Raw genomic sequence first — 57,671 nt, 5'->3', positions numbered from 1 at the left:
TTTCATGTAAATTTGGTTGCTACCGTCACGGTTTGAAATAAACGCTAAACGAGAGCCGTCCGGCGACAACTTGGGCGAATGATCCATATGCACGCCAGAAGTAAGCGGTTGAATTTGTCGTGTTTTATAATCTACTGTCCAAATATTACCTATTTTACGGTCGGTTTTTATATCCATTCTGTTACGTACAAAATAAACTGTTTTACCGTCTTTGGTAATGTCTAGCTGGTTAGCGTATTCAAGCGTAAATACATCTTCTAACTGTAGGGTGCTGCTATTGGCAAAGGCAAGATTACCTGTGCTTATTAATAGACTAAGCGCAAAAAATGTTTTCATTTCAAATCCCTGTGGTTGTTAATAATAGTTATATGTTAGAGAGTTTAAAAATAATAGCTAGGGCGATGAAGTAATTGCGTGGGTGACTAAATCTGTAAAACGGTTCAGCTGTAAAGGGGGTTTACAACTGAACATATTAAATAATGCTTTACCGTTTACACAATAACTTTATTTGTTGAATGAGTGCAATACCGGCAGGGTTATCACCGTGTACGCATAAACTATCGGCATCTAAAATTAACTTTTTACCTGAACGCGTAGTTACGCTGCCATCAGCTAACAGTTGCTTTACTTGCTCAATTAAAGCTTGCTCGTTATGCACACTGCCTGCTAACTGCCTTGACACTAAAAGCCCTTCGTCGGTGTATTGTCTGTCGGCAAAGGCTTCTAATATTAATTTTAACCCTAAAGTGTCGGCCATTTTTTGATGCTTTTTAGCATCAGCAGTAGCTAAAATCATTAATTTTAATGGGCTAGGGTAGTGTGCTACTGCGCTCATTACGCTAGTTAAAAGCTGCTCGTTAAGCATCATGTCGTTATAAAGTGCGCCATGGGGCTTAACATAACTAAGGCTTAAGCCTTGTACTTTGGCCATACCTTCTAATGCAGCAATTTGATAGTGCAGACAATTTGTAAGCTCGCTTGCACTTAGCGCCATAGATCGTCTGCCAAAACCTTGTTGATCTGGGTAGCTAGGATGAGCGCCAATTTGTACCTTATGCTGTTTTGCCAGCTTGAGCGTATTTGCCATTACATCGGCATCACCCGCATGAAAACCACAAGCAATATTAGCCATATTAATGTGCGGCATAGCTTCTTCATCTAAGCCCATTTTCCAAGCACCAAAGCTTTCACCTAAATCGCAATTTAATAGCATTTAAGTTCTCCTTACTTTTTTATTGTTACAGGCAAAGTGCCATTAGCTGGCAATTTACCTAACAGTACGTGTGCTAAAGCGGTAAATGCGGGGCCTGTTACAATATCGTTTTTATCGTGATCAATATTATAGGCATATGATGCAAGTACAGCATGCGCATAATCGCTAAACTCACCAATGTCGTAAGGCGCTCTTAGACTAATAAATACCGTGTTTTTATTTTGCTTTTTTGCCACTTTTAATAACGACTCAAGTGCTTTTGGTTGCTGTGCGTTGCTAAGTGCAAATTGAGGAGCGTTTTTTAAATCATCCATACCGCCAATTTCTACCGCACTTTGATTTGGCGTTGCGTTACCCGCTATAACAACATCGGCTTTATTAATGTCTGTGTGCGCTTGTTGCGGATCAAAGCCTTGCAAGCTACTACAAGTATAGTTAAGCGTTTGTTTACTAATGCTTTGCAGGGCTTGTTGTAGTGCCATGCATTTGCGGGTGTCGGGCATTATAATATGAACATGTTGCCCAGTTTTAAGTGTAAGTGGCAGTGTATTATGAGTGTTTTTAACCTGTGTAATAGCCTCTACCGCTAATTGTGCTTCAATATCGCGATGCGCTTTACTCCCAATAACGTGCTTGGCGTTAACTAGCGCATTAATGGCATTAAAACTGGTATTAAGTTTAAACTTACTTTTAAGCGTTGTAATACGCTGCGCCGACTCAGTTATTTCTTGCTGATTAAGTTGCTTAGACTTAACTGCAGCGACTAAATCTGTAATGAGCTGATCAAGTTTGGTTAAGTCATCTATGCTGCGAATTTCTATTGGCATTAAGGCAATATCGACCCCTGCAGCAAAGGTGTTTATAACCGCTTGAGTAGGATTAAAAAAGTGACTAATACCTGCCATATCAAGTGCATCGGTTACTACTACGCCATTATAATTAAGCTCATGGCGTAAAATATCAGTAATTATTTTACGCGACATAGTTGCGGGCTTAATCATGCTTTTACCATCAACACTGGTAAAGGTACTGCTATCAAGCGCAGGGTACTGAATATGTGCGGTCATGATCATGCCAGGGCTTTGCGTGGCAATAATCTGTTTAAAAGGGGCTAGATCTTGTTGGTAAATAACCTCTTTTGCATGGTTTACCCTAGGTAAGCCCGTATGGCTATCTACGTTAGTGTCGCCGTGGCCCGGGAAATGTTTAAGTGAACTAATAATGCCGTTATTTTCAAACCCAGCAACTTGAGCGGCACCTAAAGTTGCAACGCGCTTAGGGTCCTCGCCAAAAGAGCGTACATTAATAACGGGGTTATCTGGATTCATATTTACGTCGATTGAAGGCGCATAATTAACGTTAATACCCAAAGCACTTAGCTCGGTGGCCATTACTTTAGCGCTTTGCGCGGCAAAATAACTGTCGTGTTTTTCAAAAGTAGCACCAATCGACATATTACCGGTAAACGAGGTTGCTACATCGCGCGGTAGGCGTGCAACACGGCCGCCTTCTTGATCAACCGAAATAAACAAAGGTAATGCAGAGCTTGATTTACTTGCAGCATGTTGTAATTGTTGGTTAAGGGTAATTATTTGTTCAATAGATTGGGTGTTTTCAGAAAATAAAATCACCCCGCCAATATTGTATTTACTAATGGCGTTTGCCAGTTCATCGGGTAATTGAGTCATTGGCGTTCGGCACTGTTTGCTTGCACCTTGGTGACAAAAATAGCGAAAGTCGAGTAATAGCTTTTGGCCAAGTTGTTGTTCAAGCGTAAGCGCAGGTTGAGCTATAGAAGATTGTAATGGCATTAAACACCCGATTAAAAAAGCAATAGACGATACAGCATACTTATTTAGCAAAACACACTCCAAAGCTAAATAAAATAGATAAGTGCATGCAGCTTATCTATTTTTTAGTGCAACTGCAAAGCCGATACGCAATAGCGGTGCGTTTAAGTCTTATTGATTTTTAAAGCTGAATAAACGCTGATATTAGGGCGTTATTTTTAAGTAATTTAGTAACACATTTGAATGTGTGGCATAACCTCGGTGGTGTTATTTTCAAGCCTGGCGCTAATGTTATATACCCGCTTAAGCAGCGCAGGGGTAAGCACTTCTTTTGGTGTACCGCATGCGGCTACTTCGCCATTATTAAGCATGTAAATTCGATCTGCAAAACTGGCAGCAAGCGATAGGTCGTGGATCACGGCAACCACTCCTGCGCCTTGGCTTGCAATACTTTTAGCTTGAGCCATTACATCGTATTGATGAAAAATATCTAAGCTAGAGGTGGGCTCGTCAATTAGTAAGTAAGGTGTTTTATTGGCAACTAGGCTAGGCTGAATTTGGCATAATACCCGCGCAAGTTGTACGCGCTGCTTTTCTCCGCCAGAGAGTTGTGTAAAGGTATGGGCTTTTAAGTGCGTTACACTAAGTGCTTGCATTACTTGCTCTGAAAAATGCATAAGCTGCTGTTTACTATAGTCTGCTTGATGGGCAAAGTGCGCCATATCAACCACTTCAGCTACGCTAAATGGAAAGTCGAGTTCGTAATTTTGCGTAAGCACAGCGCGTAATGTAGCCAAGCTTGCTATTGAGTAGTCGCTAAGTAGGCGATCATTAAGTGTGATATCACCATTATTAATTTTTATATCGCCGCATAAGGCTTTTAGTAACGACGATTTACCTGCTCCATTAGGGCCTATAATTACCACTAACTCGTTAGGTTTTACATAAAAGTTAATATGCTTGAGTAGTTTTTTTTGCCCAATTAGGGCCGACACATTATTAGCGCACAGCATTTATAAGCTCCGTTGCTGATAAGTTTTTAACAACATAATTAAAAAGAAAGGGCCACCAATAGCACTGGTTATTAAGCCAATAGGTAACTCTGCAGGGAGCATCACAGTGCGTGCAAATAAATCAGCAAAGCTTAATAACAGCGCCCCGCCTAAAATACTTGCTGGCATTAAGTAACGATGATCGGGCCCTAAAACAAGCCTTACAATATGCGGCACAATAAAACCAACAAAGCCAATAATACCGGTAATGGAGACGGCAGCACCGGTGCACAATGCCGTACAAATAAATACCTGTTTTTTAAGCCGCGTTACATTAATGCCTAAATGTTTAGCTTGCGCTTCGCCTAGTAAATATAAATTAAGAGGTTTTGCTAGGCGTAGTAATAAAACCACACTCAAAACAATAATACATAAAGAGGGCAGCATCATGGCAAAGTGATTACCGGCTAACGACCCCATACTCCAAAATGTTAAATCGCGCAGTTGTTGCTCGTTACTAATTAATGTAAGCCCACCAATGAGCGATCCCACAATGGCGTTAACAGCAATACCTGCTAGTAATAAGCTTATAATTGTAAACTGACCACTGTGAGCGCTTAATCTATAAATAAATACACACACACTAATACAGCCAATAAATGCGCCAACCGGTACTGCATAAACACCCAAGGTGCTGCTAAAGTTAGCAAATAAACTACTGCCTAACACTATAGTGGCTACAGCGCCAAGTGCTGCACCACTCGACACACCAATTAAACCCGGATCGGCTAATGGGTTTCTAAAAATTGCCTGCATAGCACAGCCACAAGCGGCTAGCCCTGCACCTACCACCATGGCTAACACTATGCGCGGTAAGCGTATTTGCCAAATAATAGCGTTTTTTAAGCTATCAGTTTCAAGCTGGTTAATTATTGCCACTATTTCACTTAAGCTTAAATTTACGCCACCTTTACTTAGTGCAATAAAAAACATAAAAACACAGGCTAAAAATAAACAGGGAATGGCCATTTTTCGCTGTTTTTGTTCGGTTAATAGCGTACTTCCTAATGCCAGCATAGTTATTACTCACTTAGCTCAATGTTAGGTTGAGAGGCTTTAGCAAAGCGAAACTTATACGTTGCAGGTAATTTAGCATTAGGGTGTAAAACACTCGCAAGCTCTACTACTGCTTGTGGTGTACGTGGACCCATGCCTAATAAATAACTGCCGTCGAAGCTATAAACTTGCTTATTTTTAACTGCATTAGAGAACTTAAAATGTGCTAGTTTTGATACGTTTTCCAGTGGGGTGTCGCCGTGTCGTCCCATGGTAATAATTGCGTCTGGATTAAGAGCAAGGGCCGCTTCAGTTGAAAGCGGTTTCCAATTTTGTATATGCTCTGCTGCAATATTAATTGCTCCAGCGGCATTTATTAATTCATTTGCAGAGGTATTTTCCCCGGCTACAATAGGTTGCCCGCTGCGTACATTAAGAATAAAAAGTACTCTAGGCTTATAAGTACTTTGTTGTAAAACTGTGTTTAAAGCAGCTCTGTCTATTGCCAAGCTATTTGCAAGTTGCTCTCCCTTTTTAGGTACATTGAGTAAACGTGCAATGTGTTTTATTTTAGCTTCAATACCTAAAAAGTTATCTTCTTGTGTAAGTATGGTCATGTTTATTCCCGTACTTTTTAGCTGCTCTACTACCTTTTGAGGCCCTGTGTCGGCTTCGCCTAAGAGTAAATCTGGGCTGAGCGATAATATCCCCTCTGTACTTATTTTTCGTACGTACCCTATTTGCGGTTTTTTAGTCGCAGCATTTGGAAATACACTGGTGCTGTCTACACCTACAATACGATGCTGCTCATTAAAGGCATAAATAATTTCGGTTATTGAGCCTCCCGAAACAACAATTTTTTGTGCCGAAAATGGAGCTGAATTACTGCTACAAGCAAATGTTAACAGGGTAAGCGTAATTAAATATGTGAATAGGGGTTTCATAACAAATCCAATGTTGATATTATCAATAAACACGAACAATAACAGTTATCATTTATATTTAAAAGCTATGAAGTTTACTATTTTTATATTACTGTCAGCAGTTGCTCATTATATTGGGTTGTTTATGCAACCTGCTCCCCCTAAAGCTATGACATTTTCGCAGGGGCAAAAAGCCGATCGTGTGGCAATTAATATTATTAACTCAACCCAGGTTAACGCCAGTAAAGTAGCTAAAAAAATACCAGCTGAGCCAAAACTAACAGCGCCTGCAGTTAAAAACGATAATGTTAGTACTGAGTTTTCGGGCACCAAGCAGCACCTTAAAGTAGTAAAAAAAACACCTGAAAATATAAAAAAAATAATAGATAACCCGCCAAAAAAACCAGCTAAAGCCAAACCGGTTAACACAGCTAAAAATACTGAGCATAAAAAGTCTGTAAAAAACGCCCCAGCAAACAAAAATAAAATAAAGCCTGCTGCGCCCAGTTCTAGTACCACAAAACTAAGTAACCAGCACTCTGCTACTAATCAATTAGTTACCGTAACCGAATTACCATTATTTAAAGCCCCTAAGCCAATATTAACGTATCCGTTACGGGCTAAAAAAAGAGGTTACGAAGGGGTTACGTTATTACAAATTGAGTTGAATAAGCAGGGGCATATAGCAAAATTAACTGTGTTAAAAAGCAGCGGATTTACTGAGCTCGACAAAGCTGCTTTAAATAATGTAGCGCAGTGGCAGTTTCATCCTGTTGTTAAAAATAACCACCCGATAAAAGCACGATTTAGCGTGCCAATTCGGTTTTCGTTAAACGTATAACAAAGAGTAATAACATGCAGTCAACTTTTAATGCGGTAGGTATTATGGCTTGGCCATTACTATTGGTGTCAATTATAGCTTTGGCTATTGTGCTGGAGCGCAGCACTATTTTAATTATTGCTAAGTGGCAATTAAAGCAACATAAACTAGGGACAAGTCAATTTGCAATTACGCTGCAAGCTAAGCAGTTGCTGCACAGTGAGCAACGTTTGCAATGGTGTCAATTGTATTTACAAGACTGCTTAATTGATTGGCGAAAACGGCTAAACATATTGAGCTTATTGGCCTCTTTAAGCCCTTTAATGGGGTTACTTGGTACTGTGTGGGGGTTGGTCGTTATGTTTAAACGTATTGCCGAAACTAACCAAGCGGTTACGCCTGCTTTACTAGCTGATGGCTTGTGGGAAGCTATGTATTCAACTATGGCTGGATTAGTTATTGCTATTCCATGTTTATTAGTTAGCGGCTTATTAAACACCATACTAGAAGGGTTACAAAATGATTTTACAAGAATTATCAATCATTTAAATTATAAGTTTACCTATAGTGACTCACCTTATGCTTAGCTTGCCACCGCGTAATACAGCGGCGCAATTAGTGCCAGACTTAACCGCTTTGCTTGATGTGTTATTTATTTTATTGGTTTTTTTATTACTTACAGCAGCGGTTAAGTTAAATATGCTTGATGTAACGCTTCCCGATACAGGTAAAAACACCAGCACACCGGTACAACAAGCAGATGTACAGGTGCTTAGTATTCGGTTAGAGCATAATAAGCTTCAATACGCCCTCGAAAAAGAATCATTTACTACGTTAAATGAAGCGATTAACGCCTTAAAAAACAGTAAAGAAAGCTTACCTCTGTATTTAGCGGTTGATCAGCAAGTACCTAGCGGCGAATTAGTAAAGCTATTAGCTAAACTTTCTGCTGAAAAGTATCAAGTTGCAAATATTTTAGTTAAAAGCGATTGATAACTATTATCATTTGATGTTTATTTTGTTATAGTCAAGTTGCTTTAGGCAGTAGGGGCTAACCCAAAGCGTTATGTAATTTTTTTGCATTCAATATAAGTAGAGCAAAAGAGTAAACAAAATATAATTATTAAATGGAGTAAATAATGCGTATTACCAAACTGGCAGCTTGCCTTGCCACTCTGTCTTCGCCCTTAATGGCAGCTGATCTTGAAAACCCTGACCACACTAATATGCCGGTTACAGCACTTGATGCCGTAACCGTTACGGCAACCCGTACCGCAAAGTCTGCACTAAATTCAGCTCAAGCCGTTAATGTTATTAACGCAGAACAAATAGAGCAAGTACTTGCTAGTAGCGTATTCGACAGCCTTATTAGTATTCCTAACGTTACTGCAACCGGTGGCCCACGTAATATGGGACAAAAGTTTAATGTACGTGGTTTTAGTGACGCAGAAGATGTGTTGATAAGTGTAGATGGTGCAATTCAAACATTTGAAAAGTATCGAATGGGAAGTTTTTTTTCAGATCCTGAACTTTATCGCTCTGTAAATGTTAAACGTGGACCAAGTACTGTTTTGCATGGCGGTGGTGCTTTAGGTGGTGTGGTAGAAATGGAACTTAAAGATGCCAGCGACTTTTTAGCACCGGGTGAGCAAGGTGGCGTTAAAGTTAAGCTAGGTCACCATGGCAATAATAATGAAAATAACGGTACCGTATATGCTTATGCACGCCCTACTGACTCATTAGATATACTTACTTCGTACGTAAAGCGCAGCAGTGACGACTTTAAGTTATCAAATGGTGAAACGCTCGATAATTCGGGTATTGAGGCCGAGTCGCTGCTTTTAAAAGCAGAGTACTACTTAAACGAAGACTCCTTAATTGGATTGTCGTATACAAAAAGTGAAGACAATCAGCGCACCGAGTTTAATACGACCGATCCTGGCGCATGGGGTACGGTATATAGAGAAATAGAACAGTCAGTTACTAATTTAAGCTATGAGCTTAACCCCGCCAATAATCCTTATGTAAATTTAACAGCACGCTTAGGGCGCACCCAAAGTCAGGTTGTTGAAAGTGATGGTTCAGGCACTTTAAAAGATTTTATTGGCTTAGAGTCTAACTACGAATACAACATAACTACACTTGATATTGCGAATACATCTTTAATTAAACAGCATACTTTAACCTATGGCATGCAGTATTCTGAAAAAGATCGAGTGGGAACCAAGTTAAGTTATCCATGCCTTAATTTAGACATGCAAACTTATCAATGTATTGATTATGCAGAGCAAGCAATACAAAACGAAATAACCTCACAGCCCGGAGGTACTCAAAAACGCATAGGCGTTTACCTACAAGAAGAATTTACTTGGCGGGCATTAACGCTTACCACAGGGCTACGTTATGAAAAGTATAAAACCACAGCAACCTCTAGCTTTGCCAACTCATTTAATAATTTAGATACCGATGTTGATCACTCTCAAGTGGTGCCTGCATTAACCGCTCACTATCAAATTAATAACCAGCTAGCTGTTTTTTCAAGTTATCAGCAAGGATTTAGAGCCCCATTAATAGATGAGCTTTATGATCAATATGGTGGGCGTGATCCGGCACTCGAACTTAAAGTAGAAAACAGCACCAATAAAGAAATAGGTGCGAGTTACCAAAACCAAAACATATTTACAAACAGAGATGCCTTAACTGCCCGTGTTATTTATTTTAAAGTAAAAATAGATGACGAAATTCAATCAAACACCAATATAGCCACTAATCCCGAACCCGCAGCGCGTTATAACAATAGTGGCGAAAACCAACGAGACGGCATTGAGTTTGAAATTAATTATGCACATACCTTAGGTTATGCCAACTTTTCTTATAGTCGAATATCAGGTGAAAACCAAAACAATGAACCACTATGGTATTTACCAGCCGATAAGTTTGCACTGAGTAGCGGATTAAACTTTTTTAACGACGTGCTAAAAACAGGCTTTAGTATTCAACATGTTAATGATCGCACTGTGCTTGTATCAGGCATTGAGCAGCAACATAAAAGTTATGTTTTAGCCTGTATAAACGCCAGTTGGGATATTAACGACAGCTGGAATGCCCGCTTAGCAATAGATAATTTATTTGATAAAGAATACCAAGTTATAGCGGGTACTACAGGCGCCATTGGCGACTATGGTGTTGGCCGTAATATTAAAACGCAAATTAGTTTTAAATTTTAAGTTGCCGTAATGGCCACTTAGGCCATTACCTTTTAGGAGTAAATTATGAATACCTTAGTTAACCAATATCAAACATTAAAAGTAGCGCAGCCCAATATTCGCAGTGTAGATGCCGCCGTACAACTTGGCACCACAGAAGCACAACTTATTGCCTCTCAAGTAGGGCAGCAAGCAATTAAATTAAATATTAATCAAATCGAAAACATTCTCAAAGGGTTAAAAAAACTAGAGCATGTAATGGCACTTACACGCAACGGCGTTGTAGTGAGTGAAATTAAAGGCTGCTACGAAAAACTATATACTTCACAACGTAATAATAAAAAAATGGGAATAGCAATTAACCCAGGAGGCATAGATTTAAGGTTGTTTTTATCGCAATGGGCCAGTGTATTTGCTGTTAAGTTAAATAACATGGTGAGCATTCAGTGCTTTGATAAACATGGCCGAGCTGTTCATAAAATATTTAATACCGATAAAACTAATTTAACTGCGTATCAGGCGCTAATTAGTAAATATAGCGACCCAGAGCAAAGCACTACATTAGTGGTAGAGCCAATCAAAACCCAAGAGCTTGAGACCACACCGCAAGAAAATATAAATGTAGCGGGCTTTTTAACCGCATGGGAAAACTTGCAAGATGTGCATCATTTTCCGGCATTATTAACCGAGTTTAAAGTAGGCAGAATACAAGCACTTGAACTTGCACAGCCCAATTGGGCACAAGAAATACCAACCGCAAGCTTACCGTTAATATTTAGCACGTTAAAAGAGCAGCAAAGCGAGGTAATGATTTTTGTAAATAACAACGCCGCGGTGCAAATATACTCAGGAGCACTCAATAACTTAAAGCAAGTAGGGCCTTGGTATAACGTGCTTGATGAAGACTTTAATTTACATATTAAAAATGAAGATTTAGCGCGTGCTTTTGTCGTTAAAAAACCAACAGATAACGGTAATACTGTGGTGCACTCAATAGAGTTTTTTGATGAGAGCAGCAACACAGTTATGACCTTATTTGGCCGCAGGGTTGAAGGTAAAGAGCAACCGAAGCAGTGGATAACGCTGTGTAATAAATTAATCGATAGTTATAAAAGTTAACTAGATACAACACATTTCTAATTATTGTCTACCGATAGGTAGGCAATAATTAACCGGAACTCTGGTTAAGAGATTTATTAACGTATTGAATCATACTTATATTTAAATTTATTTTCTCTAGCCAGAGGCTTTTAGCGAATTTACGCGTCAATAGCTGGCTTATTGCAAGTAAATTCAACGCAGTTAGCGTTGTAAATAGCTACTTGAGATAGTTTTGTTATCCAAAGCTTAGGTTAATTAGTACTTCACATTATTAAAGTTGGTTAGATTCTTGGTTTTAAAGCAGGTAGTATAAAATGTATTGAATATATTATGCATGCAAGTTGTACGTGAGGTATAGACAGAGTGTTTCACAAACTATTACCAACATTAAACCTCAGGTTTCTTATACTATTACTTGTTTTACTTGCCTCTATTTGCACCTTAGTAAGTAGTTTTTATGCTACTTATCAAGTGCAAAAAGAGCAGTTAATCAACTACACGTTACACAGTAATTACGCTTATGCTAATAAGCTTGCTTCAGCAACAGATAGCTTTCTTGAACATTTGCAGGGTGCATTCTCGTCGGCTTTAGCTACGAGTTAAGCCCTGCGGTTTTAGTGGTTGTGTTTTGCTACAGCTTTACTCTATTTTACAGCTAGTTCAGAGGGTGGCTTACGCTGCGAGCGAACACGTCACAGCGGTATTTTGCAACGAATGCTAGGTGTACTTGGTTCTTATAAACGCAGTTCCTGCCAGTTCTCCATTCGTGCATATTAAACTCATGATTGTTTTTTGTATAGCGCTATAATATTCTGTGTTTAGTGACTGTTCAAGGCATTTAATTAATGGCAATTCGTGGCTTTAATATCGAAATAACTTACAAAATGAGTAGTAAAGCAGCTACTCATTTTGCGCGGTGGATTGGTGGATCGAATGTCATGCGTAATCAGAGAATTGAGGAAAGCCTCGAACTTATCCGAGCCGACAAAGGCTCGGATATTGATCAGAAGTATGCAGGTATTAAGGCTAAACCTGAGCTTTCCTTCTTAAAAGAAATACCACCACAAATACTTCGAAACGCTGCAAGTATGTTATTTAGTGATATTAATGCGTGCCGAAGTGGGCTTCGGAAGTTTCCTAAGCCCAAAGGGCGTAATCGCAAGCGTAGCTGTGTAGTAACAAAGGAAATGTTCATCCTTGAGCCGCTAAACGAAGGTCGGGCACTTCTGACATTCTACGAGAAGGCTTCGAAGAAGCCCGCACGTATGTTTTCTATAAAGCTCGACTACGAACCCGACCAGCTCGCAAAGCAGTTCCGTATATCGCGCCAAGGTAGACGCTTCTACCTCTCAGGGTCGTATAACGACGGTGTTGAGTCTGCAACGAATGAGGAACTGTTGAAAGGCTTTGTTGCACAAAGCCTCAGTGATGACGAATTACTATCCCAAATCACAGGTATCGACCGTGGCGTTAAGCTGCCTATTGCAACAAGCGACGGTTTGCGCAAAGCCTATAGCCCTGAGACGACTGAAAGGCTAAAGCGATTAGTGCAAAAGAAGGCTCGGTATCAGCGTATTTTGGCGCGTAAAAAGCGCCAAAACAATAACAAAAACACTAGACGTGTTGAGTCTAATGAGCAGCAAAAGCTAGCAGATAAGATAGCTAACTTCGACGCCAAGACTGCGCGAATTAGGCACGACTTTTTGCACCAGACCTCGAAAGAGGTCGTGCTTTCGGCGAAGTCTATAATCGCTTTGGAAGACTTAAAACTCAAAAACATGACCAAGCGTGCTAAACCAAAGCGCGGCAAGCATGGCCGTGGCTATGCGCGTAACAACGCGAATGCCAAGAGCAGTTTAAATCGCTCATTATTAAATGTCGCTTTAGGAAAGCTTGGTGACTTCATCAAGTATAAAGCGAACGACTACGGTAAGGCCGTAGTCGAAGTGAGCCCCGCAGGCACGTCGCAGACGTGCCATATGTGCGGTGAAAAAAATACGATAAGACCTCAGCAAGATACATTAATTTGTTTAAATGGCTGCGGAACTTTTCATGCGGACGACAATGCCAGCATTGTCGTAGCGCAACGAGCTGTACCTTACATACAAGAGTCTACGTTTGCCCAGAAAGCAAAAACTCGTAAGAAAACAGCAGTACGTAAAAAGGCGGTAACACCGCCGTTGGGGAGCGAACTGGCCTCAACTGAAAAATCAGGGGAGTTAGAGACTGCATCAACTGATGTGTCCCTTGTGTGCTCACGCACGCAAGCTGACGTAAGACCGTCATCGACGGCAAGCCTTGTACAAAGAAACTCTCTTACAACAATGGACGCCAGTGTTACTGGCGTCTTGGAAACTCGATAGTTTTAGCTACGAGTAGTTCATAGTCAGCAATTAAAAGTAGCAATGTTAAAAGGCGAAAGTATTTTACAGCTGCAAATAGGGCAGTTACGCCACGATGCACAAACAGATCCTCTAACGGGGCTTCATAATCGCAGAAGCTTAAAAGTATGGCTTGATAAACTAATCCACGAACAAACGTTATTTACCATTTTAGAAATAGACATCGACTTTTTTAAACGCGTAAATGACACATATGGCCATGACAAAGGCGATGAAACACTCAAAGCATTAACCGTGCTTATTCAAAGTATTGCTCGCAAAGACGATATTGTTGCGCGCATTGGCGGCGAAGAGTTTGTACTTGTAATACCTAATCAAAACAGTGAAGGTGCATTTAAAATAGCTGAAAGGTTGCGCCTTGCAGTTGAGTCGTCACATATAGATACAGTTGGTTACATAACCATATCAATAGGTATTGCTAGTTACCCAGAGCACGGCACTAATATTGAGCAAGTATTTAAAAAAGCCGATAACGCACTTTACTATGCAAAAGAGCATGGTCGTAACCGTAGCGTTATTGCTAATTTAATAGAGTAACTGAAAGACCCTTAACTAATCTAAACAAGGTTTATTATTTTAAAACTATTTAAATAATAAGCTTGACACAAATTAAAACTTCTATATAGTGGGCCGCAGCTAGAAAGAAAGTATGTAATCTATAAATCTCCATTTCGATGTTGTATAAGTAATACTTGTAGTACCGTCCTGAAGTTTTTAAAGTACCATCTCATTTTTTGCTATACCCGCTCATATGAGCATATTTTTATTTTTATATCAGGATATTACAATGTCAAACATCGTATCAGGTACAGTTAAGTGGTTTAACGAGTCTAAAGGTTTTGGTTTCATCGAGCAAGAAAATGGCCCAGACGTTTTCGCACATTTCTCAGCAATCAAAAGCGAAGGTTTCAAAACTTTAGCTGAAGGCCAACGTGTAGAGTTCACTCTTTCACAAGGTCAAAAAGGTCCACAAGCTGATAACATCACAGCTGTATAATTTTACTTTTTAAGTAAAATGAAAAAAGCGCTTAAGGCGCTTTTTTTGTGCCTAAAATTTGGTATTCCTCGGTAACTCCCCCCACAGTATTGTATTTCAACGTATTAAACTTAACTAGCCAAGCTTCGTATCGATTTTGTGAATGCAATTTTATATAAAATACAGGTGCCAGGCTCCAAGCTTTAGGCTCTAGGTTTCAGGATTTATATCTCAGGCAAAATTTGCCAAGCTCAATGTGTATAGCTTTGGCCGTAAATGCAAAAGGCAGAGCTCAGGCTTGAGATATCAATCAACTATCAGCGAGCAGTTAGAACCCCATCCAAATTAATGGCTGCGAAAGCAGGCGGGAGTTTACCTCGCGTTTTTTACTGTGTTTTCGATGTTGGATATAAACTTACCCTGGGCGAGTAGCTTGTTACCTGCCGCACGCTCGTAGTACGAAAAACGTATTCGTAAAAGGTGATGAGATCACAAAGTAGTGATTTAAACCCTATAGATGAAATGCCAGCATGAGGTAAAAACAGGTTTATATTTCAGGTTTTGGGCGTCAGGTGTTTGATGCAAATTCAATGTTTAGCTTTGGCTGTAAATACGAAAAGGGATAGCACTCAGGCTTGAGCTGTCTGCCAGTCAACTATCAACTTCTTAATTATTAGCGAGTAGTTATAATCCCACCCAAGTTAATGGTTATGGAAGTAGACGGGAGTTTACCTCGCACGCTTTTTACTGCTTTATATTGCGCTTATGGCAGGGGGATTGTTATCTGATGTTGATCTGTGGTCGATGGTGAATACCATTTTAGTGTTTAAAGGTGGTGGCTGGCAGGTGGTTCTTCACTTTATTATATGATTCAAAGGTTAGCCTTTAAGCTCATTATAAACCTATTTATAAGCTAAAACGATAAAAGGGCCTTGCGGCCCTTGATGAAGTATCGTTCAAGTCAGATAGAGCTTTAACCCCTTAAAGCACTATCCTATTGTTTTGCAACAGTGGTTCATCTCATTAAGTTTCTAAGCTAGCGAGAGGAAAAATCCAGCAATTGCGGCGCTCATAAGGTTAGCCATAGATCCTGCTAACACTGCTCTGAGCCCTAAGCGAGCGATATCCTTTCGCCGACTAGGCGCCATACCGCCTAATCCACCTAGTAAAATGGCTATCGATGATAAGTTAGCAAAGCCACACAGTGCAAAAGTAACAATTGCTTGAGTGTGCGCACTTAACGTATCGCGATAATTTATAAAGTCTAAGTAAGCAACAAATTCATTCACTACTAACTTTTGACCAATAAAGCTACCGGCTAGTATTGCTTCATTCCATGGCACACCAAGTAACCATGCAACAGGCGCAAATACATAACCTAAAATTTCTTGCAGCGTTAATGTCGGGTAGTCAAACCAGCCGCCAATACCGCCTAATAAACCGTTTAACAATGCAATTAATGCTACAAAAGCAAGTAGCATTGCACCTACGTTTAGTGCCAAGTGCATACCACTTGCAGCACCCGATGCAGCAGCATCAATAACGTTAACGGGCTTTTCATCATCTACATCTAAGTCAGCTAAATTGTCTTTAGGCGTTTCGGTTTCTGGCACAATCATTTTGGCCATTAAAAAGCCACCAGGAGCCGCCATAAAGCTAGCTGCTATTAAATACTTAAGGTCAATACCAATAATTACGTAACCGGCCATAACAGAGCCTGCTACCGTTGCCAAACCACCTACCATTACGGCAAATAATTCCGATTTGGTCATAGTGGCAATAAAGGGTTTAACAATTAACGGTGCTTCTGTTTGACCAACAAAAATATTAGCAGTGGCCGATAGTGATTCAGTACGTGAGGTTTTTAACAGCTTTTGCAAGCCGCCACCTAAAATCTTAATAACCCACGCCATAATGCCTAAATGATATAACACGGCCACTAACGCAGAGAAAAATACAATTACCGGCAGTACTTGAATAGCAAAAATAAATCCTAATGTATCTTGCGATGCTAAAGGTCCAAACAAAAAGCTTATACCGTCGTTAGCAAAACCAATAACCGATGAAACAGCGGAAGATACACTTGCTAATGCATTTTTACCTGCATCAAAAAATAATACAAAACCACCAATAATTACTTGCATCGCAAATGCGATACCTACCGTTCTAAGCTTTATAGCTTTGCGATTAGTTGACGCCGCAAATGCAATAGCTAGCAGCACAAACATGCCAACTACGCTCATAAAAGTTGTCATACAAATGTTTCCCGTTACTATTCTTGAAGAATATGTTTAATTTTACTTTTTATTATATCAATCGCAACGCGATTCATGCCGCCTCGAGTGACAACTAGATCTGCATTATGCTTTGACGGTTCTATAAATTGATAAAACATCGGTCTAACAGTTGCTTGGTATTGTTCAACAACAGATTGTAATGTTCTGCCCCTTTGCTCCATATCGCGTTGCATTCTACGCATTAAGCAAATGTCTAAGGGAGTGTCTATAAACACCTTAATATCAAATTCTTTATTAAGCGCTTTATCGCTAAGTAGTAAAATGCCTTCTACGATTAATATTTTAGCTGCAGTTACATACCGCGTTGTTTCGCTGCGAGTATGTTGTGCGTAATCATAAATAGGTACTTCTACAGCGTGGCCGTTACGAAGTTGTGTTAAATGCTCATGCATTAACTTATATTCAAATGCATCAGGATGGTCGTAGTTAGTTTGCGTACGATGTGCAAACGGTAAATGCGACTGATCCTTATAATAAGCATCTTCTTCGATAATGGCGATAGCGCCTGGTTCAAGTTCATTAACCAATTCATTGTAAATTGTTTGGCTAAAAAGAGATTTACCCGACGCTGATGCGCCAGCAATGGCTATAATAGTTCGTGTCACTAAAGTTCTCACCCACACAGGAAGATATATTGTTGGTAGATCACAATAGCAAAAAAGACACGATTAATCTCTTTTGCTTCGCTTAAGGACGTAAATTTATAATGTTTAGGTTATATGAAACAGGACTTATGTCCTGTGCGTAAAAATCGAAGAGCAGATAAAGTAACCATATTGAATAATGGGAGGTCACAATGGCAAGAGCAATTATCCTAATGGCAGACAGTTTAGGTATTGGTGCAGCACCAGATGCAGATAAATTTGGTGATATTGGCGCAAATACTTTAGCACATCTGCTAAAAGCATATTATGACGAAACAGGCACAGCATTATCGCTACCAAACTTATCAAAGTTAGGGTTAATTGATGCCTGCGAAGCGGCCGGTAAAGAGCCTTGTTTAGTGTCAAACCGTTCAGCATCGCAAGGTGCATGGGGATACGCTAAAGAGCTTTCGAGCGGTAAAGATACGCCATCAGGCCATTGGGAAATGGCGGGAGTACCCGTTTTATTTGATTGGGGTTATTTTCCTAAAACTCAGCCAAGCTTCCCACAAGAATTTATTGACGAGCTTATTGCTCGTACCGGTATTCCTGGCATATTAGGTAACTGCCATGCATCAGGAACCACTATTTTAGAGCAGCTAGGTGAAGAGCACGTTAAAACAGGTAAACCTATCTGTTACACCTCAGCTGACAGCGTGTTTCAAATAGCCGCGCATGAAGAGTCATTCGGCCTAGAAAAGCTTTATCAGGTTTGCGAAACTGCACGGTCGCTACTTGATGAAATGAATATAGGGCGAGTGATTGCGCGGCCATTTTTGGGTTCAAATAATCAAGATTTTGCCCGCACCAGCAATCGCCGTGACTACTCGGTATTACCGCCAGCTCCTACATTGCTAGACGTACTGGCAAAAGACGGTGGCGAAGTAATAAGCATTGGCAAAATTTCAGATATATACGCGCATCAAGGTATTACCCAAAAGCATAAAGCACCAGGGTTAATAAACTTGCTGAAAAAAACTAACGAATTAATGCAAAGTGCGCCCGATCACAGCTTAATATTTACTAACTTGGTCGACTTTGACGAAATGTTTGGCCATCGTCGTAATCCTGTTGGGTATGCAAAAGCGTTAAAAGAGTTTGACGATTACTTGCCAACTATATTAAACGCACTAAAAGCCGATGATTTACTAATTATTACTGCCGATCATGGCTGCGATCCAACCTTTCCAGGTTCTGAGCACACCCGTGAATACGTACCAGTAATTGCTTACCAACCGGCCATGACCGACACCCCACTTGGTGAGCGAAATAGTTTTGCAGACATAGGTCAAACCTTAGCACAATGGTTTAACTTACCTGCGCTTGAATATGGTGATGGCTTTATAGATAAGCTAACTACATCTAAATAAAAAGGAAAGATTAATGAGTACTCCGCATATCAATGCAAACGTAGGTGATTTCGCCGAAACAGTATTAATGCCAGGCGATCCGCTACGCGCAAAATATATTGCTGAAAACTTTTTAGATGACGCAAAACAAGTAACCAGTGTACGTAACATGCTTGGCTTTACGGGCACTTACAAAGGTAAGCCTGTAAGCATTATGGGCTCGGGCATGGGCATTCCATCAATGTCTTTGTATGCGCGTGAGCTAATTGTTACTTTTGGGGTTAAAAACCTGATTCGTATTGGCACGTGTGGCGGTATTGGTAGCGACGTTAAAATACGCGATGTTATTTTTGCACAAGGTGCATGCACCGATTCAAACGTAAATCGTGCCCGTGTGCGCGGTACAGATTTTGCTGCAATTGCTGACTTTGACCTGCTTTTAAACGGCGTAAATGCTGCAAAAGATCTTGGTATTAAAGCAAAAGTGGGCAACGTATTTACTACCGACACATTTTATCAAGCCGATGACACTTTTTATAAAGATTTAGATAAATTAGGTGTGCTTGCCGTTGATATGGAAACAGCCGGTTTATATGGCGTTGCAGCCGAATATGGCGCAAAAGCAATGGCATTATTCACTGTAAGTGATCATGTGATCACTGGCGAAGCAACTCCAGCAGACGAGCGTCAAAGCACATTTAACGAAATGGTTAAAATTGCCTTAGAGTCTATCTAAGTAATTAACTATTGTAGTAAAACAGTTCCTTGGTAACGTATTCACTAAATTTTGGAGACACGCCCAAAGTGAAGTGAGACTAAACCCCAAAGCCACATTTATGCGGCTTTTTTTATGCTTAAACTTTAGTTTTTAACGTGAGTTAGCTCTGCATCTACAAATTAAGTTTAAGCCAGATATTATTTTGCAGCCAAGCAACTTACTGGCGTAATGCGCTAAAACCTGTTTGTATACTTTCACACCTTCTGCTCTTTATACAAAAACATCTAAGCCCATTTATTCACAAAGAGGGTATGAGGCGCTGCGCTTTTAGAGGAATAACAAAGCCAAGAACAATGTGTTTTATGTCTACTCATTTACTCTCATTGTCTTCTCTTTGTGCAAATTGTTGTAGCGCATTTTAAATTAAAACCTGTTTAAAAAGAGGTTAGTAGACACTGCGCTTTAGAGGAATAACAAAGCCAAGAACAATGTGTTTTATGCCTACTCATTTACTCCATTGTCTTTTCTTTGTGCAAATTGTTGTCGCGCATTTTAAATTAAAACCTGTTTAAAAAGAGGTTAGTAGACACTGCGCTTTAGAGGAATAACAAAGCCAAGAACAATGTATTTTATGTCTACTCATTTACTCTCATTGTCTTCTCTTTGTGCAAATTGTTGTAGCGCATTTTAAATTAAAAACCTGTTCACAAAGAGGCAATGAGGCGCTGTGCTTTAGTGGGTGAAAAGAGCTGTGGATTGTGTGAAAAATAAATCTAGCTCTACTTATTTATTTCCTATTTTCACTCGTAAAATTTGGCAGCTGATTACTCTATAAGTATTTGTTACTTAGTGTTAAGGTTTAAGCTATAAAAACGCATGTTTAAAGTCAGTAACCTTAATACTTTATAGCTGATAATATAGGAGCTAACTATGTCTAATTGGGTTGATGCAACAGTAAAAAAAATTACTTGGTGGACAGACTCGTTATTTAGCATAACGGTAAATGCCGACGTTGAGCCATTTAAAGCGGGGCAGTTTACTAAGTTATCTATAATGGATGGCGATAAGCGTATTGCACGGGCTTACTCCTACGTTAATGCCCCTGATGACCCCAATTTAGAGTTTTACCTAATAAACGTAGTTGATGGTTTACTCTCATCGTATTTAGCCAAGCTACAACCAGGCGATAATGTATTAATAGAGCGCCGTGCTACAGGCTTTTTTACCCTTGACGAAATACCCGCCAGCGAACAGTTATGGATGCTAAGTACAGGCACCGCTTTGGGGCCGTTTTTGTCCATGCTACAACAGAGCGAAGTATGGCAAAAGTATCAACATATAAACCTAGTGCATGGCGTGCGTTTAAATGACGATTTAAGCTATCAGGAGCTTATAAACACGTTACTTGAAGCTCATCCCAAGCAGCTAAATTACATTCCTGTAGTGAGTCGTGAGCAAGCTGATGTAGGGTTACATGGCCGAATAACGGATATGATTGCGAATAAGCAATTATTTTCGCACGTTGGGCTAAATGCAACGCCCGAAAACGCACAGTTTATGATTTGTGGTAATCCGCAAATGGTGAAAGACACCACAGAGTTACTCATAAACCAAAATTACCAACGCAATCGGCGCAGAACCCCCGGCCACATAACGGTTGAGCAATATTGGTAGTTAGGTGTGTTTATTTTACCTGTTTAAACGTGTAGTCGGGTGTTTGGTTTTTAGGTAAATAAGTACCTATTTAGTGTGGATATTCCTTTAAATGGGTAATAACCATGCTAAATACCAAACATGCCCTAGTACTAAACAGATAATCACTACCCCAAAACCGCAAAATTTGCTATGTTGCGCCCTAACAGTATTTCGTGCTCATTTTAGGAAAACTATGAAATCTTTACCTATCGTTTTTGCTTTTATATTTATTGGTGCCGCGGCACTTGTTTACGCAACAGAGCAAGAAACCAACACAACGGCGCAAAGCAGTACAGAGCAAGCTAAACCTGCAATTGAAAAAGAGCAGCAAGCTGCCGACGAGTCAAAACAACAAGCTACAGATAGACTCAATACCCTTGAGCATAAAGAGGCAGTATTAACAAAACCAGTTGTTGATCCTAACAAAGTAGACGACTCAAAAGTACTTGGCACCGAAACCCCTAAGCCAGTTGAAAAGATTAAAAATAAAGAGGAAAAAGCGGCCGCTATTGCCAAAGCTGAGCAAGTGGTAACGCAAGCAAAAGAAGCCTTAACGCAAAGGCAGCAAACAAAAGCCAAACAATCGCGCGAATCATTAGCTGTGGTTGAACAATTAGTTAAAGCCTATAACGCCCGTAATATTGAAGAGTTTATTCGGGTTTATGCCGAAGACGTTGAATTTTATATTTTCCCTAACGAGCTGCTATTTAAAGGTAAGGAAAAACTAATAGCCCGTTATGGCTTAATGTTTAAAAAGCTAAAATGCATTCATTCATCACCAATCAAACGCATAGTACATGGCGACATAGTAATTGATCATGAATTATCAGAAACCTGCTCAGTAGATGAAAACGTAATAGATAAACGCTCAGAGCTTATTTCAAGCTATCAAGTTAAAGATGGTAAAATAATTCGTGTGTTATTTTTTCGATAACTCATAACTAGGTAAGTAAGTATCAAAATGCAGTTAAACGACGAGAAAAAAATTCGCCTAGAGTATCGGGTAGAGCCAGGCTGTTTAGGCCCACAAGGGCTAAGCCACATAGAAGATTTTTGTCGCTATGCTAATAAGCATATTAAATCACCATATTATGCGCAATTTTTATTTACCCCTCGTTACGACAAGCAAAAAAGTGAACGTCAATACAGCGTAAATAGCCGCAACTTATCGCAAGTTCAGGCCAAGCTGTATTTTGATCACTTTCAAATAAATATAGTAGAGTTTGAAGAGCAGCTCGACGAGCTGCTCAGTAAAGCAATAGATCTGTACTTTAAACGCTAGTCGCACTCAAAATTTCGTTAAAGCTTTGGTTGTCGTGTAGGCTAGCAAACGCACTCTCGTGCAGTAGTTCATTGCGTAAGTTAGGTGAGTAATCTAACGCCATTTTTATATCGGCTAACGCATCGGCATGTTCATGAATTAACGCATAAGCACACGCACGTTGCCAATAAGCATAGCCATAATCACTGTCTATCTCTATTGCTTGGTTACATAGCTCAATAGCTTGTGTTGTATCGTTAATTTCTAGCAGCGCATCGGCTTTATAAGCAATGGCTTCTACGTCTTCAGGTTTACGTTTTAAAATTTCGTCAAAAATTTCAATTTTGTTAGCAAAATCACTTTCTAAATTAGCCCGCATCCACAGTGAGTGAACTTCATTAGTGACCGAAATCCGTTCTTGGTTACTGAGTATTTCTTCAGAGCGAACGCGCAGTTTTTCTTCAAGAATTTTTAAGCGATCTTCATACTCATCGGTAATAACGCTTACTCGGGTATTTACTATGTCTTCTACTTTATTTTTAACATCGCGCAGTGAGTTCCAACCCACTAATACTAAAATTGATGCGGTAGCCGTAATAATAAAAAATACATTATTAATGGTATCAGTAGTGTAGGTAATTGCACGGTCGGCGGTATCTAGCTGGGCATGAGTAACTTGTTTTGTTACATCCTCACGTAGTTTTTGCTGATCTTGACGCACAGCTCTAAGCTCATCAAGAATATAACGCTCCATTAGCGGCTTATACATAGGAGCAGCTAGCCCATCAACAGCTTGGTTTTGTTGCTGCTCGGTGGGAGCCGAAAAAGGGTCATCTTCAGCAGCAATGATCGCTGTAGAATTAAAAGTTACGCAAATAAACAATAGTAATAAAAAGTAACGCATAGTACGCCTAATAAATAAAATCAATAAATCGCTAAGGCAACTTTAACATGCACAGATTCAGGGTACTAGAGGAGGTTGCTGTTTCGTTAAATACTTTATAGCGCCGGTTAGGTAATTAACGTTAGTTTGCAGCAATTAGACATTTTTAGACGCTATTGATAAAAATTAGGCAAAAAAAACCAGCTCAAGGTGAGCTGGCAAAAACTACTTAAAACAACATAATGTCAAAGGGAAAAACAATAAGTTAGATTGCATAATAACGCGACTAAGCTGAACAATTACTTAACTCAATTCAATACTTTAAATTAAGTTACAAAAATAAATAAGGTGTATAAATCATCAAAAAATACACCTTTTTTAACTTACATGGCGAAGGGGGATATACACAGTGACCTTGGTTACCCGACAGCCAACTTTTTAAGCCCTTCACATTACATTACGTCGCTTATTTTAAAAGCGATCATTTTATTATTTAAAATGCGCGGCATAAAGCCCCGCCTACAAAAATTGCACAAAGAGTAGGTAATGAGAGTGAATGAGTAGAGCAGTTCCATTTTATCCGCAGTTCGAAACTTACAGCTCTTTTCACCCTCTAAAGCGCAGCGCCTCATACCCTTTTTGTGAGTTAATTACTTAAAAAGCGATTGTTCACAGGCCAAAGCCCAAGCTCGCAACTCGAAACACAAATAACAAGCACAAAAAAACGGCGCTAAAGTTAGCACCGTTTTTACTTAATACTTAAATAGAGTATTTAAAAGCTGTTATTACGCTACTTTTTTCTCTTCACAACTGGCTAGGTATTCGTCAAACGAGCCTTGAAAGTCGATTACTTGTTTATCTTTAATATCAATAATACGCGTAGCAAGTGACGATACAAACTCACGGTCATGGCTTACAAAAATAAGCGTACCTTGGAAGTCTTTTAACGCATTGTTAAGTGCTTCAATGGCTTCCATATCCATGTGGTTTGTAGGCTCGTCCATTACGAGTACGTTAACGTCTTGCATCATTAACTTACCAAATAACAAACGGTTTTTTTCACCACCTGAACAGTTACGCGCTTTTTTGTTTGAATCGTCTGCTGTAAACAACAAACGGCCTAACATGCCACGTACCATTAAATCGTTGTGCTTAGCGGTGCGCCACTGCGACATCCAATCAAACAAGGTTAAGTCGTTATCAAAATCTTTAGTGCTGTCTTGCGGGCAATAACCAAAAGTAGCATTTTCAGACCACTTAACTTCGCCCTCTAAGCTTTTAAGCTCGTCTACTAAACAGCGTAAAAAGGTAGTTTTACCCACACCATTTTCGCCAATTACCGCAAGCTTAGCGCCGGCTTCAAGTAATAAGTCGCCGCCAGAGAACAACATTTCGCCATCAAAGCCATGGCCAATTTTATTAACTTCAAGCGCTTGGCGATACATTTTTTTACCTTCGTCAAAGCTTAGCGAAGGGCTCATACGGCTTGACGATTTAACTTCATCAAGTTTAATTTTATCCATTTTTTTAGCACGCGAACTTGCTTGTTTCGCTTTAGATGCGTTAGCACCAAAACGGTTAACAAAGTCTTGTAGTTCGTCAATTTCAGCGCTCTTTTTCGCGTTTTCAGCAAGTAATTGCTCGCGTTGTAGGCCAGCAGCTTCTAAAAATTTCTCGTAGTTACCAGGGTAAATACGCAGCTCGCCGTAATCAATGTCGGCCATGTGTGTACATACCGAGTTTAAAAAGTGACGGTCATGCGAAATAATAATCATGGTACATTTACGCTTGTTAAGCTCGTTAGCAAGCCAAGTAATTGTATGAATATCCAAGTTATTTGTAGGTTCATCGAGTAGCAAAATATCAGGGTTTGCAAACAACGCCTGTGCTAAAAGCACACGTAGTTTCCAGCCCGGCGCTACGTTTGCCATTAAGCCATAATGAAATTCTTTATCGATACCCGCTTCTAGCAAAATTTCTTCAGCGCGGCTTTCTGCCGTGTAACCGTCCATTTCTGCAAATACGCTTTCTAGCTCAGCTACTTTCATGCCATCGTCTTCGCTCATTTCTGGCAAAGAGTAAATACGTTCGCGCTCTTGCTTTACTTTCCAAAGCTCCACGTCGCCCATAATTACAGCGTCAACTACGCTAAATTCTTCAAACGCAAACTGGTCTTGGCTTAGGTTACCTACTTTTAACCCAGGAGTAATAGATACATTACCGGCACTTGGCACAAGTGCCCCGCTTAAAATTTTCATGAAAGTCGACTTGCCGCAGCCGTTAGCGCCAATTAAACCGTAACGGTTACCGTTACCAAATTTAGCTGAAATGTTTTCAAACAACGGCTCTGCGCCAAACTGCATCGTGATATTTGCGGTGGAGATCAAAAAAATGTAATCCTAGAAAAAGTACTGACAGGGATAGGCTGCAGCAAAACGCCACAAACAAGAACCAGACAATAGGGTAAATTAGCTGGCGAATTATACAGATCCAAAGCCAAAGATGAAAGGTAAAAGAAACTTAAAAAATAGCCGGTATGGCAAGAGCAGGTTTTAGATGTCAGGCTTGAGGCTTTAGGTAAAAATTAACCAAGGTTAATGTACAAGAGTAGCGGGAGTTTACTTCGCGCTTTTGTTTTAGGAATTCAATAACTCAACAAATAATATTGTTGCCAACTCAATGAATAGGTAGACTAAAATTAAATACATCATTGACGGAACAGGTTATGTCGCCAGCTAAAATACGAAATGACGTTATAAAACTCAGTAAACTAAGTACTAAAAAACCGGATTACTACTTTATTCAAGGTTATTTAATCGGGTTAGGTGTATTACCACAAATACTTACTCCTACAGAGTGGCAACCAGATCTATTTGGGGAAATAAATGTTCAAAATGAAACAGAGCTCAAATACTTAGAAAGCTTAATGACACTTTACAACCAGAGTATGGACAAAGTAATTCAAAATGACTTAAAAATGCCAGCGAAGTGCAGCTTGTCTAAGCAAGACTACCGTGAATCACTTAAGTCAAATATGCCCTTACCAAACTACTGTAAAGGGGTTTTACAGGCACTTAAACATATAAATAAACGCACCCTAGATAAAGAGCAAAAATATGCTTTTGATAATATAAATCGGGTTTTAAAAGCTTTTTCTAATGAAACAGCAGCAGCAAAAGAATTTGGGGAGTTTGCCCAATATAACGCCCAAGAATATAAACGTAACTATGTTTATTTTATGGCTGATGCTATTTTTGAGCTTAGATTTAATAACGACCTTACTTTAAGCGATGAAGATGAGGCTGAATTTAACAACAGCTTTTTAGATGAAGAACCAGATGAATTCGATCAGCTTGATGAACTACTTGAACTGGTACTCGCCGATACAGAACTAACAGCACTTGAGCCAATACAGATGCTTTTAGAGGTTATGGAAGGGCTCATAACAAAGCAATATATTAAAGACAACGCCGGGCACTTTTGGGGCTTGCACGAAACCCGCCCTTATATGATGCTGCGTGCGCATCGTGCAAAAATACACGCGCTGCATGGTTATACCCAAAAAGCACAATCAGAACTCGAAGATCTATTAAAGCTAAACCCAAACGATAATCAAGCAAACCGCTTTTTATTAATGAACTGCCTAATCATAAACAAAGAGTGGGGGAAGTTAGACGCTCTATTGGCCGACTTTGATTTTCAAGAACTACACACAACAGCAAGCCTAGCGCTAAGTGCTTTTGTAAAGCATGGCGATTCAAAACCAGCTAACGATTACAAAGAAATGCTTAAACAACAGAGTAAACATTTTGTAAAAATACTCACCGGGCAAGAAAAACTTAAAGAACAGCCGCCATATTACAGCCCAGGCAGCAAAGAAGAGGTAGGTGTTTACCTTGATTCATTAGGTAAGCAGGCATGGATTTCGGTTCCGGCGAGTCTTTTTTGGTTAAGAAAAAAGTAGGTAAAAAACGTTTAGCGAGATTTATATCGCGCTAAACATAACGCAGATTCAATTTGAAGTGCATAACCGCTTTTTAAGTTTTTATTCAATAGTAGAAATTACGCTTGTTAAACGTGCAATATCAATGTCGCTTGTGCTTACAAGGCGTTGAGCTTGCTGACGCAAAAAGCGAAAAGCGCAGCTTTTAATGTGTAGGCACGATTATACATCCGGATTAATTTAAACGTGTTGTGTGGGTTTTTAAATTTAGTAATAACAAAAGCTTGTACTTAATTGTTTAAAAGTTAAGGCTAAATTTACATAATTGTAAAAGCAGGCGCGTATTAATGATAACGGCGTAGTTTTTATTGGTTATATAACTAATAAGCCTATATTTATTTTTATCAATCAGGTAAATTGTTTTAAATGAATACTAACTTAATAATACGTTAGTTATTAACAGATAAACCAAGGAGCGGTGTGTCTCGTGTCAAACTCCACACTTAGTTACTACAATCAAAACGCACAAAGCTTTAGTGACTCAACCCTAAATGTTGATATGTCAGCGCTGTATGCTGAATTTTTACCACACGTTACCGAACACGGCCATATTTTAGATGCAGGCTGCGGCAGCGCCCGCGATGCTGCCTACTTTAAAAAGCAGGGTTTTACTGTGAGTGCGTTTGATGCAAGTGCAGAGCTTGCCGCATTAGCAAGCAGTTACTTACAGCAACCCGTCGACGTTAAAACCTTCCAACAGCTAGATTGCGTTAATAAATACGATGCTATTTGGTGCTGCGCTAGCTTATTACACGTGCCAAAAGCTGAACTTCCGCAGGTGTTTTTAAACCTACAAAATGCATTAAAACCGAATGGTGTTTTGTATGTATCGTTTAAATATGGCGATACAGAGCGTGTGCATAATGGTCGTGTATTTACCGATTTAACTGAAAATGGTTTAACAGCATTAATTGATCAGCACACTCAACTTAAAATAATAAAACAATGGCAAACAGTCGATCAACGGCCTGGGCGCGAAAGTGAAGTGTGGCTCAATGCGCTAATGCAACGTCTAACCAGTAAAGGCGAATAGCTATAATAAATATGAGTATTACAAACCAGTTTGAATACTGTGACCAAGCGCTGCTGGGATATGGCTATAAGCTACTAGAACAAAATACCGTTGGCAGACTGTATATAAAAAACAATAGTCCAGCTGTATTTATTGATACAACTCTTTTTCAATTAAAGTTATCTGACTATCAATACGTTGAATACACCAGTCACCAAAACCAGTTGATGCATAAGTATCAAGGCTTGTATCGCTTTATTTATGATTTAGATACCTCTTTATCAATTGAGACACAAACGCAATTTCAAGCCGATCTTGATATTTTTCTTGGTTCAGAAGAACAACAATTAGATAAAATAAAAAAATTTGGAGCCGATCGTACCGAAACCCACACTGATCCAACCCCACCTGAGTATAATTTTACCTGCTTATTTGAAGACGTGTTCGGCGCTCAATATTTACACGCACTTGAAGCTGAAAGTAAATACATTGATAGTGCAGGGCATGTCCGCTATATAGATTTTGTCTTAACAAGAAATAATGGTGCTAAAAGCCAAAGTAATATAGCTATTGAACTTAATGGAGAGCGTTATCATCACCCGCTTATAATTGGTTTAAGAAGCTATCGTTCGCAATTATTTAAGCAAAACTCATTAGTTTACGATGGCTATTTAGTTTTTAGGTGGTCAAGCAGAGGTATGAGCGATGACTATAAATTTAGTGATCAAATGCGTGATTATTTCGGTGATCCTAAAAGCTTTAGCGCTGCACCTAAATACTTAGCAGAGCGTGATTTATCATTTCAGCTTTTAGATCATCAAGATCAAGCTGTGAATAGTATTTCAAATCAGCGCGAGAAAGGTAAAAGTACTTTTTTAGTTGTTTTACCTACTGGTACAGGCAAAACAGAAGTATTTATAGAAGATTTAAAAAATCAAATTGATGCTGGTATATGTAAAAAAGCTTTAGCAGTAGTACCTAGTACAGCTTTAAAAAAACAATTAAAAGAGCGATTAGGTTTAAGACATCCCCAATTAATAGTGGGTGAGTTATTAACAGATCCAACACTTGATGTTGTAGTGCAAACGAGTGCTTACATGATGCGCCATTACAGTACCATGCAATCACAATCTTTTGATTATATTCTGATTGATGAAGCTCATCATGCAGTAGCAACAGGGTTAAGAAAAGTAATTGAATACTTTAAACCCAAAACACTATTAGGGCTTACTGCAACAGACGAAAGACCCGATGCCCAAAAGCTGCAAGATATATTTGGTCGCTACAAAGTCGACTTAACTTTAGAGCAAGCAATCCAAAAAGGACTTGCTCCGCAAATAAGAGCTTACCGGCTTCAATCTAACATTGACCTATCGCAAGTACGTTTTAACGGCAAAGACTATGTAAAGGCTGATTTAAATAAAACCGTACTAGTGCCTTCGCGCGATCAATTAATTGTAGATTTAATCAATAAATACTTTGCAGAACCTTTAATTGAGGGGCAGCCACTAAAGCAAGGTGTTGTGTTTTGCACCGACATAAAGCACGCCCAACGAATGGCGCAATTGTTTAATAAACATGGAATTAGCGCACAAGCAGTACATGGCTCTGATCGCAAAGGGCTTGATGAATATCAAAAAGGGGATATACGCTTTTTATGTGCTTGCGATCTACTTAACGAAGGGTGGGATGCGCCACAAACTGAAATTTTAGTTATGGCAAGACCCACAATGTCTAAAGTACTTTACACCCAGCAATTAGGGCGTGGTACGCGTAATTACAAAGACAAAGAAGCGCTTATTGTTGTCGATGTAGTAGATAGCTATGGCGCAGCTTTGCAACCAATGTCAGTACATGGCTTATTTAACTTTTCTACTTACAAGCCATTTGAAAATATAATAAAAACAGAGGCTCCAACACCCGAAAGCGAAGCGATTGAGTTAGATCGTTTATATGAAGGTGAACGCCGTATTGAAAAAATAAACATATTCACTTTTGAACATGAGTTTGGAGGTTTGCTAAATGAAGAGCAGCTTGCTCGTGAGTTATTTATTTCAACAGGCACGGTAAAAAGTTGGGTTAAAAAAGGAGATATTACCCCAGAAAAAACGCACCCATTTGGTAAACATACTTTAAACTACTTTAGTGAATCACAGTTAAAACAAATAAAAATAGACAAAAATATTAAAGAACGTACTGAAGATTCAAGACGAGATGATTTCTTTGAATTTTTACAAAGCCGAGATTATTCATTCTCATATAAAATTACTTTTTTACTTGCCTTTATAAGTGAATGTAATGCACAAGGCGAAGCTCAAGTTTCAAAACTTGTGTTGCGATATCAAAGTTTTTACAAGCAGTTACAACAAGAGTTCGGACAAGCAGAAAAAGACAAAAACCCACTTAATGATAAAGAACGCTTAAACGATATTGCTTATTTAACTCGTAGTTTATTAGCGAACCCGTTTGAAAAGTTCGAGCGTAAACGTTTTATTTATCACGCAAAAGACCTCAACATTATTTCGTTTGACTCAGTACTGTGGGAAAAGCTAGATGAGAACGCACTTGCCGAAATCAGGCAGCAATATATCCAAGACGGTAAAGATTATTACCAAAAAATAGGTTTTAAGCTTCAAAACCTCCACTTCAAAGCATTGCTTTCATTTGAAGAGCAAGTTGATAACACAGTCGTAAATATTGTTCCTACAGAAAGCAGTAATGATGAGGAACTATTTACAAGCCAATTAAAAACTGTAAATGAAGTAATCAAATTGCCGTATTTCCCCAATATTAAAATTGCTTGTGGGCATTTTAAAACAGGGGATAAAAGCGATATGGAATATATAGATGCACCACTTGGCGCAGGTAAGCTCGACCCACAAGTACACTTTTTAGCGCACGCATCGGGTAACTCAATGAATGGCGGTAAACACCCAATACTTGATGGTGATTTACTACTACTTGAGCTTATAACACCCGATAAAGCGGGATCGCTGCGCGGCCAAATAGTCGCGATAGAGCGAGACGATATAAGCGGTGATGGGCAGTATTTACTGCGCAAAGTTAATAAATTACCCAATGGGCAATATGAGTTAATCGCTCAAAACCCAGATTATGAAGTAATGATTGCTGATGAAAGCATGCGAACATTTGCGCGGTTTAAACAGGTAGTTGTGGAATAGTTGTAGGTGCGATTTTATATCGCGCTTTAACTTGTAGGCGAAGAGCTTGCTGACGCGAAAAGCGAAGCTTTTGAATTTCGGTGTAATTAATATGTTGGTGCTATTTTATATCGCGCTCATAAATTGTTTTTTTGCATGAAGATTTAAAGGGTTTAAAAACCTCTATTCGAGGTTTTATCGCGTTGGCGATGGCAACCAAAGGGCGGCTGCCGCCGACCGCCCTTTGGAATCCCACGGCGCACCCGAGGATCACACTTTATCTTCAACTTACGTTAATGATGTGAACGTAACCAGCGTAGGTAGGCCATCCATGGCCAAGCTACGCTTTTTACAGCATCCATGCTGTAAATTACTCATCATTAACTCAGTTTCAGGTGTGATCACGGGGAAGGTGTGTTTGTTGATAGATTGGAGATAATTCATAGACGACTTTTCTAATTTTTAATCACCCAACCGCCAATTTCCCTGCCTCATGCCACATTTCACTTGGCATGGGGTTGGTTAATTCCCACGTTATATTCATCGGTTGGCTGCCGTTGTGGCTTTGGTATTTAACCTCGCCGTAGTTTACAAATCCCATGGTTCGGCCGTTTTCGTCTTTGCCTTGTTCTCGCACAAATAACAGGATAGTTTTGCCTGTTTTTTGGTGTTGTATATAGCTTAGGCCGCGGCCGTGTTCTGGGCGGGCGCTGTTTTGTGTTTGCCAGTGGAACAGGGTAGGGCTGATTGCGTAATCGTGATACAGCGTGGTGGGCGAGTAGGTTTTTTCGCACTTATTAAGTGTTACAAATAACAGCTCGAGGTTTTGGTTTTTAAATTCTAAAACACCTTCGCGGGCGGTCGATTTTTTATCAAACGAGTGCGCCCCAAATGCTGCGAGTATTTGCTGGCGAGTGTAGCGGCTGTGTAATTTTATTGCATGATTAGGTAAGCACACTAAATCGCTTTCTTGCTGGTGTATGCGGTTTATTAATAGCGTAATTACTTGAGCAAGTTCGTGCTGTAGCTCTTTGTGTTTAAGTGCTTGTAAGCTTTGTTCAAGCGTTTTAAATCCCAAGCTTTTACCAGTGCCATCCCAAAAATTGTAATGCACCATAAGCGCGTACTGTTGGTTTTGCGCTGTTGGCATAAAGCTAAAGTTGTTATTACATAAATCACGTAAAAAGCATAAATAACTGATTGAGTCGCAGCCGAGTAATTGGGTGTTTATAGCGCGGTAATACGCGGCGTAAATATCGGCTTGTTCTACTGGTATTTCATCGCCTTTTAGCCAATGCCAGCCGCCGAGTTTTTTATCTTTTGGTTTGTATACATCTTCAAGTGTAACTTGTGGGTTTATGCGTAAAAAGTTAGTTAGCGTAAGCGCGTCATTAGTATGTTGCGAATAGCTATTTATAAGCTGCTGTAAACGGCGTTTAGAGTTTATAGCTTGCTGAATATTTTTTAATATTGTTTGTTGTGTGCGCTTTTGTAGCTCTATACGGCAACCCAACGGCAAATGTGGGAAGTTGTTTTCAATTTCGGTTTTTATTGGTTGATTACTTTTACCAATAAGGGCGCGGAATTTACTGGCAAAGTCGTATTCTGGGCGGGCGTTGCCTACAAAGTCGAGTACGGTACAGCACTGCTTTTGGCTGTTATCAGGTAAACGCAGGCCACGGCCGAGTTGCTGTAAAAACAGCGTTAGGCTTTCGGTCGGGCGTAAAAATAGTAAAGTATCGACCTCTGGAATATCGACACCTTCGTTAAAAATATCAACCACGCAAAGTATTTGTATTTCGCCTTGGCGTAGTGCTTGCTGTTTGGCCGCGCGCTCATTGGTGTTTTTACTGGTCAGCACATCCGCGTTTATGCCTGCTAAGCTAAACTTTTTAGCCATAAATTCTGCGTGTTTTTGGCTTACGCAAAACGCGAGTGCTTTAATAGTGTGAACATTGGTTACGATATCAGCAAGGCTGGATATAATTTTGTTAGCGCGGCTGTTCTCGCCTGTATAAAGGTTACTTAGCTCGCTTATATCGTAACGGCCGCCTCGCCATGTTATTTGGCTTAGGTCGGTGTCGTCATCCAAACCAAAGTATTGAAACGGGCATAAGTGGCGTTGATTTATTGCCTCTGGCAAGCGTATTTCGGCGGCTATTACGCCGCAAAAATCAACGAGTATATCTGCGTCATCTTGTCGCTCTGGTGTTGCGGTGAGGCCAAGTAATATTGTGGGCGTAAAGTGGTTTAAAATAGCGCGATAACTTGCAGCGCTCACGTGGTGCACTTCGTCTATAACTATGTAGTCGTAGTAATCGTGAGTTAAATTGAGCGATTCAATTTGGCTGTTCAGCGTTTGGATGGATGCAAATAATTGGTTGTAACGTTGTGGTTTGTAGTTACCTACCCACAGCTCGCCAAAGTCGTTATTTTTAAGCACACCACGGTAAGCGCTTTGTGCTTGTTTTAGTATTTCTTCACGGTGGGCTACAAACAAAAAGTGTGCGTCTGGGTTTTTATCGTAAACAGTTTTAAAGTCGAACGCCGATATTATGGTTTTACCTGTGCCGGTTGCGGCAACTACCAAGTTTTTAAAACGATTATGTACGCTGCGCTCAGCACTTAGCTTTTCTAAAATAGCGAGCTGATGCGTTTTTGGTGTTATATCAAAATAAAACTGACTGCTTGATTGCCCAACACCGCGTTGCTCGTTAAGTGAATTAATGAGCCTTTCCTTACACTCAACAGCGCCTGTAAATAGCTCGAAGTCTTTTGATTCCCAGTAGGTTTCAAAGGTACTTTTGGTTTTAGCTATTATGTGCGGGATTTCTTGCGCGGTAATTTTTAAGTTCCACTCAAGGCCGCTGGTAAGCGCCGAATGCGATAAGTTAGACGAGCCAATATAACCTGTATGGAAACCTGTATTACGCATAAATAAGTAAGATTTAGCATGTAAGCGCTCTTGCTGATTGTTATAACTTAGCTTTACTTCGGTATTTGGCAGGCTCGCTAAAAATTCAACCGCTTTAGCATCTGTTGCGCCCATATACGAAGTAGTAATTACTTTGAGTTTGTTGCCGCTTTTGGTAAACGCTTCCAGCTCATTTTTAAATATGCGCAGCCCTGTCCATTTTATAAATGAGACCAACCAATAAATGGTATCGGACGATTTAATCTCGCGTTTAAGCTCTGTTTCGAGTGATATACCTGCATTAGCGCCGCTAAACAATTCGCTTTGCGTAAGGCCCGTTAGCGGGAATATATCGTGTGAGTAATCTTTAAGGTTTGCAGCAATAGGGTTTAGGGTATTAAACAGTGCAGTAAGTATTCGGCCTTGGCTGTCGATAAGGTTTTCGTTAATGAGCTCATCATCTTTTATATGATCTTTAAGCCAAAGAACAAGGTTGTTAGCAAGGCTAATTTGCTCTTGTAACCGCTCGTTTGAATTAGGAATAGCATCGATTGCATGAGCAACAAGTTTACCTAAAAATCGTGAAAGCCACGTTGCTGCCTCAGCTGACTCTAGTTGGCGCTCACCAACATAAAACTGTTCACGATTTAAATTTTGTTCAATTACTTGCGTAATTAACTGCTCGTAAATACCAATCTGCTGCATTAAAGCCACTCCCTGTTTGCGAACATTCAGTTTACTAAAATACGGTACAGCTACAAGTATTAATCGTCTAAGTTACTAGTAATTAAGTATAAACGTGTGAGTTAAGTACTAGGCGAGCGAGTAATTAAAGGATGATGCTAAGAAACCCTCCCCTCCAACTTCACCTGAAAACACATAATTAATGAGTAATTACCTCGCATGGAGGCGAGGAAAGCGATGCTTGCACATGGATGTGCTTTCATCGCGTTTACGTTCATATTAATTTAGTGTTTAAAGATAAGTGAAATTGAGGGGCGCCGTGGGGTTCCAAGGGGCGGTCGGCGGTATCCGCCCCTTGGTTGACATCGCCAACGCGATATAAGTAAATTACAAACCAAAAGCGCGAGGTAAACTCCCGCCTTGTACAATTTGAAGGCTGACGCTGAGATAATTCCCCGTGATCACACCCGAAATTGAATTAATGATGAGTAATAGCTGCGCATGGCGGAATTTTGTTCCCGACAAATTCCAAGTACCTAAATCCCTTTAGGCAATGCGCGATAGCCGTGACTTTGCCATGGACGGCGAATACACGGCGTTTACGTTCATATTATTAATTACAATTGAGGATATAGTGTGCTCCTCGGGGCGCTGTGAGATTCCAAAGAGGTCGGCGTTTGCCTTTCTTTGGTTGCCGTCGCCAATACGATATTTGTAAATTAATTTAAAAGCTTCGCTTTTCGCGCGAGCAAGCTGTGCGCCTACAGGTGTTTAGGTGAGCTTTGTTTGTTGATTGGGGTAATGAGCTAGTTACTAAAGAGCTAGTTACTAAAGAGAAAGCGCGATGTAAAATCGCACCTACAAATGCTAAAGCTTAATAGGCGTACTTATCTCACAATCTTTGCATACTAAAGAGTAATTTTCTTTACGTTTGCTTGTTTTAGTATTGGTGCTTGAGCACTCAGGGCATGGTGATTTCATTGGTGTATTTGCACTGCAATTACCGCATTTTACAAAGTAGCCATAGCGCCCAGAAAGAGGCAGCAAATTGGTCGCGCTATTACATTGCTTACAAGCTAATGTTATCTCTTTGATTAGATCACTTTTAGGTTTTACTTGTTCAGTAATGGTTTGCTTAGTCGCTATTAAAGCCTCATCGTAAAAAGATTCTGATTCGCTTATCTTTGCAGATACATATGAAGGCTCTTGTAAGTTAAGTGATATGTTTTTCTCTAAAATAAATTGGCAAATTTTGCCCAAACTTTCTTCGTTAAACCATGGTCTAACGTTAGTGGATAAAAAATGTAAAGCATTAGGTGTCGATGCGGGTAGTTTCATCATTTGTAGTAGTTTATCAGCTATGAATTCTGATTTAACTAACCGCTCTTGTGTTGCTTTTGGTGTGTGATCCCTGTTGATAATAGCATTGCTCGATATTGCACAAACACTTTGCCATTCTCGGCCACCAAAGCCTTGTTGTAGTTTACCAAATATTTTTGGCAGTAATAATGGGGCATTGGCTCGTAATAGGCTTTTTAGTACTGCTAGTTGTAGCTCAACTTGCTTTATTGGTGAGGGCATACCTTGCCAGTTACCACGGTAACTTCGGCTCCATTCTTGATGTTCATTAATCGTTACTTCCCCTGTAATGCTTTTAGATTCGATGAGAATAAAGCCGTAGGTATATACAATAAGGTGGTCTATTTGAGCTGTTTCGTCGTTGTGTTTAAATTTGAGGTCGTTAAACACAAAAACTTGAGGGTGATCTTTAAATGCACGGCGTAAATAAAATGCCACGTCGAGCTCTTGTTTTTGGCCTGCTTGTATTTTTGCAGAGTTACTGGTGGTGAGTATTTTATCTTTTAAAATCATGAGGCTTCCATTCAATCATGCGTGTGGATAGGATATCACTGATGTACCTAATAGCAATACGATTAAGGCTTTAATGTTGATTAGGAAGCTTTAAAGTCATCGACAACGCGACATATAACTAATACTTGCAATTAAAAGCCTAAACGCGAGGTAAACTCTTGCCTACAATTTAAAAGCTAGGCTTTTCGCGTCAGCAAATTAAGTGTTGATAGCTACCTTACCCAATCTATTATTAAATGTCGTATGTTTGCGTTGTTAAGGTGTCGTATATTTGCTATATTTAATACAAGAAACGAGGGTATTTATTATGACAATAGCAAGTAAAGTAACAACAAGAATAAACCGCTCAAAGCGTTATGTTTTTGATCGTGCTGATTTTGCAGATATTGCTGGTTACGACCAAGTTGGCCGGGTATTAAAAAAGCTGGTTGATAATGGTCATTTATTGCGTATTGGTTATGGGCTTTACACTAAAGCGAGAGAAAATCGCATTACGGGTAAGTTAATGCCGGCATCTCCTGCGGGAGCTGATGGTGTTATATTAGAAGCGATTGAAAAGCTAGGTGTTGACTACAAATTTGATGAGTTTTCACAACGTAGTATCAATGGTGAAAGCTTGCAAATTCCAGCGTCTCTGAAAATAATTACAAATAATCGCTTTAAACGCAAAATTGTCGTAAATAATAGTGCTATTAATGCTAATTGATAGTGACCTGTTTTTAGATGTTGCCGATGCTCTTGGTATGGGTAACCCTGCTATTGTTGAAAAAGATTATTATGTTGTTGCATTACTAAAACTACTTTCTGAATTGTCTTTTGATACGCACTTATTGGTTTTTTCTGGTGGTACCGCATTAACAAAGTCGGGCATTAAAACTCATCGAATGTCTGAAGACATTGATATTAAAATCATACCTACAGATGTGTTTGCTAATATTTCAAAAACACAAAAAAGAAAGGCTAGGAAAGAGTTACATCTTCAATTACTTAATGCCATTAGTCTGCACAACTCTTTTTCGGTAGAAAACCGCCCTACTATTTATGATGAATATCGTTATCAACAAATTGATATACGTTATCCTCAAGCACATTCAAAAGTTCCATGCCTAAGGCCGTTTATTAAGTTAGAGCTGATAGAGACCTTGCTTTATGATCAAGTAGTGAGTAGAGATATATGTTCTTTAATGAATGAGGTCACTCAAAAGCCTCCTGAAGTTGCGCTAATGGGGTTTTCGAGTATTAAGAGTACACAAGCGGAAAAGCTAGTCTCTATGTTGAGGCGAACAGCAAGTTTTGCGCGCGATAATATAAGAGATGATGATCCTGCATTAATACGCCATATTTATGATACGTATTATATTCAACAAGCTGGGCTTGCGAGTGCTTCTGACGTAATGTCTTTGGTAAGTAAAGTTATTGCGGAAGACTTAACGCGTTACTCAAACCAACACGCTGAATTTATGAAAAGTCCGATTGCTGAACTGAAGTTTGGCTTAAGCTTACTACAAACCAATACATTATATGAAGAACGCTTTAACCAATATGTAGTACCTATGGTTTATGGCAATAATAGCCTTAATTGGCAGCAAGCATTTGATGTATTTAAGTTATATTGCAATCAAGTGTTAAATAACATAAAGCTTTAGCTGCCGTCGCCAACGCGACATATAACTCAAATTTGCAATTAAAAGCCTAGGCGCGAGGTAAGCCCCCGCCTACAATTTAAAGGTTTCGGGCTTAGCGCAATGAGGCAATTAGTTATACTATTCGCCTCATTGTGTGAGGCGAATAATAATTGTATGTGTGGTACTAAATTGCAAACTGAAAGGTTTGCGTTAGCAATGGCTGTATATTGGCATTTCCCCTACGCTTTGGATCGATGCTAACAAATCCCCAAAATTCTAAAAAGCGATTGATGAATCGAGATTCAATCAGTCTGCCTAATAGCTCACTCGGACTTGAGTATTGAGACGCTGGAGCGTGACTAAGTAACGCTGGGAATGCGGTAATGACTTCGTCAATTAGTTGCTCGACCGAGGCATGTTTTTGTAGTCGCCACAGCATAAATAGCCAAAATGCGCGCAGATCCACGCTATCGGTAAAGCTGTCGAAGTAACGCCAATTGTATTGCATGATGGCGGCTTCGAGCATAGGGAGGTAAAAAGCATTAATCCCCTGGGTTTGATACAGCTTTTGCACCGATTTTTTAATATGAAAATGGCCACTTTTATAGTAAATAATACCGGCAACATCAGCCAAAGTACGCGTGTAGTGTAGGGCGTTAAACTTATCTTCGTTACTGCCTGCAAATTCACTAATACTGATATGGATGGGGTATTTAGAAACAGCAAAGTTAGGTAGTAGCTCAGAGGCTTGTTTGACTAATTTAGCAGGTAAATTGCCTTTAGCCGTTGCTTTAATTGAGCCGCCTTGTTGCATGGCTTCAGTAAAAATTAATGCTAAATAGCTCATCACTGGGCTACTTGATAAATCTGCTGGAGTATTAAAAGTAACTTTTGTTAATTCGTTGAACGGGGCATAGAGCCAATTAGATATTTGCGTTGGGCAAAGCCCGCAAAAATCACTATCGGCTTGGTTGTTTCGCGCAGCTATTGTTTGTTCTGCGACAAGGTTTAGCTCATCTAAACTTAACTCTGGATTCATGGCTAAAGTTTGCGTTATGTCATCAAATATTTGTGCATGCTGTTTAGTAGATACAGTGTTCATACAACAATGTTTGTGCTTTTTGCCACTGCCACATGGGCAGGGATCATTTCGTCCTAGTTTCATTTATTAGCTCGTTCTGCGCAATATGGGTTTAGTGTTACATCATTATATTTGTTAGTAAATAAAAGCTACGAGCAGAGGGCTAACTGGAAACTGACCGTGGATTGTTTTTTCTCTAAAGCGCAGCGCCTCATACCCTCTTTGTGAATTTTTACTGGCTGTTTAGTTACTTTAGAGCTTCGGCATAATTTTGCCGAAGCTCTAAGCCCGATTAATACTGGCGGTCGCGATCGTGCGGTTGCTCAAATTGTGTTTTAGGCCCTAGTGGTACTACGCCGGTGGGGTTAATAGTTTTGTGGCTGGCGTAGTAGTGTATTTTGGTGTATTCCAAGTCAACAGTGTCTTTAATGCCTGGTACTTGGTACAGCTCAGTGACATAGTTATATAGGTTAGGGTATTCACTAATTTTTTGCTGATTACACTTAAAGTGGCCATGATACACAGCGTCAAAGCGCACTAAAGTAGTAAATAAGCGCCAGTCGGCCTCGGTAATTTGCTCACCAACTAAGTAGCGCTGTGTAGCTAGGCGTTGCTCTAACCAGTCTAGGCTTTCGAATAATGCATGGTAAGCGCTGTTATAAGCACTTTGCGTGGTGGCAAAGCCTGCTTTATATACGCCGTTATTTACCGTGTTGTAAATGCGCTCGTTTACGCTGTCGATTTCTGCTTGTAGTGCTTGCGGGTAGTAGTCGTCGGTGTTGCCGGTTAGCTCGTTAAACGCGGTATTTAAAATACGCATGATGTTTGATGATTCGTTATTAACTATGGTATGGGTTTTTTTATCCCATAAAATAGGAATAGTGGCGCGGCCTTCGTAATTGGCATCGGCTTTTAAATACAATTGGTAGGCGTAATCTAGGTTATAAAGCGGATCGCCGTGCTCACCAAATTCCCAGCCATTTTCGAGCATTTCGGGCTTTACTACGCTAAGTGTAATTACGTTTTCGAGTTGCTTTAATTTACGCATTATCATGGTGCGGTGTGCCCATGGGCAAGCTAGCGACACATATAAATGGTAACGTCCCGCTTCGGGTTTAAATTGGCTATCGGCGGCGTTTGAAATTTGTTGGGTAAAGCGGCTTGCTTGGCGCTCAAACTTACCGCCAGATTTTTTGGTGTCGTACCATTGGTCAACCCATTTTCCGTCTACGATTAATCCCATTATTAACTCCTTAATGTGCTGTAAATGCATAAACACACACCGCATAGCTATGTGGTGTGTGTTTTAAATAACTAATATTACGCTTTGTTTAAGTTACGGTTAATTACGTTATCAAGTGAGAATTTACCGCCACCTTGGATAACTAAAGCCAGTGTGATTGCTAATAGCGCTAGGCCAAATTCGTAACCGTTGTTGCTCATAAATAAGCCGTTATCAATGTGAGTGGTAAATATAGCCACAACCATAGTAATAGCCAGTACAAAGCTAGCAGGTCTTGTTAGTAGACCAACAATTAAAAATAAGCCACCAAAAAATTCTGCACTACCTGCCATTAAGGCCATTAAAAACCCTGGTGCTAGGCCAATTGATTCCATCCATTGTCCTGTGCCTTCTAAGCCATAACCACCAAACCATGCAAATAATTTTTGTGCACCGTGAGCGGCAAAAATAATACCTGCAATAACGCGCAGTGGTACTGCAGCCAGTGATTGTTCAGTTTTAGTGATAACATTAGCAATATTTTTAATAGTCATAATTTTTGCCCTTATTGATGTTAAGTAAGTATGTTTAATTGAGTATGTAGCCATTGTAGTTGTTGTTATGTAATTAAATAACGCCTATTATTTGCTTGATATGTTCAAATAATTTGAATAGTTGTTATTTGGATGAAAAAAACCATGAGTACACCTCCTATTAGTATTGAAGCGTTACTGGTGCTTGACGCTATTGAGCATCGTGGCAGTTATGCGGCAGCCGCAGAGCAATTAAATAAAGTACCTTCGGCGCTGTCCTACATAGTACAAAAACTAGAAGAGCAATTAAACGTGACTTTGTTTCAGCGTCAGGGGCGTCGTGCTGTGTTGACTCCTGCGGGCAAACATTTACTGACCGAGGGGCGCAAGTTGCTTACGGCGATTAATTCATTGTCGGAGCAAACACAAACAATTGCGAACGGCTGGGAGCCAAAAATTCGTATTGCTTTGGATTCTATTATTGATATAAAACCGATATTTACCAGTATAGAGCAGTTTTTAGTAGAGCATAAAAATATTGAAATAGATGTACAAGAACAGGTAATGAACGGCAGCTGGGAAGTGCTGATTGAAGATAAAGTTGATTTAGTTATTGGCGCGCCGTCGCCAGTGCCGAACCAAAAAGGCATTCGCGCGGTTAAAATAGATGAGTATCAAAGTGTACTTGTGGTAAATAGCACGCACCCGTTAGCAACGCAGCAGCAACCACTCGATATGAGTAGCCTTGCTCAGTACCGCAGTGTGATAGTACACGACTCTGCAGAGCAAGAAATTCCATGGTCGGCAAATATAATAGAGGGCACCCAGCGCTTTTTTGTTAGCTCTGTTGCGCAAAAAATTGCGGCTATTATTGCCGGTATAGGTATTGGTTATTTACCCAAGCGTTTAATTGAGCAGTATATAGGGTCGGGGCAGTTAGTGGAGGTAAAGCTAACCGAGCAACGACCTTGCCAAGATCTATTTATTGCCTGGAAAATAACTAATAAAGGTAAAGGGTTGCAACGACTTACCTCACTGTTACTACAACCTTAACGTTGCGCTTTTAAAGCTAACAGCCGTGTAAGGCTGTTAGCTAATAGCTGTATTAAATGTAATTTACTACTTAAAAGCCATGGTAAGCTCTTTATTCTTCTAGGCTTTCATCTAGGGTAATTATAATACCAACGGTAATAATACGGTCGCCAACCATTTCACAAATAGTGAGTTTTACGTCATCAAGTTCAATAAAGTCATCTACCTTAGGTAAGCTGTTTAGCGAGGTTTTTAGTACTTGCTCTAGCGTATCGTTTGGTTCAGCAGCAATATGAATATCGTAAGAATAGGCTATGCTGGCTACGCTGGTATTGCCTTTAACTCTTAGCTCTTTTGCCGAAAGCTCGGTAATATCTTGATCAATCGTGCTTGAAAAAACACAGTCAACAAACTCGCGGGTATGCGGTTTTAGTACCATAAATAGCTGATCGTCTGCCTGTAATAACGTAGAGCCGCGCGGGGCAATAATATTATTATTACGACTGATCATTGCCATTACTGTGCTATCGGGTAGTGCTAATTGCGATAAACGACGGCCAACAGCGCGTGACATTTTGCCTATGGTGTATTCAACAATATCGGCGTCAACATCGCCTAAAGCAGTGATCTCTAACGTGGCTGCGGGAGTCACTGGCGGTGGTAAAGTAAGCTTTAGTTTGCGGGCCATTAAAGCAAGCGTTGAGCCTTGCAGTGTGGCTGAAATTAACACCACAAAAAATACTACGTTAAATATGAGTTCGGCGCCAGGCAGGCCAAACATAAGAGGAAATATTGCTAAAATAATAGGGACTGAGCCGCGTAGCCCAACCCAAGACACTAAGGTGATTTCACGCGCTTTAAAACCAAATAGCGCTAACACCGGAATAACCGCCAAAGGGCGAGCAATAAATATAAGCACTAATGCAATGATCAGTCCCTCAAACCACACATCTAATAACGAGGTTGGGTTTATTAATAAGCCCAACACCACGAACATGGTAATTTGACCTAACCAAGCTAACCCGTCGTGGAATAAAAACGTACTGCGCTGAAACACAAAACGGCTGTTGCCAATAACCACACCGGTAATAAATACCGCTAAAAACCCGCTACCACCAATGTTTGCGGTAATACCAAATGAGAGTAAACCACACGCAGCAACCAATACCGGATACAAACCGGTAGCAACTAATTGAATTTTATTAATTAATTTAACAGAGCTCCAACCCACGGCTAAGCCGACTAATGCGCCTAAGCCCATTTGTGATACAAACATGAGTAATAGGCCTGTGCCTAGCTTCATGTCGTTTACCAGAACCTCTAGTAAGCCTACGGTTAAAAATATTGCCATGGGGTCGTTTGAGGCACTTTCTATTTCGAGGGTGGCTTTTAGTTTGGTGTTTAAATGAATACCGGCATTACGCAGTAGCGCAAATACGGCTGCGGCATCGGTTGAGCCTACAATAGCGCCAAACAATAAGCCTTGTAGCAAAGGAATATCAAGCATGTATGCGGCAGCAACTCCAGTTACTGCGCTGGTAATTAGTACCCCAAGGGTGGCCAACACGGAGGCGGGTTTCCAGACTTTTTTTATCGCTTTTAAGGGCGTTTGCAAACCGCCATCAAATAATATCATTGCTAATGCGAGCGTACCTAAAGAATGCGCCGCTGCTGCATTGTCAAAAAATATGCCTCCGGGGCCATCTTCACCAGCGAGCATACCGACCATTAAAAACATTACCAGTACAGGCAAACCGAGACGAGCTGATAATTTACTGGATACAATACCCAGTAAAATTAATACCGCGGCTAACAATATTATTTGATCAATCAAAAACATATATTATTCTCATTTGTAGCTAAGGGCTGGGTTAGGTCGTTATTGTAAGTTATGCACTAGAGCATGGGATAGTAGTTACTCTGCTGCTAAGTATGAACTGGTTTTCATTTTTTAATAGGTAAAATAATAAGCGATAATAAACATGGGTTTGTTTACACAAAAATGTTTTTAGCTTTTGATATTGTAGCATTATTCTCATTAAATAGGGAGGGCCAGCGTTATAAATAGCAGGTATTAGTAATCTGCTAAAAACTTGCCAAGCTCGGTGTTAAAGGGCCATTTTTAGATGTCATTTTAGCTCGCGCTTTAGGTTTAATATTTACAGTGAGAGTTTTGGGTCAACTTAGCCGCTTTAGTTTTTAACCTTTTAGATTGCTTTTTAAATTTGCACTTCGCCTTTGGCACTATTACCACTTAGTAAAAGTCATTTACACAATGAGGGGATTATTTATTAATGCATAAGAAATATAATGCTCTACTTATTTTTACTAGCACAGTCATCGTATGCCTAGGTTAAGGCGCGAAAGCAGCACAAGTAAAAAGGATCAGGGAAACTTCCTGATTAACTGAATTATTACAGAGGTTTTTATGACGTTATCCCTAACTCCACGCCTAACACAGTTAGCCAATGCTGATTTGATCCAACCATTGGCACATATTAAAAGGGGTATCGAAAAGGAAGCTTTACGAGTAACTACAGATGGTTTGTTGGCACAAAACCCTCATCCTTATAATTTAGGCTCGGCGCTAACTCATCCTCATATCACTACAGATTACTCAGAGTCGTTATTGGAGTTTATTACCCCAGCAGTTGAAAGTATTGATGACACACTCGACTTTTTACAACAATTGCACCGTTATACTGCCACTGAACTAACCGCGCAAAATATATGGCCAGCAAGTATGCCGTGTGCGCTTCAAGGTAATGATAGTGTGCCTATTGCTCAATATGGTAGCTCGGTGCAAGGACAAATGAAGCACACTTATCGTCGTGGGCTAGATATGCGCTACGGGCGTATTATGCAAAGTATTGCGGGTATTCATTTTAATTTTTCATTACCGGATAGCTTTTGGCAGGGGTATCAAACTCTACAGGGTAACCAAGACTCGCTTGCTGATTTTCGTTCTGCTCAGTATTTTGCGCTGATCCGTAACTTTCGTCGCTATGGTTGGTTATTGCTTTATTTATTTGGTGCATCTCCTGCGTTAAGCCGCTCGTTTGTTGATGGCCGCGCGCATCAGTTAGCCAGTTTGGGCAGCGATACGCTTTATATGCCTTATGCAACTTCGTTGCGAATGAGTGGTTTTGGCTATCAAAACGATGCCCAAGCGAGTTTAAATGTAAGTACCAATAACTTAGCTGAATATAGCCGCGATTTAACACAAGCGCTTCACACGCCACATGCACCTTATACGCGTATAGGGGTTGAGGTAAATGGTGAAAAACGTCAGCTAAACGATAATATTTTACAAATTGAAAACGAATACTACAGCGATATTCGCCCTAAACGTGTTACTCACGCGGGTGAAACACCACTGCAGGCTATGAACGATCGCGGGGTTGAATACATAGAAGTACGTAATCTCGATATTAACCCCATGTTGGCGCTAGGTATTGATGACACTCAAATTCGCTTTTTAGATACATTTTTACTGTTTTGCTTATTACAAGATAGCCCAGAAATTGGCGAGCAAGAACAACAGCGCTTGGCACGCAATCATACCCGTGTGACCGAGCAGGGGCGATGCCCTGATTTACTGCTAGAAACTGCTAATGGTGATCTTAGTCGCAGTGCTTGGAGCGAACAGCTATTTGCAGAGCTAGATGCTATAGCAGAGTTACTTGATCAAGCTGGTAGCGGCTACAGTGAGGCGATACAACACTACAAGCCATTATTACAACAGCCAGAGCTAACTCCGTCGGGGCTTATGTTGACGCAGCTTGTCGCTAATAATCAGGATCACAGTGATTGGGTAGGGCAGCGCGCCACTGAGCTCACTGCACAATGGAAAAAAATGCCACTGAGCGCAGCACAAAGCGATTACTTTAAACAGCTTGTAAGCTCATCACACGCAGAGCAGCAAAAGTTAGAGGGTAAGGTTTAGCAAAAGAGCAGCTTTTAGGTGTCGGGCTTTAGCTTTTAGATAGATGATACGACCCCGATAAAGTAAACCGCACTAGGGTCGTATCAAGGTCAATACGCCCTATCAAGCTTGGTACTTGGATTTACTTGTAGGTGCGATTTTATATTGGCACTTAACTTACCAATGTATAAAACCTTTAACTCTATTCTTTAGTTTGCATATTTTTAGCACGCTGCTCGGCTTCGATCAGGGCTTGAGATTTAGGTTCACGTTTTTTCTCTGCTATTTTAGGTTTTACCGATGAATTTGGATCCCAGCTATCATCCAGCGATAGGTTAGCAAATGGGTTGCTGTTGTCTATTTGCACATTTTGCTCTTTAGGCTCAGCTACTGGTTCTGGCTGTTGGTTTGTATCTGCTTTTATTACAGGCTTTGCTTTACTACCTGGTAGCGGTGCATCGGGATCGAAAGTACGTACTTCGGGCTCTTTAAATTCGTGCTCGGTATTAAATGAAGTTGCTTGCTCTGTGGTGCTGTTTACAGGGGGGTGTATATTCGTTGTTGGTTGCTGCGCAATAATTGGCTCTGGGCTGATATTGGCGGGCTCAATTGCATTTTGAGCTGGCGTTTGATCATTAATTGCTGCTGGCGCTTGTTGAGTAACCTGTTGTTGGCGCTGCTTTTTAGTAGGCAGTGGTGCATCGGGATCGAACATGCGTACTTCTGGCTCGGCAAAGTCGCTGGCATTTTTTATTCGCTCTAAGGTGTTTTTAGCCGCGGCTTCAAACTCTGCGGTATTGGGCTCTGCTTTTGTTTTTGTTTTGGGTTTTTCATTACTAAATGTTGTATTTGTTGTTTTAGCTACGGTTTCTGGCTCGCTAGTACTTGCTTGTGGTTTTGCCAGCGCGGCATCAATTTGCTGCATTGAAACAGATTCTGCCGCAATTTGTGCTGTTGTCGTATTTTGCGTATTTACGGCGCTAGGGCTTGGCTTAGCTGCCGATTTAACTACTGATTTAACTGCTGGTTTAACTACTGATTTAGGAGCGGGTGTGGTAACAGCTGGGCTCGTTGGCAGTACTGTTGCCACCTCAGAATTACTTTGTTTAGAGCGGCGCATACGTACTAAAACCATTACGCCAATAAGTACTATTAGCAATAATAATAAGCTAGGTAGCAGTAGTGAGGCGGCGCTTTCGGTGTTTGGTTTTGATACTGGCGTAGGTTTTATATTTGCCGGCTTTTGTGCTGCTGCGATGGGCTCTGCGCTTATTTCTGTCGTGTTTGCCTGTGTACTTTCAGCCACAGGATTTTTTATATCAGTGCTTTTTACATCAGTACTTTTTATATCTGAGCTTTTTACATTAGCAACGGGTTCATCAGTTGTTACTTGGCTTGTTTGACTAGGGCTTGCTTGTAACTCGGTATTAATACTCGCGGTATTGTCTGTCTCAGAGTGTGTTTTTAAAGGCTCAACAATAGGCGCTTTAACCGACTCAGTAATAGGCTCGGGCAGTGCCTTCTGCGGCTCTGGATCATTAACAATAGCATGTGGCTTAGGTTTTGGCTGAGTTGGTGTTACTGCCGGCTTATTGCAATTTTTATTATAGTCGCGCGCGGCATTGCGGTAGCTGCGGCCCGTTTTGTTATTACTGTGCTGCTGCATTTCTTGTTTTATAAGTATGCACATAGCTTGGTTATAGGCTGCGCTATTAAAGCTATAAAATAGGGCAATACAAAGGGTCAGGCGTGTGAGTATTTTTATCATAAAGTTCAGTAGCGCTTAAGCATCAATAGTTTGATTTTAAGCGCTAATTTAAAATATATCTACTGTGGGCTACTCAATTACCATTAGGCTGCGATATTCGTCGTAGGCAAATTGATCGGTCATGCCGCTTATATAATCTTGAATTAACCGGCAGCGGTAATAAAACTCATAGGCGGTAAAGTGATCAGGCTCTTCTTGCATTGCATCTATGGCGTGCTGATAGCTGTTTAAGTGCTTTTTAGAAAGCTTTTTAACCAGTCGCGATTCTATTAATAAGCGTGAATCGCCATTGAGCGCTCGTTTAAAATCGTCACTGCTTAATAATAGCAGTGGTTTGTAACAATCGAGCAGGCCGTTAATAATGCGGTAGCCTTGTAGTTCGAGTTTTTCTACTTCTTTGTTTGAAAATACATATTCAAGCGCCACTTGTTTAAGGGTTATGGTGAGTGCGTGTAAATAGCTGCGATCCTCAAGTAGTGCTTGATTAAAATCGCCATGATAAATGGGTTCTATGTGTTTAATAAAGCGTTTAGCCGCATGATTAACTAACGGATGCAGCAGCGCTACGCGTAAGTATATAAAAAATTCACTATTAAAATTATAAGGTTGTGCGTTGGCACGCTCAAGTGCGTAGTCTACGGCTTTATTTACAAAGTCTTGATGTTGGCTGTCGTCGATAGTGAGGTTTATAAGTACTTTTGTATAATGACTTTTAAGCTTTTGGCATAATAGTTCGGTGCTTATTATGTCTTTTTCTACGGCGTCTTCTATATCGGCTAGGCAATAGGAAATATCATCGGCAGCTTCCATAATATAACTTGCGGGGTGGCGGCAATACGGCTGAATTTCAAGCGCAGTTTGCAGTGCCTCTACAAATTTTTTTTCGCTGTAGTAGTAACCGACCTTTTTCATTAAATAATTTTTGTTTTGTGGTATCTCTTTTTTGTCGAGCCCTGCAGGGCGGGTATATTTTAAAATACCGGCACTTTGGCTGTAGGTTAAATTAAGTAATTGTAATGAGTGAATAATACGTATGCCTTGGGCATTGCCTTCAAAGCTGCAAATGTCGTGTGCTAGGCTTTTAAAAACAACCCCAATACCAGAATTAGGCTGTTTACAGCGCTCGGGGGTTACACTTGCTAAATTATTATTAAACCAATGGTTTATGGCGGCTTCACCAAAGTGACCAAACGGCGGATTGCCTATATCGTGCATTAGGCAGGCCATTTCAACTAGGCTTTCTAACGGCCGCTCTAGCTCGGTGAGTCCGTAGTCTTGCAGCTGCTGATAACTTAGTGATGCAAAAATACGTTGTACTATAAAGCGCCCTACTTGTTGTACTTCTAACGAGTGAGTAAGGCGAGAACGTACCGCGGCGTTGCGCTCTAGTGGAAACACTTGGGTTTTTTGTTGTAGGCGACGAATAGCGGCGCTGTTTATAATTCGGGCCCGATCGCTCTCTAGTGCCATTTGTAAGTTAGCGGTAGTGCGATACATACGTGCGGGGGTTATTTTTTTACTAAAATCGATCATCATCTTGTCCTTTTTTAAGCTGATGACAGGCATAGTTTTAGCGCATCGTCATATGTTTTTCATTAATTTGCTTTAATCTATCAGTTTGTATCTTAAATTAATATATTGCTTTAAGATCGAATTACAAAGCAGGTTTTTAGATGTCAGGTAAAGGTTAGCCAAGTGCGGTGATTGTAGATAGGCGGGAGTTTACCTCGCGCTGTTACTTTGTAGGCGCATAGCTTGCTGGCGCGAAAAGCGTAGCTTTTAATTTTTAGCGCTTTGGTAGAGATGAGCCAAACGTGCTCATTTGCACACATATTTTATAAATAAACGTTATGTTAAACAGGGTATTAAAATGAAACAGTGGATTGTAAAGGCAATATCGGTTTGCCTTTTATTAGGGATGAGTAATGCGTTTGCCGCAAAAGAGCAAACGGTAGTACTTATATCAATTGATGGTATGCGCTGGGATTATATAGAAAAACATGGTGCGCCTAATTTAAAAGCAATGGGTGAGCGCGGTGTTAGAGCGCAAAAGTTGATTCCGGTTTATCCTACCAAAACGTTTCCTAACCATCTTTCAATTATTACCGGCTTACTCCCTGTTAATCATGGCATTGTTGACAATAGATTTTGTGATAAAGCCCGTAATAATGAATGCTATAGCATGGGCAAAGGCTTTACCGATAGTACTTGGGTTAGCGGTACGCCGTTGTGGAACTTGGCTAAAATGCAGGGACTTAAATCGGCAGTTTATTTTTGGCCTGAGTCGGATGCGCGTTTTAACGGCATGACCCCTGACTACTATTTTCATTACTCGCAGCATAGTGACTATCAAGACCGGGTTGATCAAATAGTGCAGTGGTTAAGTTTACCTAAAGCGCAGCGCCCGCGGTTTGTTGCAGGTTATTTTTCATTGGTAGATAGCATGGGACATAAATATGGGCCCGATGCGATTCAAACGCGCGATGCAGTTAAACAACTCGATGAGTTAATGGGGCAGTTACAAGCGCGTTTAAGCAAATTAGATCAAGAAGTAAACTTAGTGATAGTGTCGGATCATGGTATGGCGCAGCTTGATCCAGCTAAAAGTATATTAGTTAGTAGTTTACCTAAAGATGACAACTTTTTAGTAAAAAATACCGGCCCGCGGTTACTTATTTATACAAAACCTGAGGCGGTTAATGCCGATATTGAGGGCTATAAAGCGCGTTTACAACAAGCAGCTAAAGGACGTTATACGGTATTAACGGCTGAGCAGTTAGCGGGCTATCATTATAATAAAGGCACCCGTGTAGGCGATATTGTAGTGCAAACAACGGCACCAGCAATATTTGCTAGTTCAGAAAAAGCAGGCCCTATAGGCACCCACGGTTATGCTTATACCGATGATATGGCAGCAACCTTTTTAGCTGTTGGCCCTGCGTTTAAAAAGGGTATGAGTATTGAGCAAGTTAATAACTTAGATATTTACCCGGTATTGGCAAAAATAATGGGGCTAAAGTTACTTAGTAAAACCGACGGCGACGGTAAAAGCTTAATGCCCGCTGTGCAGCGAAAAATGATAGTGCATTAATCTGTAGTCTAAAAAATAACAGCTTAGGCTGTAAACTACATAATACCTAAGCGGCTAATTAGCCGCTTTTTTATGCCTGTAAACTGACATGACTATTTTTCACTCAAATTAGACCTCTTGCTAATTGCAAAGTATTTAACTGCCACGTATGTTAAAAATATAACAATAATATATAGAGAAACTTATGGCAGGGATTGATCAGTTAGTTAGCCGTGTAATGGCAGGGTTGGTGGCCGTTATTATTGGCTTTACCAGCTCAGTAGCACTGATTTACCAGGTGGTTATTGTGCTTGGTGGCACGCCTGAGTTAGTAGCCAGCTGGATTTTAATGCTGGGCTTAGTAATGGGCAGCACCTCTATTATTTTATCGTATTATTATAAAGTGCCTATATTAATTGCGTGGTCGACTACAGGGGCTGCACTGCTAATTTCTACCGCCGATGGCTATAACCTAAATGAGGCCGTAGGGGCATTTATGCTCTGTGCACTATTGGTATTTTTATCGGGAGTGACGGGCTGGTTTGAAAAAGTTATGAACCGTATTCCCAGTGAGCTTGCCTGTGCCATGCTTGCGGGCGTATTAGTTACTTTTGGCATTGACGTATTTAACTTTATGAACGAATTACCGTTAATGATTGGCTTAATGGTATTAGTTTACTGCATAGGTAAACGTTACTTTGCACGTTTTACTATGTTAAGTGTACTAATAACCGGCGTATTACTGGCGTGGAATATGGGCCATATTGATACCAGCAACTTGCAATGGCAAGCTAGTAGTTTTGCTTATATAGCCCCAAGTTTTAACTTTCAGGCATTTATTAGTATTAGTATTCCTTTATATATAGTAACCATGACCTCACAAAACTTACCCGGTATTGCAGTACTAAAAGCCCATAATTATAAAGCGCCAATTTCGGCGTCACTTAATGTAACGGGTTTTATTAATTTAGTAACAGCGCCATTTGGCACCTATTCAATTAATTTGGCTGCCATAACAGCCGCCATTTGTATGAGTGAAGATGCAGATAAAAACCCCGATAAACGTTATTGGGCGAGCATAGCCGGTGGCGTTTTTTATATTATTATGGCGCTGTGCGCAGCAACATTAGTAGCCGTAGTGGCCAGCTTACCGCAAGCATTAATTTTAGCTTTAGCGGGTATTGCATTATTTGGCACTATTGCTTCAAGCCTGCAGCAAGCACTGCATAGCTCACAATATAGCGAAGCCGCCATAATTACATTTTTAGTCACCGCGTCAGATTTAACCCTGTGGTCGGTAGGCTCAGCTTGCTGGGGAATTATAGCCGGCGTATTAACGCTATTTATTATCCGTAAGGGTTAAAGCATCGGGCAAAGGGCATCGAGCTTAGAGCAAAGGCTCTTTAAGTTATTAATTCACAAAGAGGGCATGAGACGCTGCGCTTTAGAGAAGAAAAAGGATTTGGGCGACGATCTAAGGGCAAAATAAACAGCTATGCTGCTCACGTGTGGGCGCAGCCCGAATGTTTTTCTGATATTAGATTTCTTCTTTTACTGATATCTATTTTATATGTGTCTTTTCATTCACTCTCATTGTCTGCTTTTTGTGCAAAAGTGTTTAAGCCCACTTATTCACAAAGAGGGTATGAGACGCTGCGCTTTTAGAGGAATGATAATGGCAAGAACGATGTATTTTATATTTGCTCATTCACTCTAATTGTCTACTTTTTGTGCAAAAGTATTTAAGCCCACTTATTCACAAAGAGGGTATGAGACGCTGCGCTTTTAGAGGAATGATAATGGCAAGAACGATGTATTTTATATTTGCTCATTTACTCTCATTGTCTACTTTTTGTGCAAAAGTATTTAAGCCCACTTATTCACAAAGAGAGTATGAGACGCTGCGCTTTTAGAGGAATGATAATGGCAAGAACGATGTATTTTATATTTGCTCATTCACTCTCATTGTCTGCTCTTTGTGCAAAAGATCGTTAAGTGATTTATGCACAAAGAGGCGAAGGGCTTCGAGCCTAAAGCCTGATACCTAAATCTGCTCTTTTACTGCCTTTAAAGCATTGGTTTTAATATATCAAACATGGCGTCTATGTGATCGTCTCGCTCGTTTAGTGCAGCAATGTAACGGTATTTCTCACCGCCGGCATGTTCAAAAATTTCACGGTTTTCGCCCTCTAACTCCTCGAGGGTTTCTAAGCAGTCAGCACTAAACGCGGGGCTAATTATGGCAATATCTTTTATGCCTTGTGCAGGAAAGCTTTCAAGGGTAGCGTCGGTATAAGGCTTTAACCATTCTGCTTTACCAAAGCGGCTTTGAAAGGTACTTATTACTTGGTCTTTATCAAGGCCAAGCTTTTCGATTACTAAACGTGTGGTTTGTAGGCATAAACAGTGATACGGATCGCCTCGTTCTAAAAATAGTTTAGGCATACCATGGTACGAAAAAACGAGTTTTTGTGGCATACCATTGGCTGCTAAATCTTCGCTAATACTGTTAGCTAACGACTCTATGTAACGCGTGTTTTTGTGATAGCCGTTTATAAAATGCAGCTCAGGAACCCAGCGCCATTTACGCAGCACGTTTGATACCGCGTCAAAGGTTGAGCCCGTAGTTGGGCTTGAGTATTGTGGGTATAACGGTAATACAATTATGCGCGTAAGGCCTTTATCGCGAAGTTGTTCCAACCCAGCTTCAATTGAAGGGTTGCCGTAACGCATAGCCATAACCACTTCGGTATTGGTATAGCCATGCTCTTTTAATAGCGCATTTAATTTTAGGCTTTGCTGGCGAGTAATATGGGTAAGTGGTGAGCCGTTTTCGGTCCATATACTTTCATAAAGCTTGGCAGAGCGTTTTGGGCGAATACGTAAAATAATACCATGGAGAATAATCATCCATACAAAACGTGGTATTTCTACAATACGTGGATCTGATAAAAACTCACGTAAATAAGTACGCAAAGCACTTGCTGTTGGCGCATCAGGGCTGCCTAAGTTGGTGAGTAATATGCCTGTTTTTTGATTGAAACGCCCATCATGGGGATTATCGGTAACGGCAGAAAATCGCGACACGTTATGCTCCTTCAAGCAAAATATTCAGAAATAACTATTAAGGCATAGTGTAACGAAAAAAAGCACTGTTTAGATCAATCATTTAGTTGTTTTAATTATAATTTTAAAAAATCAGCACGATTAGATACTTTGAGGTTATTACTTTTTATATAAAAACTAAAAAACCTGCCATTTTAGTGCACTGTAAACACCAGGTTACAGGCTGTAAAGCTAAGTAACCATGGTTTGGCTGTAAAATGAGCAGTCAGTGAGTTGAAGGTCAGTGTAAACAATACGTTAACTTTTTAATATTTAAAATAAAATGCCGAGTTGCTGGTATTTTAATCTATTTAAGGTGTTAATTTTCTATTTTAGAAGTTATTTGCATACATAGACTAATTATTTATGCATTTTAGTATCTTTTTATTTGCATATGTTGCTAGGATGTTAGCAGCAAGGTTTGTATGTAACAACCTTTTATAAATTATAAGAACACAAAACAGGGTCGTCACTATGTCAACATATCGTTTAAACACACTCGCTGTTGCCGTTGCTTTTGCTTTTAGCGCGCCAAGCATGGTTAACGCACAAGAAGCACCGGTTAAAGCTGTAAAAAATATTGAGCAAATATCAGTATTAGGATCACGCGTATCTAATCGTACTTCTACTGAATCTTCATCTCCTATTGATTTAATTGACGCGGACGATCTAAATAAAGGTGGCTTTACCGAACTTGGGCAAAGCTTACAAGCAACCGCACCTTCATTTAACTTTTCGCGTACGCAAGTATCTGACGGCTCTGATTTATTTAGACCTGCCACTTTACGTGGTTTACAGCCAGATCAAACACTAGTATTAATAAATGGTAAGCGCCGTCATAATCAAGCCATTTTTGGTTTAACCAGTACGGTTGGTGGTGGTTCAGCGGGCACCGATATGAATGCGATTCCGCTAGTTGCTTTAAAAGGTGTTGAAGTACTACGCGATGGCGCTGCAGCACAGTATGGCTCTGATGCTATTGCAGGGGTTATTAACTTATCGCTTAACAATTCAACCGGCGTTACTACAGGTTATGTACAATATAGCGAAACCGGCGAAGGCGATGGCGAAACAGTATCGGTTGGCTTAAATCGTGGTTTTGATTTAGGCAGCGAAGGTGGATTTATTAACCTATCACTTGAGCACCGTGATGCACAAAGCACTAACCGTGCAGAGCGCGATATTGGCGGCTCACTTGATGTAGCACCTGGTACGCTTTCTAAAGATGTACGCTGGAGCCAAGGTAATGCAGAGAGCGAATTTACCTCACTATTTTATAATATGGCACTGCCAGTTGGTGGCGATAATGAACTTTACTCATTTGGTGGCTATTCTGAACGTACCGCTTTAGGTAATGGTTTTTACCGAAACTTTAATGAAGCTGGCAAAAACGTAACTCAAGTATACGCAGATGGTTTTTTACCGCAGATTTTTAACGAAGCACAAGATATTTCACTTGCACTTGGACTTAAAGGCGAAATTAATACCGACTGGGGATACGATGTATCGGCGGTGTATGGTGAAAACCAATACGACTTTACTTCACGTAACAGCATTAATGCCTCGTATGCGGCAGAGTATGTTGCTAATAACCCAAATGCGAGTGACGCTGATATAGCGGCTAATGCGGGCCCAAGTGGTGGGTATTCAGGTGGTTTCCGTTTTGATCAAACTACAGTTAATGCCGACATTAATGGCATTATAGATATTGGTCGTAGTGAGCCTCTTTATTTGTCGTTTGGCGCAGAGTACCGTAAAGAAAATTACGAAATAGTCCCAGGGGAAGAAGCTTCTTATGCGTGTGGTTTAGCTAATATGGATACCTCGTATCCGTCAGTTAACGATCCTAATCAATTTGCAGAGTGTGGTTTTCAAGCTTATAACGGTTTGCGCCCTGAAGCGTCAAACTCACAAAGCCGCGACAGCTATGCATTTTATGTAGATGCAGAAACCATGATCACCGATGCATGGAACGTAAGTGGCGCACTTCGCTACGAAGATTTCTCGGATGCAGGCGATGATTTAATTGGTAAATTAGCAACGCGTTATGAATTTAATGATGACTTTGCTGTGCGCGCTGCAGCATCAACAGGCTTTAGAGCACCGTCGTTACAACAAAGTGGCTATACAGCATTTACCACTAACTTAGGCTCAGACGGCACGTTAAGCCAATCGTTTACAGCAACCACAGGTTCGGCATTTCCTTCTGCTTTAGGAGTTAATAGTTTAGAGCTAGAAACATCTAAAAACTTAAGCGCAGGCTTTGTTTATGATGTAACCAGCGAGCTTTCGTTAACGGTTGATTTTTACCACGTAGAAATTAAAGACCGTATAACGCTAGGTAGTTTATTATCAGCAGATGATGTGGCATTTAGTGCAGAGGCAGTTGCTGCATTACAAGCAACCGGTGCAGTGCAAGCAAACTATTTCTCAAATTCTTTAGATTCAACTACGCAAGGTGTTGATATTATTGCATCTTACCGTACTGAACTGGACGGTGGTAACTTAGGTATTACTTTTGCGGGTAACCTAAACGAAACTAAAATTGATAATGTAAATGCAGCACCTGGTATTCCAAAAAATGTCGCGCTTGATGATATACAAAGCAGCTTTTTAACGGACGGCCAACCAGGTGAGCGTGGTACGTTAACCTTTGATTATGAGCGCGATGCTTATAGTTCAATGATACGCTTTAACTACTTTGGCGAAACCGATGTTAAATACTTTGCTAACGACCATATTTCGTTACCTGGGTTTTTATCACCTACGGGTTCGTTTAAGCCTACCAGCACGGTTGAGTCAGCAGTATTGGTTGATTTAAACGTGACTTACCAAATTAACGATACGTTTGCTGTATCGGTTGGTGCTGATAACGTATTTGACGAAACGCCAGATGAATTAGGTGATGATGAAGTACTTAACTTTATCTCTAATGGCGGATTTAAATACCCATTACGTGCCGTACCTTATGGTTTTGATGGCCGTACCTACTATGCAAAATTAAGCTTTAGCTTTTAATATTTAGCTAAACAGTAACAAGCGCAGTTATTTACTGCGCTTTTTTTTGCCTTAATTTTATACTAATGAGGGCAGTGAAATAGGGGGAAAGGGGGGGGGACATATTTTTTAAATAGCGCTTTAAATCACTTGCAAGCTTGTAAATTAAGCATACAATCGCCATATATAAGTAACCTGAACTTTGGATAATAAATATATCTCAAGCAGCTACTTTCAGCGCTAACTGCGTTGAATTTACTTGCAATAGGCCAGCTATTGACGCGTAAATTCGCCTTGTTTTCACTGAAAATCTCTGGCTAGAGAAAATAAATTTAAATATA

41 protein-coding genes and 1 pseudogene (1 of these 42 running past the window's edge) are annotated in these 57,671 nt (G+C 40.2%); 23 read left to right on the top strand and 19 right to left on the bottom strand.

Annotated elements, in window-relative coordinates:
• The 6 genes from H5058_RS10790 to H5058_RS10765 form a co-directional block, all read right to left on the bottom strand.
• Window positions 1-336: the beginning of a S9 family peptidase gene (locus H5058_RS10790; RefSeq protein ID WP_179807805.1), read on the bottom strand. It extends 1,683 nt beyond the left edge of the window; the window shows 336 of its 2,019 coding nt (coding positions 1-336); its start codon is at window positions 334-336; its stop codon lies off the left edge, out of view.
• A 148-nt stretch (window positions 337-484) separates the two neighbouring features.
• Entirely contained in the window at window positions 485-1,213 is a 729-nt protein-coding gene (locus tag H5058_RS10785) for a 5-oxoprolinase subunit PxpA (RefSeq protein ID WP_179807804.1), read from the bottom strand.
• An 11-nt stretch (window positions 1,214-1,224) separates the two neighbouring features.
• Window positions 1,225-3,024: a glycoside hydrolase family 3 protein gene (locus tag H5058_RS10780; RefSeq protein WP_182678137.1), complete on the bottom strand. Its 1,800-nt coding sequence runs from the start codon at window positions 3,022-3,024 to the stop codon at window positions 1,225-1,227.
• 206 nt (window positions 3,025-3,230) lie between these two features.
• Window positions 3,231-4,016, bottom strand: coding sequence for a heme ABC transporter ATP-binding protein (locus tag H5058_RS10775; RefSeq protein WP_182678134.1), 786 nt, complete (start codon window positions 4,014-4,016; stop codon window positions 3,231-3,233).
• Window positions 4,017-5,072 carry an iron ABC transporter permease gene (locus H5058_RS10770; protein WP_011329709.1) on the bottom strand — a complete coding sequence of 352 codons (1,056 nt, stop codon included), beginning with the start codon at window positions 5,070-5,072 and terminating at the stop codon, window positions 4,017-4,019. It abuts the gene before it with no gap.
• A gap of 5 nt (window positions 5,073-5,077) precedes the next feature.
• Window positions 5,078-5,995, bottom strand: a complete 918-nt coding sequence (locus H5058_RS10765) for a hemin ABC transporter substrate-binding protein (RefSeq protein WP_179807801.1) — start codon at window positions 5,993-5,995, stop codon at window positions 5,078-5,080.
• Between the two features lie 124 nt (window positions 5,996-6,119).
• On the opposite strand from H5058_RS10765, the gene H5058_RS10760 reads away from it, so the two are divergent.
• The 8 genes and pseudogenes from H5058_RS10760 to H5058_RS10725 all read left to right on the top strand — a co-directional run bounded on the left by H5058_RS10760 (window position 6,120) and on the right by H5058_RS10725 (window position 14,500).
• Window positions 6,120-6,815, top strand: coding sequence for an energy transducer TonB (locus tag H5058_RS10760; RefSeq protein WP_182678132.1), 696 nt, complete (start codon window positions 6,120-6,122; stop codon window positions 6,813-6,815).
• Window positions 6,816-6,829: 14 nt separating this feature from the next.
• Entirely contained in the window at window positions 6,830-7,381 is a 552-nt protein-coding gene (locus H5058_RS10755) for a MotA/TolQ/ExbB proton channel family protein (RefSeq protein WP_011329712.1), read from the top strand.
• Entirely contained in the window at window positions 7,374-7,787 is a 414-nt protein-coding gene (locus H5058_RS10750) for a biopolymer transporter ExbD (protein ID WP_089369032.1), read from the top strand. Before H5058_RS10755 ends, H5058_RS10750 begins: the two co-directional genes overlap by 8 nt.
• Before the next feature lie 146 nt (window positions 7,788-7,933).
• Window positions 7,934-10,021 (top strand): TonB-dependent receptor domain-containing protein, encoded by a 2,088-nt coding sequence (locus tag H5058_RS10745; protein ID WP_182678130.1) that lies wholly within the window; start codon window positions 7,934-7,936, stop codon window positions 10,019-10,021.
• A 45-nt stretch (window positions 10,022-10,066) separates the two neighbouring features.
• Entirely contained in the window at window positions 10,067-11,119 is a 1,053-nt protein-coding gene (locus H5058_RS10740) for a hemin-degrading factor (protein ID WP_182678128.1), read from the top strand.
• 827 nt (window positions 11,120-11,946) lie between these two features.
• Window positions 11,947-13,464, top strand: coding sequence for an RNA-guided endonuclease TnpB family protein (locus H5058_RS10735; RefSeq protein WP_089369036.1), 1,518 nt, complete (start codon window positions 11,947-11,949; stop codon window positions 13,462-13,464).
• Window positions 13,465-13,485: 21 nt separating this feature from the next.
• Window positions 13,486-14,040: pseudogene (locus H5058_RS10730) on the top strand (GGDEF domain-containing protein); the annotation flags it as partial.
• A gap of 250 nt (window positions 14,041-14,290) precedes the next feature.
• Window positions 14,291-14,500, top strand: coding sequence for a cold-shock protein (locus H5058_RS10725; RefSeq protein WP_002959120.1), 210 nt, complete (start codon window positions 14,291-14,293; stop codon window positions 14,498-14,500).
• Between the two features lie 1,010 nt (window positions 14,501-15,510).
• On the opposite strand, the gene H5058_RS10720 is transcribed toward H5058_RS10725, so the two are convergent.
• Together H5058_RS10720 and udk are read right to left on the bottom strand one after the other, a co-directional pair.
• Entirely contained in the window at window positions 15,511-16,734 is a 1,224-nt protein-coding gene (locus tag H5058_RS10720) for a NupC/NupG family nucleoside CNT transporter (protein ID WP_089369038.1), read from the bottom strand.
• A 17-nt stretch (window positions 16,735-16,751) separates the two neighbouring features.
• The gene (udk, locus tag H5058_RS10715; RefSeq protein ID WP_011329721.1) at window positions 16,752-17,381 is read right to left on the bottom strand and encodes a uridine kinase; all 630 of its coding nucleotides are present in this window, start codon (window positions 17,379-17,381) and stop codon (window positions 16,752-16,754) included.
• Between the two features lie 191 nt (window positions 17,382-17,572).
• Between udk and H5058_RS10710 the strand changes: the two genes are divergently transcribed.
• The 5 genes from H5058_RS10710 to H5058_RS10690 all read left to right on the top strand — a co-directional run bounded on the left by H5058_RS10710 (window position 17,573) and on the right by H5058_RS10690 (window position 22,464).
• On the top strand, window positions 17,573-18,790 hold the full coding sequence (locus H5058_RS10710) for a phosphopentomutase (RefSeq protein WP_089369039.1): 1,218 nt from the start codon (window positions 17,573-17,575) through the stop codon (window positions 18,788-18,790).
• Window positions 18,791-18,803: 13 nt separating this feature from the next.
• Window positions 18,804-19,505, top strand: coding sequence for a purine-nucleoside phosphorylase (gene deoD, locus H5058_RS10705; protein ID WP_011329723.1), 702 nt, complete (start codon window positions 18,804-18,806; stop codon window positions 19,503-19,505).
• Between the two features lie 912 nt (window positions 19,506-20,417).
• Complete coding sequence (locus tag H5058_RS10700) at window positions 20,418-21,161, top strand: ferredoxin--NADP reductase (protein ID WP_086995474.1); 744 nt, start codon at window positions 20,418-20,420, stop codon at window positions 21,159-21,161.
• 214 nt (window positions 21,162-21,375) lie between these two features.
• Window positions 21,376-22,116 carry a nuclear transport factor 2 family protein gene (locus H5058_RS10695; protein WP_089369040.1) on the top strand — a complete coding sequence of 247 codons (741 nt, stop codon included), beginning with the start codon at window positions 21,376-21,378 and terminating at the stop codon, window positions 22,114-22,116.
• 27 nt (window positions 22,117-22,143) lie between these two features.
• Complete coding sequence (locus H5058_RS10690; protein WP_011329726.1) at window positions 22,144-22,464, top strand: hypothetical protein; 321 nt, start codon at window positions 22,144-22,146, stop codon at window positions 22,462-22,464.
• Here H5058_RS10690 and H5058_RS10685 read toward each other — a convergent pair.
• Together H5058_RS10685 and H5058_RS10680 are read right to left on the bottom strand one after the other, a co-directional pair.
• A complete protein-coding gene (locus H5058_RS10685) occupies window positions 22,454-23,347 on the bottom strand; it encodes a TPR end-of-group domain-containing protein (RefSeq protein WP_182678126.1) in 894 nt (297 codons plus the stop codon). The two genes, H5058_RS10690 and H5058_RS10685, sit on opposite strands and share 11 nt — an antisense overlap.
• A 764-nt stretch (window positions 23,348-24,111) precedes the next feature.
• Window positions 24,112-25,713, bottom strand: coding sequence for an ABC-F family ATPase (locus H5058_RS10680; protein ID WP_011329728.1), 1,602 nt, complete (start codon window positions 25,711-25,713; stop codon window positions 24,112-24,114).
• Between the two features lie 338 nt (window positions 25,714-26,051).
• On the opposite strand from H5058_RS10680, the gene H5058_RS10675 reads away from it, so the two are divergent.
• The 3 genes from H5058_RS10675 (at window position 26,052) to H5058_RS10665 (ending at window position 31,523) form a co-directional block, all read left to right on the top strand.
• Window positions 26,052-27,290, top strand: a complete 1,239-nt coding sequence (locus tag H5058_RS10675) for a UPF0149 family protein (RefSeq protein WP_182678124.1) — start codon at window positions 26,052-26,054, stop codon at window positions 27,288-27,290.
• Window positions 27,291-27,756: 466 nt separating this feature from the next.
• Window positions 27,757-28,362 carry a bifunctional 2-polyprenyl-6-hydroxyphenol methylase/3-demethylubiquinol 3-O-methyltransferase UbiG gene (locus H5058_RS10670; RefSeq protein WP_182678122.1) on the top strand — a complete coding sequence of 202 codons (606 nt, stop codon included), beginning with the start codon at window positions 27,757-27,759 and terminating at the stop codon, window positions 28,360-28,362.
• Window positions 28,363-28,373: 11 nt separating this feature from the next.
• Window positions 28,374-31,523, top strand: coding sequence for a DEAD/DEAH box helicase (locus H5058_RS10665; RefSeq protein ID WP_182678119.1), 3,150 nt, complete (start codon window positions 28,374-28,376; stop codon window positions 31,521-31,523).
• Window positions 31,524-31,968: 445 nt separating this feature from the next.
• Here the strand turns inward: H5058_RS10665 and H5058_RS10660 are convergent, their stop codons facing one another.
• A complete protein-coding gene (locus H5058_RS10660) occupies window positions 31,969-35,121 on the bottom strand; it encodes a DUF3427 domain-containing protein (RefSeq protein ID WP_182678117.1) in 3,153 nt (1,050 codons plus the stop codon).
• Between the two features lie 846 nt (window positions 35,122-35,967).
• Window positions 35,968-36,972, bottom strand: a complete 1,005-nt coding sequence (locus tag H5058_RS10655) for a nuclease-related domain-containing protein (protein ID WP_182678115.1) — start codon at window positions 36,970-36,972, stop codon at window positions 35,968-35,970.
• 307 nt (window positions 36,973-37,279) lie between these two features.
• Here H5058_RS10655 and H5058_RS10650 point away from each other — a divergent pair, with 307 nt between their 5' ends.
• Window positions 37,280-37,678 carry a DUF6088 family protein gene (locus H5058_RS10650; protein WP_011329741.1) on the top strand — a complete coding sequence of 133 codons (399 nt, stop codon included), beginning with the start codon at window positions 37,280-37,282 and terminating at the stop codon, window positions 37,676-37,678.
• Complete coding sequence (locus H5058_RS10645) at window positions 37,668-38,618, top strand: nucleotidyl transferase AbiEii/AbiGii toxin family protein (protein ID WP_041454885.1); 951 nt, start codon at window positions 37,668-37,670, stop codon at window positions 38,616-38,618. The genes H5058_RS10650 and H5058_RS10645 overlap by 11 nt, the downstream gene beginning before the upstream one ends.
• Before the next feature lie 163 nt (window positions 38,619-38,781).
• Here H5058_RS10645 and H5058_RS10640 read toward each other — a convergent pair whose 3' ends face one another.
• From H5058_RS10640 to H5058_RS10630, 3 genes are all read right to left on the bottom strand, one after another.
• Complete coding sequence (locus H5058_RS10640) at window positions 38,782-39,762, bottom strand: YecA family protein (protein WP_086996885.1); 981 nt, start codon at window positions 39,760-39,762, stop codon at window positions 38,782-38,784.
• A gap of 208 nt (window positions 39,763-39,970) precedes the next feature.
• Window positions 39,971-40,921, bottom strand: a complete 951-nt coding sequence (locus H5058_RS10635) for a glutathione S-transferase family protein (protein WP_182678113.1) — start codon at window positions 40,919-40,921, stop codon at window positions 39,971-39,973.
• Between the two features lie 77 nt (window positions 40,922-40,998).
• Window positions 40,999-41,454 (bottom strand): DoxX family protein, encoded by a 456-nt coding sequence (locus tag H5058_RS10630; RefSeq protein ID WP_058374694.1) that lies wholly within the window; start codon window positions 41,452-41,454, stop codon window positions 40,999-41,001.
• A 144-nt stretch (window positions 41,455-41,598) separates the two neighbouring features.
• Between H5058_RS10630 and H5058_RS10625 the strand changes: the two genes are divergently transcribed.
• On the top strand, window positions 41,599-42,486 hold the full coding sequence (locus H5058_RS10625; RefSeq protein ID WP_089369321.1) for a LysR substrate-binding domain-containing protein: 888 nt from the start codon (window positions 41,599-41,601) through the stop codon (window positions 42,484-42,486).
• 91 nt (window positions 42,487-42,577) lie between these two features.
• Here H5058_RS10625 and H5058_RS10620 read toward each other — a convergent pair whose 3' ends face one another.
• Entirely contained in the window at window positions 42,578-44,305 is a 1,728-nt protein-coding gene (locus tag H5058_RS10620) for a potassium/proton antiporter (RefSeq protein ID WP_089369055.1), read from the bottom strand.
• Between the two features lie 588 nt (window positions 44,306-44,893).
• Between H5058_RS10620 and gshA the strand changes: the two genes are divergently transcribed.
• Complete coding sequence (gene gshA / locus H5058_RS10615) at window positions 44,894-46,411, top strand: glutamate--cysteine ligase (RefSeq protein WP_179808334.1); 1,518 nt, start codon at window positions 44,894-44,896, stop codon at window positions 46,409-46,411.
• A gap of 181 nt (window positions 46,412-46,592) precedes the next feature.
• Here gshA and H5058_RS10610 read toward each other — a convergent pair whose 3' ends face one another.
• Together H5058_RS10610 and dgt are read right to left on the bottom strand one after the other, a co-directional pair.
• A complete protein-coding gene (locus tag H5058_RS10610) occupies window positions 46,593-48,158 on the bottom strand; it encodes a cell surface protein (protein ID WP_182678111.1) in 1,566 nt (521 codons plus the stop codon).
• Between the two features lie 69 nt (window positions 48,159-48,227).
• Window positions 48,228-49,694 (bottom strand): dGTPase, encoded by a 1,467-nt coding sequence (gene dgt, locus H5058_RS10605; protein WP_182678109.1) that lies wholly within the window; start codon window positions 49,692-49,694, stop codon window positions 48,228-48,230.
• A 334-nt stretch (window positions 49,695-50,028) separates the two neighbouring features.
• On the opposite strand from dgt, the gene H5058_RS10600 reads away from it, so the two are divergent.
• Together H5058_RS10600 and H5058_RS10595 are read left to right on the top strand one after the other, a co-directional pair.
• A complete protein-coding gene (locus tag H5058_RS10600) occupies window positions 50,029-51,249 on the top strand; it encodes an alkaline phosphatase family protein (RefSeq protein WP_182678107.1) in 1,221 nt (406 codons plus the stop codon).
• 184 nt (window positions 51,250-51,433) lie between these two features.
• Window positions 51,434-52,591, top strand: a complete 1,158-nt coding sequence (locus H5058_RS10595; RefSeq protein ID WP_089369059.1) for a benzoate/H(+) symporter BenE family transporter — start codon at window positions 51,434-51,436, stop codon at window positions 52,589-52,591.
• 704 nt (window positions 52,592-53,295) lie between these two features.
• On the opposite strand, the gene hemH is transcribed toward H5058_RS10595, so the two are convergent.
• The gene (gene hemH, locus H5058_RS10590; RefSeq protein WP_011329752.1) at window positions 53,296-54,315 is read right to left on the bottom strand and encodes a ferrochelatase; all 1,020 of its coding nucleotides are present in this window, start codon (window positions 54,313-54,315) and stop codon (window positions 53,296-53,298) included.
• 492 nt (window positions 54,316-54,807) lie between these two features.
• Here hemH and H5058_RS10585 point away from each other — a divergent pair, with 492 nt between their 5' ends.
• Window positions 54,808-57,351 (top strand): TonB-dependent siderophore receptor, encoded by a 2,544-nt coding sequence (locus H5058_RS10585; protein WP_182678106.1) that lies wholly within the window; start codon window positions 54,808-54,810, stop codon window positions 57,349-57,351.
• Window positions 57,352-57,671: the final 320 nt, after the last annotated feature.

The sequence above is a fragment of the Pseudoalteromonas sp. SR45-4 genome (assembly GCF_014163535.1).
In the GTDB taxonomy this organism is placed as follows: domain Bacteria; phylum Pseudomonadota; class Gammaproteobacteria; order Enterobacterales; family Alteromonadaceae; genus Pseudoalteromonas; species Pseudoalteromonas nigrifaciens.
The sequence above is the reverse complement of the archived record's forward strand: the minus strand, read 5'-3'. Positions and strand labels throughout refer to the sequence as shown.

Excerpts from the sequence above, each read along its gene's own strand:
- H5058_RS10740 (WP_182678128.1), top strand. The coding sequence starts at position 10,067 with ATGAATACCTTAGTTAACCAATATCAAACATTAAAAGTAGCGCAGCCC.
- H5058_RS10660 (WP_182678117.1), bottom strand. The coding sequence starts at position 35,121 with ATGCAGCAGATTGGTATTTACGAGCAGTTAATTACGCAAGTAATTGAA.
- H5058_RS10635 (WP_182678113.1), bottom strand. The coding sequence starts at position 40,921 with ATGGGATTAATCGTAGACGGAAAATGGGTTGACCAATGGTACGACACC.
- H5058_RS10780 (WP_182678137.1), bottom strand. The coding sequence starts at position 3,024 with ATGCCATTACAATCTTCTATAGCTCAACCTGCGCTTACGCTTGAACAA.
- H5058_RS10625 (WP_089369321.1), top strand. The coding sequence starts at position 41,599 with ATGAGTACACCTCCTATTAGTATTGAAGCGTTACTGGTGCTTGACGCT.
- H5058_RS10585 (WP_182678106.1), top strand. The coding sequence starts at position 54,808 with ATGTCAACATATCGTTTAAACACACTCGCTGTTGCCGTTGCTTTTGCT.
- H5058_RS10640 (WP_086996885.1), bottom strand. The coding sequence starts at position 39,762 with ATGAAACTAGGACGAAATGATCCCTGCCCATGTGGCAGTGGCAAAAAG.
- H5058_RS10665 (WP_182678119.1), top strand. The coding sequence starts at position 28,374 with ATGAGTATTACAAACCAGTTTGAATACTGTGACCAAGCGCTGCTGGGA.
- H5058_RS10690 (WP_011329726.1), top strand. The coding sequence starts at position 22,144 with ATGCAGTTAAACGACGAGAAAAAAATTCGCCTAGAGTATCGGGTAGAG.
- H5058_RS10630 (WP_058374694.1), bottom strand. The coding sequence starts at position 41,454 with ATGACTATTAAAAATATTGCTAATGTTATCACTAAAACTGAACAATCA.
- H5058_RS10770 (WP_011329709.1), bottom strand. The coding sequence starts at position 5,072 with ATGCTGGCATTAGGAAGTACGCTATTAACCGAACAAAAACAGCGAAAA.
- H5058_RS10755 (WP_011329712.1), top strand. The coding sequence starts at position 6,830 with ATGCAGTCAACTTTTAATGCGGTAGGTATTATGGCTTGGCCATTACTA.
- H5058_RS10700 (WP_086995474.1), top strand. The coding sequence starts at position 20,418 with ATGTCTAATTGGGTTGATGCAACAGTAAAAAAAATTACTTGGTGGACA.
- H5058_RS10760 (WP_182678132.1), top strand. The coding sequence starts at position 6,120 with ATGCAACCTGCTCCCCCTAAAGCTATGACATTTTCGCAGGGGCAAAAA.
- H5058_RS10675 (WP_182678124.1), top strand. The coding sequence starts at position 26,052 with ATGTCGCCAGCTAAAATACGAAATGACGTTATAAAACTCAGTAAACTA.
- H5058_RS10785 (WP_179807804.1), bottom strand. The coding sequence starts at position 1,213 with ATGCTATTAAATTGCGATTTAGGTGAAAGCTTTGGTGCTTGGAAAATG.
- deoD (WP_011329723.1), top strand. The coding sequence starts at position 18,804 with ATGAGTACTCCGCATATCAATGCAAACGTAGGTGATTTCGCCGAAACA.
- H5058_RS10710 (WP_089369039.1), top strand. The coding sequence starts at position 17,573 with ATGGCAAGAGCAATTATCCTAATGGCAGACAGTTTAGGTATTGGTGCA.
- H5058_RS10765 (WP_179807801.1), bottom strand. The coding sequence starts at position 5,995 with ATGAAACCCCTATTCACATATTTAATTACGCTTACCCTGTTAACATTT.
- H5058_RS10655 (WP_182678115.1), bottom strand. The coding sequence starts at position 36,972 with ATGATTTTAAAAGATAAAATACTCACCACCAGTAACTCTGCAAAAATA.
- H5058_RS10735 (WP_089369036.1), top strand. The coding sequence starts at position 11,947 with ATGGCAATTCGTGGCTTTAATATCGAAATAACTTACAAAATGAGTAGT.
- H5058_RS10725 (WP_002959120.1), top strand. The coding sequence starts at position 14,291 with ATGTCAAACATCGTATCAGGTACAGTTAAGTGGTTTAACGAGTCTAAA.
- H5058_RS10685 (WP_182678126.1), bottom strand. The coding sequence starts at position 23,347 with ATGCGTTACTTTTTATTACTATTGTTTATTTGCGTAACTTTTAATTCT.
- H5058_RS10745 (WP_182678130.1), top strand. The coding sequence starts at position 7,934 with ATGCGTATTACCAAACTGGCAGCTTGCCTTGCCACTCTGTCTTCGCCC.
- H5058_RS10650 (WP_011329741.1), top strand. The coding sequence starts at position 37,280 with ATGACAATAGCAAGTAAAGTAACAACAAGAATAAACCGCTCAAAGCGT.
- H5058_RS10750 (WP_089369032.1), top strand. The coding sequence starts at position 7,374 with ATGCTTAGCTTGCCACCGCGTAATACAGCGGCGCAATTAGTGCCAGAC.
- H5058_RS10720 (WP_089369038.1), bottom strand. The coding sequence starts at position 16,734 with ATGACAACTTTTATGAGCGTAGTTGGCATGTTTGTGCTGCTAGCTATT.
- H5058_RS10595 (WP_089369059.1), top strand. The coding sequence starts at position 51,434 with ATGGCAGGGATTGATCAGTTAGTTAGCCGTGTAATGGCAGGGTTGGTG.
- gshA (WP_179808334.1), top strand. The coding sequence starts at position 44,894 with ATGACGTTATCCCTAACTCCACGCCTAACACAGTTAGCCAATGCTGAT.
- H5058_RS10775 (WP_182678134.1), bottom strand. The coding sequence starts at position 4,016 with ATGCTGTGCGCTAATAATGTGTCGGCCCTAATTGGGCAAAAAAAACTA.
- H5058_RS10600 (WP_182678107.1), top strand. The coding sequence starts at position 50,029 with ATGAAACAGTGGATTGTAAAGGCAATATCGGTTTGCCTTTTATTAGGG.
- H5058_RS10645 (WP_041454885.1), top strand. The coding sequence starts at position 37,668 with ATGCTAATTGATAGTGACCTGTTTTTAGATGTTGCCGATGCTCTTGGT.
- dgt (WP_182678109.1), bottom strand. The coding sequence starts at position 49,694 with ATGATGATCGATTTTAGTAAAAAAATAACCCCCGCACGTATGTATCGC.
- H5058_RS10610 (WP_182678111.1), bottom strand. The coding sequence starts at position 48,158 with ATGATAAAAATACTCACACGCCTGACCCTTTGTATTGCCCTATTTTAT.
- H5058_RS10695 (WP_089369040.1), top strand. The coding sequence starts at position 21,376 with ATGAAATCTTTACCTATCGTTTTTGCTTTTATATTTATTGGTGCCGCG.
- H5058_RS10620 (WP_089369055.1), bottom strand. The coding sequence starts at position 44,305 with ATGTTTTTGATTGATCAAATAATATTGTTAGCCGCGGTATTAATTTTA.